This window comes from Abiotrophia defectiva ATCC 49176 (assembly GCF_000160075.2).
Lineage (GTDB): Bacteria > Bacillota > Bacilli > Lactobacillales > Aerococcaceae > Abiotrophia > Abiotrophia defectiva.
Window position 1 is genome coordinate 580,775 of record NZ_KI535340.1, and the last position, 57,671, is coordinate 638,445.

A 57,671-nucleotide genomic window follows, 5' to 3' on the forward strand; every position below is an offset into this window, starting at 1 on the left:
AGGCCTGCAAAAAATGAAACCTGCACTAAAGTCATCAAAATCCCTCCTCCACACTTGTTACTCTCAGTCTAGCACACCCTCTATCTTTTAGATAACAAAAAGGCTGAGACCAAGGTCTCAGCCCTAAAGAGGGTGATTAGTAGTAGATGGGAGAATTGCTGAAAAAAACAACTCTCCTCTTCAATTACCTATCTTATGATGCTGACTAATCATTAGCTTCACTGACGCGCTGAAGAATAGTCTTAAGCTGACCAACTGCTTTTTTAGTTTCATCCTCATATCGTAAGTCATCATAAGGGACATAAATTAATGAACCCGCAATTACCGACTTATAGGATTCACCATGATCCTCGAGTCGATAGAAAACAAGGCCAGCAAGCATACGACTTTGAGGACCTATAGGCATCTCAAAACCTACATTCCATGTTTTACCACCTATTTCAACGGTTTCGTCCAAAATAAAGTTCTTACCATCTTGCCCCTTCATAAATCTTTTTAACTCCGCCTGTTCCCAAACTTCATCACCTTCCGGTGCTGAACCAGTGAAAAGATCCAGACTATAAAGCTGCGTAAAAAAGGCAATCGGTGACTCTTCTGCCTTCACTATAAAAGTCATATCTTTATTATCCTTCTTAGTAAGATCCTTATCCATCTTCCAATTGTTTGGAAGTATGTATGCTCTTTTCTTGGTCATATCTGTCCCATCAGGTTTAGTAATATCTGCTAACTTCAGGTAGGTCTCTTGACCCTTTTCAATCGGGATTGGCTCTGCCTTAAGTAAACGATAGAATAGTTCTTTTTGTACTTTGGTATCTGTAAATTCCTCCAAACTTTTCCAATAAGCTGCTCGCTCTTCTTCTTCCTTTTGTATATCTACGGAAGCTGAATTCGATTCATTTGTTGCAGCAACTGTTTTTATGGGCGATAAACCGATTATTAACAGAACAACATACATTAAACTAAGAAATTTCTTCATTTTCTTGCCCTCCCTACCGGTAGTCTTATAATTCTATTTAACCATTATTACCTGATAAAGACAAGCAGATTTTAGTTATCTAAACTAAGCAGATTTAATGATTGCTTCAGAGAGCTAGACTGCTTATCAAAAAAGGCTGAGCCCAAGGTCTCAGCCAAATTTATTACATCATACCTGGCATGCCGCCCATTCCGGCTGGCATATCAGGGCTTTCCTTTGGAATGTCTGCTACAACGGCTTCTGTCGTTAAGAGCAAGGCTGCTACAGAGGCTGCATTTTGAAGGGCAGAACGGGTTACCTTGGTTGGATCCACAATCCCTGCTTCAATCATGTTCTCAAAGACATCAGTTGCGGCGTTATAACCTACCCCTTTTTCAGAGCGGCGGAGGGTGTCCACAATGACAGAGCCTTCCTTACCAGCGTTAGCTGCAATCTGACGAACTGGTTCTTCCAAAGCACGGGCTACAATCTTAACCCCAGTTGCTTCGTCGCCTTCAGCTTCAACTGCTGCCACGATTTCTTGAACGTTAACCAAGGCAGTACCCCCACCAGGCACGATCCCTTCTTCCACGGCCGCACGGGTCGCGTTGAGGGCGTCTTCGATGCGGAGTTTGCGTTCTTTTTGCTCAGTTTCAGTGGCTGCCCCTACTTTAATAACGGCTACCCCACCTGACAATTTAGCTAAACGCTCTTGGAGTTTTTCCTTGTCGAAGCTTGAGGTGCTTTCTTCTGCTTGAGCGCGAATGACCGCAATACGGTCTGCGATGGCTTGCTTGTTGCCTGCCCCTTCTACGATAGTGGTAGAGTCCTTAGTTACCGTTACTTTACCGGCATGACCTAGATGTTCTACGTTCGCATCCTTAAGTTCAAAACCTAATTCTTCTGAAACAACGGTTGCCCCGGTCAAGACTGCGATGTCTTCCAACATGGCCTTACGACGGTCCCCAAAGCCAGGTGCCTTAACGGCCACCACGTTCAAGGTCCCACGCAACTTGTTGAGGACTAAGGTTGGCAAGGCTTCGCCGTCTACATCTTCCGCAATAATAAGGAGCGGACGACCAGATTGCATAATGCCTTCCAAGAGTGGTAAAACATCTTGGATGTTGGTAATCTTGCGGTCGGTCACGAAGATAACAGGATTTTCCAATTCAGCAACCATCTTCTCATTATCGGTTACCATGTATTGAGAGAGATAACCCCGATCAAATTGCATCCCTTCGACCACTGATAATTCCGTCTCGATTGACTTAGATTCTTCAATGGTGATCACACCGTCGTTGCCGACACGTTCCATAGCGTCCGCAATCAAGTCACCAATAGCTGGGTCGCCAGAAGAGACTGCGGCTACTTGGGCAATGGCTTCTTTGGATAAAACGGGTTGAGATAAGGCTTGTAAAGCTTCAACTGCCGCCTTAGTAGCCTTGTCAATCCCACGGCGGATGCCAACTGGGTTAGCCCCAGCCGTCACGTTCTTCATCCCTTCATTAGCAATGGCTTGGGTCAAGACAGTTGCAGTCGTGGTCCCGTCACCCGCTACATCATTGGTCTTGCTAGCCACTTCTAGCACCAATTGCGCCCCCATGTTTTCGAAGCGGTCTTCTAATTCGATTTCACGTGCGATGGTTACCCCATCATTGGTAATCAAAGGGGAGCCAAAGGTCTTGTCTAAGACCACATTACGGCCCTTAGGCCCTAAGGTTGTTTTGACTGTGTTTGCTAAAATATCTACCCCACGCAAGAGAGCTGCGCGAGCGTCTTCTGAGAATTTCAATTCTTTTGCCATCAAGAGTCACTCCTTTTCTATTCTCTGCCTTGTGCTTAGCCTAAAACTGCCAAGACATGGTCTAATTCAATCACTAAATATTCTTGGCCGTCTTGCTTAACGGTCACGCCTGCATAAGATTCAAAGACAACGCGGTCGCCGACTGCGACTTCGCCAGCATTTGCTACTTCCTTGCTGATTGCTAGGACCGTCCCGGTCTCTTGTTTTTCTTGGGCGGCGCTAGATAAAATCAAGCCTCCAACGCTTTTTTCTTCTGCTGGGGCTACTTCAATTACCAGTCGTTTTCCTAATGGTTTTAACATGGGATTTCCTCCATTCATTCTGAAACTTAGCACTCAAACGCCTCAAGTGCTAACCACTCTTTTATAATAGTCTAAAATAGTCAAAAAAGCAAGTGATAGGCACTTGCTTTTTGAAACTTATGATTTAATTTTTAGATAGCCATCTTCTGAGCGATAAGAAGCTAAGGCTTCCCAAACTGCCACTGGACAAGTTACGATGAAGAGGAAGATATAGCCAGTCTGTAACCACATGACCGCAACGTCACTGAGGCCATGGACCAAGACGGTGACAATCATGGCGGTCACTAGCCCAATCTCAGCTTGAACTTCTGGTTTGAACCAGAGAGCCACCCGCTCACGGAAGTAGCCAACCGTCCCAATCAAGTAGATTGCCGTCCCATAGAGACCATAAGAAGAGAGGAACTCCAGGAAAATCTGATGGGCGTGAGGTTGTCCCTTACCACCATAGAGGTAGAAGAAACTGAAGTAGGACATAGGTCCCCGCCCTGTTAAAGGATAATCGGTGAAGATGCCCCAAGCCGCCCGCCAAATCATTTCCCGCTCTTCCAAGCTATGAGAGAAGGAAGCCGAGGTAAAGCGCGCCAGGAGTTCTGGGAAGAAGAAGACCAAGCAAGTCCCTGCCAACCCAATTCCACCTAGCCAGAGGACTAGGCGCCGGTTAATGAAGAAGACAAAGGTGATGGTTCCCACTACCAGAGCCGGCAAGGCCATGCGAGAGGCGGTCAGCAAGATGCCAACCACATTCAAGACCATGCTGAGACCATACCAGATTTTAGCCTTTTTCGTGCCGGCCTTAACAAAGAGGTAGGCCCCTATCAGAAGGGCAAAAATACAGAAGAGCCCATAATAGTTGGCATTAAAGAGGGTGGACATAGCCCGATGCTTTGGGTTAGGATCCCGCACAATATAATCTAGCGGGAAGCCATGACTGGCTATAAAGACTTGGTAGTGATAGATAGCATAGAGACTAGTTCCAATGCTACCTAAGCCAATGATATTCAGCATTTTAATCAGTAGATCAGGCGTGACAAAATTGCGATAAATCCGGAAGAAGGTCCAAACTAGGATAAAACCAATGGCTGCCCAGATACCATATTGGTTACGGTTGGCAAAAGCAATCATAAAGCTAAAGATGGCTCCGGCGCCGAACCAGCCCGTTCCTAGGGCAATCTTGCCTAAACGTCGCCGGTACTTCCAGAAAATCAAGCCCACGGCTATCACCGCCGCTGGCACACTAATATAAAAAGGAAAAAGAATTAAGATACTTACAAAAATCATAATGAGCGCAGGCTGAGACATGATATCACGTAAGCTAAGACGCGTCGCCTGCTTGCTTTCAGTAGTTTCCATATAAGCTACTCCTCGTTGATCAGGGTCAATTATTACCTTCTTATTTTACCCTATTTGGCCGGAAATTTCCAATCATCCTATAAGTAAAATCTGTCATCAGCATCTTCTTTTCTGCTAGCTTAATCCTCACCCTATCTATCAATCTATCTATTGATAGATAGGGTATGAGCCAGCAAATTTACGTGCTCTATCAGACACAAGTTGTGCTTGCCTTGCCTGTGATAAAAAGCCAAAAGGCTAGATTCTGCCTCGTCCCCTAGGACGGTAGGCAGTTTCTAGCCCTTTTCGATTCAATTCTATTAGTTAAGACGGCTCTTGTTAGCGACGTCCTCACTTAAGAGGCGGACAAAGTCGTCATAGCTGTAGCTTTCAGACTTGGCAGAACCGTAGTGGCGGACGTTAACCGTGCCTTCAGACACTTCTTGGTCCCCAATAACAATTTGGTAAGGAATCTTAGCTGTTTGAGCGGAGCGAATCTTGTAACCCAACTTCTCATTACGCAAGTCCATATCCACTCGGAAACCTTTAGCCTTCAAGTCTTCATAGATTTCTTGAACGCGGTCACTGTGCGCCTCTAGGCTAACTGGCAAGAGGGCCACTTGAACGGGTGCCAACCAAGTTGGGAAGGCTCCCTTGTACTCTTCGATTAAGTAGGCCACAAAACGTTCCATGGTAGACACAACCCCACGGTGGATGACCACTGGACGGTGGTTATCTTGACCATCTTCCCCAACATAAGTGAGGTCGAAGCGTTCTGGCAAGAGGAAGTCCAACTGAATGGTGGACATGGTTTCTTCCAGACCAATGGCAGTCTTGAATTGGATGTCCAATTTAGGACCGTAGAAGGCTGCTTCCCCGATGGCCTCGAAGTAGTCTAAGCCCAACTCATCCATGGCTTCCTTAAGCATGGCTTGCGCCTTTTCCCACATCGCATCATCGTCAAAGTATTTCTCTTTGTTCTCTGGGTCACGGTAGCTGAGACGGAAGCGGTAGTCTGTAATCCCAAAGTCGTGGTAAACCGCCTTAATCAAGTCTAACACGCGGATGAATTCTTCCTTGATTTGGTCAGGACGCACGAAGATATGGGCGTCGTTCAGGGTCATTTCACGAACCCGTTGCAAACCAGATAGGGCCCCTGATTTCTCATAACGGTGCATCATACCTAATTCCGCAATCCGGATTGGCAATTCGCGGTAGGAATGGATGTCATTCTTATAAATCATCATGTGGTGTGGGCAGTTCATTGGCCGTAAGACCAGCATCTCGCCGTCGCCCATGTCCATTGGTGGGAACATGTCGTCCTTGTAGTGAGCCCAGTGGCCAGATGTTTGATAGAGGTCTACCTTGGCCATGATTGGGGTATAAACGTGGTCATAGCCCAAGCTGATTTCCTTATCCATGATATAACGTTCAATCACACGACGGATGGTTGCCCCTTTTGGTAACCAGAATGGTAAACCAGAACCTACTTCCTTAGATACCATGAAGATACCCAGTTCTTTCCCTAATTTACGGTGGTCACGTTCCTTAGCTTCTTGGCGTAGACGCAAGAATTCATCTAGGTCAGCCTGCTTGAAGAAGGCTGTCCCGTAAACCCGTTGCATCATCTTATTATCAGAGTTACCACGCCAGTAAGCCCCAGCCAAGCTAAGCAGCTTGAAGACCTTAATCTTGCCTGTTGATGGTACGTGAATCCCACGGCAGAGGTCAGTAAAGTCTTCTTGTTGGTAGACAGTGATGACTTCATCTGCTGGTAGGTCTGTGATCAATTCCACCTTATAAGGGTCGTGCTTGAAGAGTTCGAGAGCCTCAGCTCGAGATACTTCCCGTCTTACAATTGGGTAGTTCTGGCTGATGATTTTCTTCATTTCCTTCTCAACTGCAGGCAGGTCGTCTTCAGTTAATTGGACTTCCTTGTCAGTATCGTAGTAGAAACCTGATTCAATGGCAGGCCCTACCCCAAAATGAATACCAGGATAGAGGCGAGTTAAGGCGTGAGCCATCAAGTGGGCGGTTGAGTGACGCATAATTTCTAAGGCTTCTGGGCTCTTGTCAGTGATGATTTCGATGGCCCCGTCAGCTTCCAAAGGACGGTCGTGGTCCACCAATTGACCTTGGAATTTGCCGGCTAGGGTTGCTTTGGCTAAAGAAGAGCCGATGCTAGCAGCCACTTGATCGACAGTGACACCCTTGTCATAGTGACGGACACTGCCGTCAGGGAAAGTTAAGGCGATTTGAGACATAATAGTTCCTCCTCATTGGATAATAGTGCTTGGTCGACAGTCTTAATCATTGGAAAGAAAAATCCCATTGACTCTGGTATTGCGACACAGAGTCAATGGGACGTTGATAACGTGGTTCCACCCAAATTTGCTTCTGCCACTGGCAAAAGCCTCTTGGTGCTGGTAACGGGAGCGACCGTCTTGACTTAACAGGCTAGTTATTGCCCTTAGGCCAAGAATCAGTGAAGAGGTAAGCAACTATAGCGCCAGGATGTTGCACCAACCCATCCCTCTCTTGTCAACGCGTCTAGCCACTCATGGCTTCACTCTCGATTAAGATTCTAGATATGTTATACCACTTTTGCTTGAAGAATTCAAGCCCTAATCCTGTCCCGTCTGCCAATCTTGGGCATAGGTCTGGTAGAAGGATACCTTAAGGGCGATAAAGCGACTCAGGTCATTCAAGAGTTGGAAGAGGCGGGCCCGATTCTCGAACTCCTGTCGGCTGACTGGCAAAGGTCGCTCCCGATAATAAGCTAGCAAGGCCTGAATATCAGCCATAAGATAAGTGCCTGGATTGGCCGTTTCCAACTGACTGGCCGTCAGATAGAAAATACCGGCCAAGACCTTGCTTTCTTCGCTCTCTAAGAAACAGTCTGGCAAGGTGGTCATCATCTGCTCCAAAAGCTGGGCCTGAGCCTGGCGCATTTCAACATAGTGGACATCATAATTGGTCTGCTTGAAGAGGCGGTTGTCACGATCAGCCAATACCGTGGTCAGGGCCGCCTCCAGTTCCTGGTTAAGGGCCGCTAAGGCGGCTAAGTCCGTTTCTTTTCTAGCTTGGGGCTGGCGCAAGGAATCATGAATAGTCAAAAGCAGTTGGCGTAACTGTTCTTCGATGCGCTCCCTGTGGGCCAGAATCAGGTCTTCTTTGGAAGGCATATAGCTATTAAAGGCTAGGGCTAGCCCTGCCCCGATGGCAAAGAGCCCCACTTGATTGAGCCAATAGGAGGTAGCTAGCGACTGCCAACCTAAGAGTTGGGTGACGAGAACCGTGCTAGCCACCAGACCCGACATGAGCTGGAGCCGATAGCTAAGGGGCACATAGATGACCAGGAAGAGGGCTAGGCTCAGCAAATTAAAGCCCAGACCAGCAAAGAGCAACCAAGCCAGAGCCAAGGCCAATACCATGGACACTAGACGCTCTTGGGCCAACTTGAGTGTGGTCCGGCGCGTATCCGACAAGCTCAAAAGGGCAATAACGCCAGCCGTCATCGGATTCAAGAGCCCTAGCGCCTGAGCGGTCAGCGCCGCCGCTAAGACAGCTAGGGTATATTTAGCAGTTCGCAATGGCAGGGACATGGCGCCCCCTCCCTTCTCTTATCTTTTTCTTCTATTGTTATACCATCTGCGCTGAAAAATAACAATCCCCACTAGTATTTTAGCTATCTTCACAAAATCTTCGCAATTATTAGCTATACTATGAAAGTACACCCCGAAAAGGAGCCATATCCATGCCTAACCCCAAGCTTACCAAGGGTTTCCGCCTAGCAGCCACTGTGCTAATTGACAATTACTGGATTCCCCGACAGGAAGTTGAACGCTACTTGGCCCGCCGTCAATACTGGTCTCAAAGGCTTATGACCTACATGAGCCAGGCTGGTTGGCAAGCTCAACTTGCCTTTGAAGGTAGCCAAGACGGCTTAGCCGTGCTAGGCCTAGATGGGCAAGGCCAAATCCAGGCCCTCATCCACCTGGATCCAGCCAATCTGGCTGCCTTGGAAGCCGGTAGTGCCCCGGAAGAACTCTTCTAAATGCCTGCCTAATACGAAATATAGGCTAAATTTATTGGCATAAGGTTCTTTTTTCTGATACAATGACTATATAGGTCCAAATAACAGGAGGATTAGACTCGATGACCAAGTTACATACTAAGCTCGTTTTACTCACTCTAGCGAGCACCACCCTACTAGGTTTAGCTAGCCCTATTATGGCCCAAGAGCTAAAGAAAACCCCAGACTTAACTAAGGATTTTAGCCAAAGTCAAGCTAGCCAAGCATCTAGCTTCACCATGCCGAGTGGCTACCCTGAGGAATTGAATAGCTTAACCGAAGATACCCGTTCTTATGTCGTGATTGACCAAGATACCCACAAGGTCTTGATGGAACGTGAAGGGAATAAGCCTTACCCAATTGCTTCCATGTCCAAAATTATGTCAGTTTACTTGACCTACAAAGCCATCGAGGAAGGCAAAATTAAACTAGACGATAAGATTAAGGTACCTGAAGCCATTGTCCGTGATTTCACCGATAATGCGGAATTATCTAATGCTGGTCTAGTGACCGATGCAGAATACACCGTCCAGGACCTCTTATACGGGATTATGTTAGCATCTGGTAACGATGCGACTACCCTTCTGATGTCTCACATCTACGGTTCTGAACAAGAAGCTGTTGCTGCCATTCGTCGCCAACTCGATGAATGGGGGATTGAGAACTATGAGTTCTACACCACTTCTGGGGCGCCTAACAAGTACCTACCAGAAAGCTACTGGATTGAAGGCTCAACCAAGGACAGCCAAAACAAGATGTCAGCAGCTGATGTTGCCTTAATGGCCCAATACATCACTGAAAAGTATCCACAAATCTTAGAACTGTCTTCTGCCCGTGAATACACCATGGCCAAAGACAGTGACCATCCAATTAAAATGGCCAACAACAACTTGTTGCTTGAAGGGGCTCAATATGGCCGCCCAGGCGTAACGGGGCTGAAGTCAGGTTATACAGATGAAGCCGGCAAATGCTTCGTCACCACCACGACTGAAAATGGCCGTAAGATGATTGCCGTTGTCATGGGGGTTCAAGAACCTTACTCTTCTTATGAAGAAACCAAGATTCTCTTGGATGGCTTGAACAAGCATCCTGACCTCTATCAATTAGAAGGCTTGGCTACCAACCTCTTGCCAACTCAAGCAGAGAAGGAAGCTCAAGCTGCCAAAGCCGCTTCTGAAGAAGCCGCAAGCAAGGCCCAAGCAGCGGGTAGCAACAAAGAAGAAAATGTTGAAAGTCTTCCTAACCGCCGCAACAACCCATTCACTAACTTTATGCGTAGTATCTTTGGGATCTTTAATTAAGACTTATACCGGCTGAGACCAGCGCTCAGCTGGTTTTTTTAATACAATAAAACTTCCCATTATATCATATATGATATAATGGGAAGTTTCTTTTGCGACAATCACTAAAAAAACGAGACCTAAGGGTCTCGTTTTCTTGCTTTTAGTTAAAGACGATAACAGGTGTACCGTACTCTACGTTTTCATAGATGGTTGCTGCTGCATCAAGTGGTGAGTTGACACAGCCTAAGGAACCACTGTAGGTCCAGACATCACCACCAAATTGGCTTTGCCATGGTGCGTCGTGAATCCCTTGGGATTTATCATCGAAACGCATCCAGTAGTTAACTGGTACAGAGTAGTCTACCCGGTAGAACTGGTTGTAACCCTTGAGTCGGGTCCCAGAAAGCTTCTCAATGATGGCCCCTGCCCCAGGAACTGTTTCAGCTGCTGGTTGACCTGTAACCACAGGAGCTTCCAAGATTTTCTTGTGATCCTTATAGAGGAACATGGTTTGGTTGGCGATATCGACTTCCACGTAGGTTGGGCCGATATCATCCTTGGCGTTAGGTACGCCACCAGTTGAGTTAACGGCAGGTTCACGCTTAACTGGTTGATGAGCCAGTAGTTCTTGTTCCAATTTGTCAACTTCTTGGTCGACTTCAATACCCCAGCCCATAATGCCTGGCGGCACTTCAACTATCCCGCGTAAGGTAGACTTGAATTCACGTGTCTTATTATAGGTAGAATATTTTTCATTCAAACCTTGAACGTAAGCCTTAATGGCTTCGCGGTCGAAGCTGACTTGGTTATTTTCGTCAAAGTGCATCCAAGATTCAATGGTCTTGGTCGGAATTTGAACATCATCGCCGGCAATCTGAAGGACGATTGGGTTCTCACTATATTGCTTAATTAAACCAAGTGCAGATTTCATGGTGTCGCTATCAGCTTGAATCGCTGCCTTGGCATAAGCCTGGCTGACATCCACACTGTTCTTTTCTTGTGTGGCCGCAACTAACATGTCTTGAGCCAGGCTATCGGTATCAACCTGAGTCCCTGTCACGTCCGGCTTCACTTGGTAGCCATCTGCTTCACTATATTCGATGCTAGCATCTGTCGCCGCTTGGCGTTGACTATTGTCAATGCCTTTGGCTACCAAGACTTGAGCTGCCTTGGTTTTATCTACATGGACCATGTTGGAGTCTACCTTAACATCTTGGTGACTACCAAAGCTTAAGGGCCACATCACTGGATCTTGCTGGTTGAAGAGTTGACCCACCGCCTTATCCAAGTCATAACTTGGTGATAATTCAGCCAAGGTCACTTGGGCAGTAGTTTTCCCATTCTCTTGCAAGTTAATTTGGCGCTTGCCAAGTTCTTCAGCAATCTTTTCTTGGGCTTGGGCCTGAGTTAAGCCCATAAGCGGAATATCTCCAAAGTAGCTACCGAAGGTGAAGCGATCTAGGAAGAAGATCAAGCCCCCGATATAGGCTACTGCTAATAAACCCAGAAGAATCATGCTGTATTTCAAAAAGCGTTTCATTGGCAAATCCCCTATCTAAAATTATCGTTACTCTCTATTATACGTTTAGATGAAGGTTTGTAAAGTCTTAATCAACAATTGGTTGACGACTTGTGGGTTGGCTTGCCCTTTAGATACCTTCATAATTTGACCGACTAAGAAGCCAACAGCTCGGTCTTTCCCGTTACGATAGTCTTCGACAGAGGCTTGGTTGGCCTCCAAGACTTGATCAATAATGGCTTGGATTTGCGCTGGGTCGCTAATTTGGGCCATGCCACGTTCTTGGACAATGACATCCGCATCGCCACCCTCAGTCACCAGAATCTTGAAGAGTTGCTTAGCAATCTTAGAAGAAATGGTCCCTGATTCAATCAAACGAATCATTTGCGCTAGGTTGTGTGGCGTCAATTGAGTCCCTGATAAGGTAGTTTTGGCACTGTTCAAGTAAGCCGACACTTCACCCATGAGCCAGTTAGAGGCTTGTTTTGGATCTGCGCCTTCTGCCACAGTAGCCTGGAAGAAATCTGACATTTCCTTGGTCAAGGTCAAGACCATGGCGTCATAGGCAGGTAGACCGAATTCCTTGATATAGCGTGCCCGACGGCTATCTGGCATTTCAGGAATGGTAGATTTTACAGCTTCTACCCATTCAAGTGCAATAGTAATCCAAGGTAGGTCTGGTTCAGGGAAGTAGCGGTAGTCTGCAGACCCTTCCTTAACCCGCATGAGCAAGGTCTTCCCAGTCGCTTCATCGTAACGACGAGTTTCTTGCCCAATCTTACCACCCGCTAAGAGCACTTGGGCTTGACGTTTCTCTTCGTAAGCCAAGCCCTTCTTAACGAAGTTGAAGGAGTTGAGGTTCTTGAGCTCAGTCTTAGTCCCGAAAGCTTCTTGCCCATAAGGACGGAGGGAAATGTTGGCATCGCAACGCATAGACCCTTCTTCCATCTTAACATCAGAAACTTCAGTATACATGATTTTCTCGCGCAAAGCTTCCAAGTAAGCATAGGCTTCTTCCGGTGAGCGAATGTCCGCTTCAGAGACAATCTCAATCAGAGGAGTCCCTTGACGGTTAAGGTCGACATAAGAATAGCCATCACTAGCATGGGTGTTCTTACCCGCGTCTTCTTCCAAGTGTAGACGCTCGATGCGAATACGCTTGGTTTGGCCATCGACTTCAATGTCAATGTAACCATTTAACCCGATTGGCGTATCAAATTGAGAAATTTGGTAGGCCTTAGGGTTATCTGGGTAGAAGTAGTTCTTGCGGTCGAACTTCATTTCAGGCGCGATTTGGCAGTTAAGCGCTAAAGCTGCTCGCATACCAAATTCAATGGCCCGTTTATTAACTACTGGCAAGACACCAGGGTAACCCCAGTCGATTTCGTTGGTGTTGGTGTTAGGTTCGGCCCCGAAATGTGCAGGCGATGGGCTGAACATCTTGGAATCAGTCTTCAATTCCACGTGGACTTCAAGTCCGATAATCGTTTCAAAATTCATAGCGGTCTCCTATTCTACGGCTGCCCGTGGGGATTGGTTGACATAGTCATGTCCGGCTTCGAAGTTAGCAGCCACTTGATAGATGGTCGCTTCATCCAATGGCTTAGCCATGAGTTGCAAGCCGATAGGAAGCCCTGCTTGGTCTAAACCAGCTGGCACTGACAAGGCTGGTAGCCCGGCCAGATTGGCTGGAACGGTCAAGAGGTCAGCCACATACATTTCAATTGGGTCTTGAATCCGACCTCCGATTTCAAAGGCCGTTGAGGTGGTCGCAGGCCCCATGATAACATCACAGGCTTGGAAGGCTTGCTCGAAGTCTTGGATAATCAAGGTCCGAACTTGGGCCGCCTTCTTGAAGTAGGCATCATAGTAACCTGAGCTCAAGCTGAAGGTCCCTAACATAATCCGGCGTTGTACTTCTGGCCCGAAACCTTCCGTCCGTGATTGCACATAGACTTCTTCCAGGGTTTGCGCGCTTTGCGAACGGTAGCCATAGCGAATCCCGTCAAAGCGTTGTAAGTTAGAAGAGGCTTCTGAAGAGGCTATAATATAGTAGACATTGATCCCATACTTAGAGTGCGGCAAGGAAATCTCCACGATTTCTGCTCCTTGGCTTTCGAAGTAGGCAGCGGCTTGGTCCATGCGCTCGCGAATTTCTTGGTTGATGGCTTCTGAGCGATAATCCACTGGGAAACCAATCTTCAGGCCAGCTAACGGTTGGCCAATCTTCGCACTATAGTTAGTATCAATTTCAGGCAAGGAAGTTGAATCCTTGGCATCATGACCGGCAATGGCTTCTAAGACCAAGGCGTTATCTGCAACCGTTAAGGTCATTGGCCCAATTTGGTCTAAACTAGAACCAAAGGCGATAAGGCCATAACGAGAAACCAAACCGTAGGTTGGCTTCATCCCCACTAAACCAGTAAAGGCAGCCGGTTGGCGGATACTCCCCCCAGTGTCGGTCCCTAAGCTGGCTGGCACTTGGCGAGCTGCTACGGCTGCCGCAGAACCACCAGATGACCCACCTGGTACGCGATTCAAGTCCCAAGGGTTACGCGTCGTCTTGAAGGCCGAGCGTTCACAGCTAGCCCCCATGGCAAACTCGTCCATGTTGAGTTTCCCTACAATGATGGCACCGGCTTGGTGGAGTTTTTCTACGACCGTCGCATCATAAGTTGGCACGAAGTCTTCCAGCATGCGGCTGGCAGCAGTGGTTACCAAGCCCTTGGTTACGATATTATCTTTAACCCCGATCGGAATCCCGTTGAGGATTGGCGCATCCGCCCCGTAGCCACGCGCATCCGCTTGAGCTGCGGCTGCTAGGGCCAAGTCTTTGTTGAGGGCCAAGAAGGCTGCCACTTGTGCATCTGTCGCTTCAATACGTTCGAAAGCCGCCCGCACTAAGTCTTGGGATGTAAATTTACCGGCTGCTAGGCCTTCTTTCATGGCTAAGATTGTCGTTGGATATTGGGTCATCTTAGGCTTCCTCACTTTCCATGATGGCTGGTACTTGAATGAAGCCATCCTTGCTAGTTTTAACATTAGCTAATAATAGCTCCCGCTCAACCCCTGCTTGGGCCTTGTCTTCACGGAAGACATTGAGGAGTTGGTTGCCATGGTAAGTCGGTGCGACCCCTTGGGTATCCACTTGTTCGAGTTGCTCAACAAAGTCGATAATAGCATTGAATTCCTCGGTAAAGGCATCAATCTTGCTATCATCGAATGAGAGTTTCGCCAATTTGGCGACGTGTTTGATATCGGCTGGTTGGACCATGCGATTCTTCCTTTCTGATACTGACTTTATTTGCTAGTTGATAGAGGCACGAGCGGACCTTATTTTAGGATTTGCGATTGATACTGGTTGCTGCCCGCCGGCTTGGTAATGACGGCCTCGGTCCCTTCTGATGACTCAATCCGCACTTGCAGGTCCAGACCTTCAGGGAAGGTATTCTGGGCGACATCTGTCACATGCTGGGTCAGGGCGGTAATTTCGGTTAAATCATAAAACTGGGTTACGATATTAATCTTAAGCGAAGCTAGGCTGCCGTTGATATTGAGGGCTTCAGCCGTAATCCCATTTAGTTTAGGGAAGAAGTCGCTGACCTTGGTCCGGAATTCTTCAAAACCTGGGTACTGGTCGTTACTACCTTGGTTGATCCCTACAAATGGCAGGAGAGCCCGGCTTTCGTTATGCTCAGTCCAATCGGTTACCGCATTCCCCTCACGCGAAATCCCGTCTAGGACGAAGGTCCCACCTACCACGTTACTTGCAGGTGCTTGGCTGAAAATAGCCACAGAGATTGGCACGGAACGCAATTCAGGAGTTGCCCGCAAACGACCTACGATGGTGTTGGCGTATGCTTTACCCCGTTCACGCATTTCCCCAATCGAGATTTCTTGGCGGTGAACAACGTTATTGGAGTCGGTATATTGATATTCACTATTCATGGCCAAACCGATGACGATCCCTGATAGGGAGTAGCCATCATTAGTTTCCACCATGATGTCTTTTTCCATGATTTGGGCTAGGTAAATTGGCGTTGCAGCCGCATCCGTAATTACCTGATCATTGGAACTTGATTCAGCACTAGACGATTCTTCCTGGCTTGACTCACTACTTTGCGCCGAAATGGTGCTTTCAGCCTTACGCTGTTGCTCGGCATCATCGGGCAAACGAGGATTGAGCCCTTCTGGGTTATCATCTGATTCACGGCCCGTCCAACGGGTCATGGTCTCCAGATTAATCAAGGTTCCTTCCTGCAAGAAATATTGGTTGGTTGGAAAGACGCCTTTGGCGATCCGTAGGAGCCCTTCTTCAAAGGCACGGATATTACCGGCGGAACTAAGGTTGCTGTCAGAGCTGCTGGCCACCCCTAATTGGTAGCGACCATTGCTGATAACTGCCCGGTAATTCTCACTAGACAGCTGGTTCTGAGTGGTCTGAACCACCACCTGGTTAGGTCCGACCACTGGTTTTTTGGTATTTTCGGCTTCTAGGTTGTTAAGACACCCTGCCAGGGTCAGACTGACTGCCGCGAGGGTCAGTCCCTTCTGCCATTTATTTTTCATATTTTCACCACTTTTTATAGATTTGCTAAGAAACTGGCTTCGTCAAGGATAGTCACACCCAAGGACTCCGCCTTGCTTAATTTGCTTCCGGCTTCCTGCCCGGCCACCAAATAATCGGTCTTCTTAGAGACACTACCGGTGACCTTAGCTCCCCGCGCTTCTAAGAGCTCCTTGGCTTCAGAACGTGAGTAGCTTTCCATGGTCCCGGTCAGGACAACCGTTTTGCCTAACCAGAAATCATTGGCTGTCTCACCTTGCGCCACTTCAAGAGGCTGCGGCCCCTGATAGGTCAAGTTAACGCCTGCCTCTGCCAGGCGTTTAAGCATGGCTTGACTGGATTCCAAGGTCAGATATTGCACTAGAGACTGGCTGATAATTGGCCCGACTCCTTCAATGGCCCCAATTTCCTCGGCAGTCGCCTGGCTTAATCTATTCAAATCACCAAAGACTTGCAAGACTAAGCGCGCCGCCTTGGCGCCCACATGTCGAATGCCCAAACCGAAGAGCAGGCGCTCAGCGGAGTTGGACTTACTGGCTTCAATAGCAGCCAGTAATTTCTGGGCGGATTTTTCTTGTATTTTATCCAAACTTAAGAGGTCCTCTAGGCTCAAACGATAGAGATCATCCAATTCTGTGACTGCCTGACTAGCGACTAGTTGGTTGAGAATGCGCGGTCCCAAGCCCTGTATGTTCATGGCACCCCGTGAGACAAAGTGGCTCAAGAGGGCTAGGCGTTGGGCCGGACAGACCAGGTTAGGACAGCGTAAAGCCACTTCTTCACCCTGACGTACTAAGGCCGTCTGACATTCCGGACAATGAGTCGGAATGGCCAGGGGCTGACTGTCTTGGGGCCGTTTGGCTAAAAGCACTGAGGTAATCTCAGGAATAATGTCGCCCGCCTTATGAATCGTGACTTGGTCTCCAATCCGCACATCCAGGCTCTCAATCAAGTCCACATTGTGGAGACTAGCACGTTGGACCGTTGTCCCCGCCAACGGCACGGGATCCATAATGGCAGTTGGTGTCACGACACCCGTCCGCCCCACGGTCCATTCCACCTCACGTAGGGTGGTCACTGCTTCTTCAGCCGGGAATTTATAGGCTATAGCCCAGCGTGGTGCTTTGACCGTAAAGCCTAAGGCCTGTTGTTGGTCAATGTGGTTAACCTTGATAACCACGCCATCAATCTCATAAGGTAAGTCATGGCGCTGCTGGCCAATCATTTGGATATAGTCAATCACTTCTTCAGCCGTCTGACATTCGCGTCTGAGCGGATTGGTCCGTAAGCCCAATTGCTCAAAGGCCGCAAAGAGACCGGCCTGGCTCTCTGGATGGAATTCATCTGTATAGACTGCACTGTAGAGGAAGATATTGAGTTGGCGGTCGGCCACCGCGCGCGGGTCTAACTGACGTAAGCCGCCCGCCGCCGCATTGCGGGGATTCTTAAAGATTTCTTGGCCTTGGGCTTCGCGTTCCTCGTTAAGTGCAAGGAAAACAGCCTTTGGCATGTAACATTCACCACGCACTTCTACTGACAGATTTTGTCTTAGACGTAGAGGCAAGGAGCGAATGGTACGAAGATTCTGGGTGATGTCTTCGCCAATTGTCCCATCCCCCCGCGTGGCGCCACGCACAAAGACACCATCCTGGTAGGTAAGGGCAATGGCTAAGCCATCAATTTTACATTCACACATGAAGGAGACAGGGCCCTCGACTTGTTGGGTCACCCGCTCAATAAATTGTGTCACTTCTTCCGGACTGAAGGCATTGCCTAGACTATACATGGATTCTGCGTGAGCCACTTTACTAAAGCCTTCTAAGAGCTGGTCTCCGACCCGTTGGGTAGGCGAATCCGGCGTAATCCACTCTGGATGCGCCGCTTCAATTTCTTCCAGTTCCCGATAGAGGGCATCGTAGCTTGCGTCACTGACCAGGGATTGGTCTAGAACATAGTAATGGTAGGCATAGTCATTTAATAAGTGCTTGACTTCTTCAAGGCGTGCCTGAAGGTTTTGGCTTGGCATTTTCATTCTCCTTCATATCCAGGTCAGCTAGTGAGCCATGGGCCCACTACCCTACTCTACATTATAGCGCATTTGAGCGAATTTTTCTCGGAAAATGCGAACTTTTTACAAAAGTGCAATATGCCCTTGTGGCTTGGCCACCATCAAGGACGTCAGTCATACAAAAAAAGCTGAGACTTCAGTCTCAGCTTGGCTTATTTTATTCATTTGCCTTAGTCAAAGGGGCATAGGCTGCCATCAAATCCTTAATGCCTTGCGAGGCAAAGGCCACGCTCAGTAGTTGGTCTTTGCCAGCCTTAGCCACCTTAACGATGGTGCCCTGGCCGAAGGTCTTGTGAAGGACCTTATCCCCGACTTGCCAAGTCTGGCCTGCTCCACTTGCGGAAGTGCTAGCCCCAGCTACTGGCCCCTTATGACGAAGGGCCGCTTGATTCTTAAGGCGACGGTCACCCGCTTCTTGCTTACGAATGGTCCGACTAGGCGCGACATTGGCGGTTGGCTGATGATGCAAGCCCGTCCAAGAAGAGCTATCAGACCAGGTCTGCTTCCAGCTGCTTTGGCCGTAGGCGCTTGATTGACGGCCAGAACCTAACCACTCGACTAAATCAGGTTGGATTTCATCTAAAAATCGACTAGGTGGATTGGTCACCGTCCGGCCATATTGTAGGCGTCGCTTACTAGCAGTCAGATAGAGGGCGCGTTCAGCCCGGGTCATGCCCACATAGGCCAGACGTCGCTCTTCTTCTAGCTCGTCAGGATTCTCACTAGCCCGACGCAGTGGGAAGAGTCCCTCTTCCATGCCTACCATAAAGACATAAGGAAATTCCAAACCCTTGGCTGCATGTAGGGTCATAAGGGTCACCTGATCTAAGGCCTCTTCCTGATTGTCTGCATCGGTCATAAGGGAGACATCAGTTAAAAATTGGGTCAGTGGCGCCAAAGCCACTTCTTCCTGGCCCTGAGTCTGAGCCAAATAATCAGGATCTTGTTCCAAGATCGCCTCCCGCTCCGTTTGGTCAAACTGGGTGACGACTGAGGCAAATTCTTCCAAGTTCTCCAAGCGGTTGGCCGCCTCGACCGTCCCTTCTTCCTTAAGCGACTTAAGGTAACCCGTCTTATCCCAAACTTCTTCCGTTAAGTCCCGGAGTGGTAAGAAAGGCACTTGCTGGCGCAGGGTTTCAATCAAGTGAGCAAAGTCCAGCAGCTTTTTCTGAACACTGGCTGAGAAATTGGAGAAATGCAGGCGCCCAATGGCCTCAAACCAGGAGACCCCCAGGGAATCCGCGAATTCAGCCAACTTGGTCACCGTTGTTGCCCCAATCCCCCGCTTAGGCACATTAATGATTCGGTTAAGGCTGAGGTTGTCATGTGGGTTGTCCAAAAGCCGCAGATAAGCCAAAGTGTCCTGGATTTCCTTGCGAGCATAGAACTTAAGTCCCCCTACTACCTTGTAGGGCATATTGGACCGCAAGAGGGCTTCTTCTAGCCCCCGTGATTGGGCCTGAGTCCGATAGAGCACGGCTACTTGGCTATAGTTGGCGCCTTCTTGGTCCCGCAAATGCCGGATAGTCCGCGTCACAAAATCTGCTTCTTCCAAGTCACTGTCAGCAGAGTAGATTTGAATCTTTTCCCCTACTTGGCCGTCACTCCAGAGTTGCTTATCCTTACGCTGGAGGTTATTTTCAATCACACTGTTAGCGGCCTTAAGAATAGTTTGAGTTGAACGGTAATTCTGTTCTAGCAAGATCACCTTAGCTTGAGGGTAGTCCTGCTCGAAGTTAAGGATATTAGCCATATTGGCTCCTCGCCAACCATAGATAGATTGGTCGGCATCCCCCACCACGCAAATATTCTTAAGCAACCCCGCCAGGAGTTGAACCAGGCGATATTGACTGTGGTTGGTATCTTGGTACTCATCTACATGGATATATTGGAATTTCTGCTGATAGAACTGGCGGATGGTCGGATTCTGTTCGAGTAGTCGCACAGTCAGCAAAATCAGGTCGTTAAAGTCCAGGGCATTGGCGGCCTTGAGTCGCTTCTGATAATTACGGTAGATATTGGCATGAATTTCATGAATATAGCCACTATCAGAAGCTAAGAAATCATCCGGCAAATAGCCTTGGTTCTTAGCCGCATCAATGACCCAGAGCAAGTCCTTATAGTTATACTGGTCACTGTCCAAGTTCAAGTCCCGCAAGACCTGCTTCATCAGGGTCTGCTGCTCGCCCTGGTCAATAATGGTAAAGTTCTTGGCATAGCCCAGCGTCTCGATTTCCCGACGCAGAATGCGGGCACACATGGCGTGGAAGGTAGCCACCCAAATAGAAGAAGCCTCTTCCCCCACTAGACGTTGGACCCTTTCTCTCATCTCGGCTGCTGCTTTATTGGTGAAGGTAATGGCCAGGATATTCCAAGGATTGACTTGGCGCTCCTGAATCAGGTAGGCGATACGATGAGTTAAAACCCGCGTCTTACCACTTCCTGCTCCGGCTGCAATCAGGACAGGCCCTTCCGTGGTCAGAACCGCCTCTCTTTGTTTTGAATTTAAGCCTTTAATCAACGTATCTAGCGCCGTCACATGCCCAACCTCCATCTTCTAAATCTCAACTCCCATTATAACAAATCCTGAGACTAAACTCACCTTTCAAGTCAAAAACTATAGCTGGTTATATGAAATTAAGATAGCCAAAATAGCCCTAAACCCGCGCCAGACATACCAAACTGTGTTATACTTATCAACAATAAGTCGGCTGATGACAGCCAAATATGAAGGAGTTGAACTATATGTCCCAAACATCATTAGAATTTATCGGCAATACCCCTGTCTATCAATTAGACAACAGTAATATCTATGTCAAACTCGAGAAGTACAACTTGGGTGGTAGCGTCAAAGATCGTGCCGTTCTGGGTATGATTCAAGCAGCTCAAGCAGCAGGTGCAGTAACGCCTGAAACCATCTTTGTTGAGCCAAGTTCTGGCAACACTGGGATTGCAGTCGCCCTTCTGGCCTCTGTCTTGGGTCTCAAGGCAGTTGTCATCATGCCTGAAAGCTTTAGCGTGGAGCGTCGCCAACTTATCAAGGCCTACGGAGCTCAATTAGTCTTGACTCCAAAAGAAGGCGGCATGAAGGCAGCCATCGCTAAGGCAGAAGAAATCAAGAGCCGCTATCCAAACGCTATTATTTTGAGCCAATTCGATAACCCAGCTAATCCAGCTTACCACCACCAAACTACAGGTAAGGAAATCCTAGAACAAGTGCCAGACCTAGATATTTTTGTCGCAGGGATCGGGACTGGCGGTACCTTCACAGGGGTCGTGGAATACTTGAATGAACACAAACCTGGCGTCTTAGCAGTGGCCTTAGAACCAGAAGATTCACCTGTTATCAGCCAAGGCCGGGCCGGCGCCCATAAGATTCAAGGGATTGGGACCGGCTTCCTGCCAGGTAACTTCAAACCTGAATTAGCCAACCAAGTCCTAACTATCAGCAATGACGAAGCCTTCGCTGAAGCCAAAGACTTTATCCGGACGACTGGTATTGGGGTCGGTATTTCGTCTGGTGCAGCCTTGGCCGGGGCTAAGAAATTAGCTGCCCAATATCCTGACAAAAAAATTGTGACCATCTTACCTGATGGCGTAGAGAAATATCTCTCCGTCTTGGACTTTGAAGGTGGGAACTACGTCCAAGTTTAATGTCTTTCTGGCAACGACTTTCCTATAATATTCAACGCGTCATGGCCCTTGACCCAGCTGCCAAGTCGCCTTGGATGGTCTTCTGGACCTATCCACATATTAAGGCTCTTAACTATCACTACATTGCCCATGCGCTCTATGTCAAGGGCCATCCACTCCTAGCTAGACTTCTAGCCAAACGCGCCCGTCGCGTGACCGGTATTGAAATTCATCCCGGTGCCAAAATTGGTCCTGGCCTCTTTATGGACCATGGCATGGGCATCGTCATTGGCGAGACGGCCATAGTTGGCAAGGATGTCACCCTCTATCAGGGTGTGACCCTCGGTGGGACCAAGTTAGACCCCGTCAAACGCCACCCCACGGTTGAAGACCATGTCCTGATAGGAGCGGGCACCAAGATTCTGGGCAATGTCACAATCGGCCAAGGAGCCAAAATCGGCTGTAATGTCGTCATCAAGCAAGATGTGCCTGCAGGTTCTATTGTATACGAAGCACCCGCCTGGATTAAGTACCCGGGGCAGGACCAAATTGAGCCTTTCTACAAGACTTCTACTAGCTCTGTTTCAGAGCCAAAGGCTAAAGGCTGAGACAAGTGTCTCAGCCTCTTTTTTGGATTGGCAATCAAAGACAAGAAACTTGTCTTATGCTATAATAAGGCAAAGACTATCTTAGGAGGTTTTCAATGAAACAGAATAATAATCATGCGATGTTCACAGCCTTACCATTCGGGATTTTCTTCATCCTCATGGGTCTTTGGGCTGTTCTCAATATCCCGAGTGCAATCAATAAACAGGATCAGGTCGGCATTATCATATCTAGTATCTTTGGCCTACTCTTTATCCCTATGGGCATCAGCTTCATTTTCCTGGCTTTCAAAAGCAGACGGGAAACCAAGGCACGCTACGAAGCGACCTACCAACGCTACCCTGAATTGCGTGACAACCTCTCCTTGCTGACGGAGCAAGCTAGCTTTGTGGACCCACTCAACCAATTCTATGTCTACCGCGATACCCTCTTCTATATCAATAACGGCTTCATTGACTACCAAATCGAAGAGTTAAGCCTAATCGGTGTAAAGATTGAACGCATGAAAGACGGCCCACATGTCTCATCCAACCACCTCTTCTTCCTCTACATGAGAGAAGGTGAGCAGGAAATGCATTCTTTAGATATGGGGACTGTCAGTCAGCAAAAATACGACAATCTCATTGAACTCTTCCGCTATCTGATGCAAGTCAAACCAAGTCTTCGTTTTGAAGATGCCATCTCAGACAAGTAAGTCAAGGAGGTAGTATATGTCTCTATTCAAGAAACTTAGCCTATTAGCAGCCGGTCTGGTCTTAACGACTAGCCCCGTACTGGCCCAATCGTCATCTGAGTCTAGCCAGTCTGGCTCAAGTCAAACTTCTTACGAAAGCCTAGAAGCTGCTAGCAACGAGTTGACTCCTAAACTGAAGGAAGCCTTAGACCTCAAGGATGCTAAGAAGACTCTTGACAATCTCGCTCAACTCTTCAAATGGGAAGTAACAGATAGCAAAGAATCTCAACTAGCTAATAGCGACTTCAAGTACACCATCCACCGCTTCGGTCCTGAAGCAGTGCTCCTATCAACTCCCGATAACAAGGTGCTAGCCTTCGCTATGGCCAAGCTAGATGCCGACACCATCCGCCAACGCATGGCAGGTCTCGGAGTCAAACCTGAAGCCCAAATGGAGCGACTGCTTAATCGGGAACCTTCACCTGTCGATAAGGTCTTTGTCGAGACTAAGGATTTTGGCCTTATCCTAAGTGGCCACCACCTCGGTCAGGATGAGAAAAAGCCTGATAAACCACAGTATGACCTTTTCGTTATTTACAACCACGATTTCTACAAGGCGATGGTCAAAGACTTTGAATAAACTTAAAAGCTAAGTAAAGAACTTAGCCTTATTTTTATAAAATCCAGGGACAAGCGCCCTGGATTTCTTGTTTGAGACTTAGTTGTCCAAGGGCCGCCAGGCCATGGTCCAGCGACAGGACAAGCTAGGTCCTGTGATGCGATAGGCATCTGGCAAGGCAGGTCCACAGGAGTTGGTTCCTAGACCACTTTGGGCTAAATCCAGGTTGAGATAATAGCCTGATGGCTCCGGCAATTGATCGTGGTGGCTAGTCTGGCTCAAGGTCTGCGCACTATAAGGCGATAGACTGAAGTTAAGTCCCGAACTCTCTGGGGTCTGGTTGGATTGGCAATCAAAGACAAGAAACCTAACCTTATGCTATAATAAATCAAAGACTATCTTAGGAGGTTTTCAATGAAACAAAATAATAACCACGAAATGTTCACATCTTTGCCATACGGGATTCTCTGCACCCTCATAGGCCTTTGGGCTGTTCTCAATATTCCTAGTGCAATCAATCGTCAGGACATGGCTTTGGCTTACCTTATCTTGTATAGTATTGCTGGCCTGTTCCTTATCCCTATGGGCATCAGCCTCATTTTCATGGCTTTCAAAATCAGACGGGAAACCAAGGCACGCTACGAAGCGACCTACCAACGCTACCCTGAATTGCGGGACAACCTCTCCCTGCTAACGGACCAAGCTAGTTTTGTGGATCCACTCAACCAATTCTATGTCTACCGCGATACCCTCTTCTATATCGAAAACGGCTTCATTGACTACCAAATCGAAGATTTAAGCTTAATCGGTGTGAAAATTGAACGTATGAAAGATGCTCCACGTGTCTCATCCAATCACCTCTTCTTCCTCTACATGAGAGAAGGCGATCAAGAAATGAATTCTTTAGATATCGGGACTGTCAGTCAGCAAAAATACGACAATCTCATTGAACTCTTCCGCTATCTGCTGCAAGTCAAACCAAGTCTTCGTTTTGAAGATGCCATCTCAGATAAGTAAATCAAGGAGGAAGTATATGTCTCTATTCAAGAAACTTAGCCTTTTTTTATAAAATCCAGGGCTAATAGCCCTGGATTTCTTGTTTGATGCTTAGTTGTCCAAGGGCCGCCAGGCCATGGTCCAGCGACAGGACAAGTTAGGTCCTGTGATGCGATAGGCATCTGGCAAGGCAGGTCCACAGGAGTTGGTTCCTAGACCACTTTGGGCTAGATCCAGGTTGAGATAATAGCCTGATGGCTCCGGCAATTGATCGCGGTGGCTAGTCTGGCTCAAGGTATGCGCACTATAAGGCGATAGACTGAAGTTAAGTCCCGAACTCTCTGGGGTCTGGTCTTGGACCTGCCAGAGAACCGGCGCCTGGACAACTTCTAGCCACGACACCTGGCTACGGTTGCCATTTTCTTGTGGCTTAATGTAAGGTTCATAGAAATCTCCGGCATCCAAACTAAATTGGGCCCGGTAGCTAGCAGCCTGCTTGTCAGCATAATTTTCAAAAGGACCCTGTCCTAGATAATGAACCGTCTGGGCATCCACCAATGGCAAACAAAGACCAAAGCGTGGCAAAAAAGGCATTTGGCTATCCAAGTTGGCTTGGACTTCTAAACTTAACTGGCCATCCTTAGCCAGTTTCCAAGATCCTGTTAGGCTCAATGGATTCTGCCGCGCCAGCGCCGTCATAGCGCCTGAGAAATGTAGGCTGACGCTATCTGCTTGAACTTCTAGACGACTGTCTTGAATCCAAAGCTGGCTGTAATGATAATTGGCCGCCTCCCATTCCTTTCGAACATGGCGATCATTATCTGTCGGCGCCCGCCAAATTTGCCAGAAGGCAGCTTGCTTGAGCAGTTCTTGACCGGCATAGCTGATTTGACTTGGCGCCAGACTGCCCTTATCAAAGGTCAAAACTAGGTCGCCCCAGGTCAACTGATAGCTGGTCAGATTTTCTTGAGCACTGACAACTTGTGACGCTTGGCTCAGGCTAGGGACTTGATAGGCTGCCAAGCTTACCTGGTCGAAGCCATATTCCTCTTCATTTTCCAGACCCAAATAGACAAAGCGGATGCTGGCCGCACTCGCTAGGTCCCCGCAACAAGTTAGATCGACCCAAGTAGTTTGGCCTGGCTCAGCCTGCCAAGTTGCACAGTCTTGACTGGTTAAGAGCAAGCCCTCCTGATTATAGGCTTCCACTCGTAAGTAGAGGGCATCTGCCAAATTCAAGAAGGCATAGTCATTACGGAAGCAAGCTCGACGGGCTTCTTGCTCAAAGTTTACTAGACGAACTGGCCGAAAGACCTGTTTATGTTCTAATAGACCCGTATGCAAGGTGCGATCCGGATAGACCAAACCATCCATACAGAAGTTGCCGAAGTGCGGATAGTCGCCAAAGTCACCCCCGTAACGATAGGCAGGTTCTGCTTGTCCAGCTAGTGGTACCGCGATGGCATGGTCACACCATTCCCAGACGAAGAGTCCAATCAATTGAGGATGACGCTGCATGCAGTCATAATAGTCTTCCAGACCACCCGGCCCATTGCCCATGGCATGGGCATACTCGCAGAGCATAAGCGGCCGGTCAAGCGGTGCATATTGGCCCCCCTCGCTGAAGTAAAGCGTCTCGATTTCTTCAATAGACGGATACATCCGGCTGTAGACTTCCACATGCTGCTTATTGTGCGTCTTAGCTGGGTCGCGGAAATAATACCCTTCATAATGCAGAATCCGCGTCGGATCCCAAGACTTGGCTTGAGCTAGCAGGACTTCGAAATTGATGCCAAAACCTGATTCATTGCCCGCCGACCACATGATAATGGAAGAAAAGTTCCGCAGTGGCAAGACATTGGCTGCCATACGGTTTACTAGAGCCTCTTGCCACTCAGGATCCTCCGCTATCTGGTTAAAGTTACGACTATAGCCACGGCCATACAGATCCACCACGCCATGACACTCTATGTCGGCCTCACTGACCACATAAAAGCCCAAGCGATCGCATAGCTCATAGAATTCTGGTGACTTTGGATAATGAGCCGTCCGAATGGCATTGAAGTTATGGTGCTTGATGAGCATCAAGTCCTGAACTTGGCGTTCCAAGGTCACAGTCGCTCCCGTATCCGGCCAGGAATCGTGGTGGTTGACCCCTATGAGTCGGATAGCCTGATGGTTACAGTAGAGGCCGTCTTTGTCTACGGCTAACTCTCGCAGACCAATGGCTTGTTTATAGGTCTCGCTTGCCACCGACCAGTAGAGCGTGTATAGATATGGTTTTTCAGCCGACCAGAGATGAGGCTCTTCAAGGGACAAAGTCAAGGTCTGCTGGCTAGAATTCAGTGGTAGATTGGTCTCCTCCAAGACTAGCTGACCCTCCGCATCTTCCAAGCGATAGGACCAGCTCCCCCCTGGCTGATTAAGGGACCAAGACCATTCCAACTGGGCCGACTGGCCATCTGGCGCCACTTGGGGACGCAGATGGAAATCAACCAGTCCCTGAGCAGATCGCCGTCTCAGATAGACATCGCGGAAAATACCACTCATCCGGAATTTGTCCTGGTCTTCTAAATAAGTCCCGTCACACCATTTGAGAACTAACACTGCTAGCTGGTTCTGTCCCTCTTTGATATAAGGGGTTAGATCATAAACTTGCAGGCTGTGCGAAATTTGCCCATAACCGACAAAATGATCATTGACCCAGACATAGGCTGCTGAGTCTACTCCTTCTAGCACCAGTTCTGTCCCAGGCAGGTCTGCCAAATCCCTAATCTCAAAGCTTCGTTTATAAAGCCCGGCAGGGTTGGCATAGGGCACATACGGTGGATTAAATGGAATAGGGTATTCCGTATTGGTATATTGAAAGTGATCGTAGCCCTGATATTGCCAACAACTGGGCACTGGCATCGTAGTCCAATCTATGTCCTCTTGGTGAGTCGTCAACCAATAGGGCGATTCAATCAAGCGGACATTATCAAAATAATGGAAATCCCAATCCCCATTCAAGTCCACAAAACGAGACGATTCCTGCCGTCGCTTGGCTTGCTTGGCCTCTTGTAAATTCCCGTAAGGAATGAAGTAGGCCGCCTGTGGCATTTGGCCCACAGACTGAAGACTCAGGTCTTCAAAAAAGTTACTGATTAACATGGCTATCCCCCTTCAGCGCATGACCAGATTGAGAATCCTGGATACGCTTCCTTAATTTCTATTATAGCATAAGTCCCTTTGTCAGGAACCCATGCTCCCCAAACTTGTGATCAATTCTCCACAAAAAACTGCCCCTAAGGGGCAGTTTTGCCTTCTTACTCTCTTTCACGTTTAGGACGAAGTCCTAAGATTCCTAAGAAAGATAGGACCAGTCCACCTAGGGCAAAGCCAGATGGGCTCTCACCCGTTTCGGGTAGGCGGTCCTCATGGCTAGCCGCTGCTAACACCTTGTCACCAGCAGGTCTAGCTTGAGTTACTTCTGTTTGCTCTTCTGGCCCAACCGAATCACTTTGTCCTGGTTGACTCGGTTCTTGGCTTTGTTCTTCCTTAGCGAAGACTAAGGCATAGTGGGTAAAGTGTGGCCCATCAAAGACAACACGGCCATCTTGAATTTGGAAAGGCAAGCTTTGGGCTGGCCCGTCCTCAGGCAAGAAGAGTACTTGCTCCACTTTTTGATCTTGAGGCGATGGTAGACTGACCTTAGCTGGATATTGCGTATCCACATCCTGACCCTGAGCGTCTTGGCCTTCGATATCGTAGACAAGGGCTTGCCGTCCCGCTAAGGCTTGTTTTTCGGCTTCCGTCAGGTCTTCTGGCCCTAGCTTACCGACCTTGAGACCTGTAATATGACTTGGCTCCAGCCCTGAGAAGGCGACGGTCACATCGTGACTTGGGTCATGCAAGACGGTTGGCGTCACTTTCTTAGCAGTTAAGATGCTTTCTTCAAGTTGAGCCTTAGCTGTCGCAAAGTCTGCCGGACTTACCAAGTCTTGGTCCATCAAGGTCCGTGCCTGACCGACTTGTTTACTTAATTTGTCCTTTAATTCAGGATCTTGTAGACGATCCACCCAGTCCTGACCTAATGAGGCCACTGCCCCTAGAACCAGACGCGCCTCATCGCGCCCTTTCTGACCCGATAGATTGCCTAGGGCCTTATTCAAATTAGCCAGTGCCGCATCTACCTGAGCTTGCTCAGCGGTCTGTGCTGTCTTGACTAAGTCCTGAGCCTTGCTGACACTATCCTTAAGGGCCGCCTGTTCTTCTGGGGTCGCAAATTGATAGCGATAATGTGGAAGAAGGCGCTCCACTTCAGCTAATTTCTGGTTGAGATATTCGAAGTTAGCTTCTTCTTTTTCCACCCAAACGGAAAAGTCCGCGGTAAAGTCTTGATAGTGAAGAGTCACGGTCTGCTCACCTAATCGTTGAGGATCGTAGCCAGAGACTGTCACACCTGGATCTTGGAAGGTATGGGTGTGGTGGCTTTGGTCGGAATACACTACTTGGAATCTGCCCTTGGATAAATCTAAGTCTTGGCCTGGACCATAGTGTTGATTTGGAAGAGTTGTAATAGCTAGATGGGTAATTTCCTTACTGTCATCGTTCGAGTCGGCTTTAGCCACATAGACTCTCAGTGTTTGAGCCAAGGTTTGGTCCAGGTAGCTGACAGTTAGATCTTGAGCACCCAGCTTAGTCGCATCATAACCGCTGACTGTCACACCTGGGTGGGTCAGGTTAATGAGTTGATCCTCTTTGGCTCCTTCTAGACGAACTCGCAATTTAGCACCCGCTAGATTCAAGCCATCCTTGACATGATAGACCGTTTGCTCTAAACCTTGTTCCAAGCTGACTGCCTGAATCTTTTGGTGAGCGCTAGTGGCATCTACCAAGACTGCGGATAGGTTGCTAGCTTCCTTGCCTTCTTCCCAGGTCTTATAGTAGAGCAAATGGCTGCCTTCTGCTAAGTGAACTGGTTGGAAACTATAGTCTCCCGCTTGATCAGCCCTTACTTCCCCTAGTAGCTGAGTCGCTTCCCGATTAGCATAAAGTCTCACTGTGGCCTTGGCAGGTACCTTGTTCAAACCAACTTGGACATAGCCATTCCCCAAAGATTGAGCTGCTACATTGGCCATTGGCAGGTTGGTAGATTCTTTGGAAGCCGCTTGTTCATACATCTTCCAGTTATAGATACGAATCGCTCCCCATGGCGTTCCGTTATGGGAAGTTAACACATCCAAACGCCATTCTTGAGCGGTGATTGGTCGATCTAGGTCCACATCCGTTACATGCGCGCGGTTGCCACGAATTGATTTAGCTAGTAGCCATTCCCCGGTGGTCATATCCTTGTAGTAGAGGTCAAAGTCGCGGGTGTTCATGAGACCGTCATTGACAGACTCGCCGCCAGCCCCAGCATGTTCAACCACCCAACGGCGGACCGTTCTGACTTGGCTGAGTTTAATGTCGACATGGCCTTGAGGATCTAGAATACACCACTTGTCGGCATTAGAGGTAATGGTCCCGTTCAACATGGCGTCGGCTGGCTCAGAACCATCGCTAGGCCCGGATGCAAAGGTCACAGTAGCTCCTGGCACAATATTAGGTGCCTGCTCTTGTGGTTGGGTCGTATCAGACGTAGTCATTTGCCAGTCAAAAGTCGCGTAGCCGGCTTCTGACCGCAAGCCATTCTTGCCAACGGCTACTACCTTAAGCCGTTGGGTCGTCCCACTGGCATCCTGTGGCCGACTAACCTTAGCCAAATAAATATGGTGGTTAGATGAACCTGTCAGTAATTGCCATTTATTAGGTGCGACTTCTTGATAGACTTCATAGTAATCCGCATTGGCACTTGGGGTAAAGGCTAGATGGGCTTGGGCCTGACGGCTAGAGCTGAGTTGCTTAGACACAACTTGGACTTGGCTTGGTACCACAGGGGCTGTTGCCGTCTTCAAGAGGTCGATTTGCCCTAAGTTGAAGCGATAAGCAGCTTGATCTGTCTCACTTTCAAAGGCAAACTTAATGGCATAGATGGTCTTACCTTTCAAGCTAGATAAATCCAAAGTATCTTGGTGCCAGTCTTTACCCGGGGTCAAATCAAAGTAATGGAAGCTATCGGCACTATAGTTGGCCTGGGTGGCTAAGCCGACCCGGACACGACTTCCTAGGCCCCCTTTGTGGGCTAGCTTCAGCTGCGTAGTCTCACCCACAGCTAATTTGGTGGCATAAAGCATTGCTTCTTCTGGGTTCTTTGCCCCTAAATGACCAGAAAATTGAAGCGAGTTCCCGCCGTTATAGGCATCTTCAAAGTCATAGTCGCCCTTAAGGCCAGCTTCCCCATTCTTAGAGCGAATCCACCAACGCCAGGTTGGCAAAATTCCAGACACCGACCGATAGTTCCATTCAGAGTCTTTGGAGACTTGGCCATCTACATACCAGCGTTTACCGTGACCCGTATTGAAGCTGGTGTGGAATTGGTCGCCTAGAATGGCTGTTTTATCAGCGATATAGCCAGACAAGCCATACCAAGTGCTATCTTCCGGTTTTGGCTTGGTTGGGTCTTGTTGCAAGCCCGTCCAGAAGTTATTTTCTTCCCGGTGGTAACTTTCCCCGGTGGTCCCAATGCCAAGAATGGAATCCGGTGCAAAGAGCCCCAGAGAAGTCCGAAGCTTGCCTTGGTCATCTAGCAAGTCCCAGAATGGCACCTGGGTCTTATAAGAGTTCTTCTGTAATTCAAAGCCCATGTAGACATCATACTGGGAACGATTGACCGCCTTGGCGCTATCGACTGATTCATCCACTGACGCCTTACCCCAGTTGAAGTTGGCGAAGAATTCGTCCACTGGAACAGGACCTTGTGGTTTTTCTGCCTTCATATAATCGCGGTTCACTTCTGTTAAGGCATTTTGGTGATTACGTTGGCCGTTAATATCAAAGGCATCATACCAAGAAAATTTGAGGTTCACTTTTTGCTCGGTAGCATATTGTTTAGCATAGAGCATGAATTGCCGCATCTTCTCGCCCTTGCCATAGAGGCCATGGCCGGTGGTTTCTTGGTTGATAAAGTAGCCATCATAGCCATAGTACTTAGCTACGTCAACTAGCTTGCGGGCGAGCGGGAAGGTGTTAGAGCCTTCTTGGTCTTCTTGCAAGAACTCCAAGAAACGTTTGCGGTCGGCACGACTCGTGGACCAGTTGAAGAAGAGGGTCCCATAGACTGGCACCCCATTACGGTGGCCAGCATCAATGACATCAGGGCTTGGCACTAAACCATCCCAGAAAACCATGGAATCCAGGTATTGCCAGTGGTCGAAGGCATAGGTCTTAAACTCCTCGCCCCCAACTGAAGCATGATCCTCTGCCTTAGCGTTCATATTCGATAGGGCTTGGACCTTGGCGTCTGGGTTAGCCGTTGGGTTGACTACATGTCCTTGATAACGTGAAGCTAGGGGGACACTGGCCCGGTTAATTTCATCGTCCTGACGCGCTCCTGGTTGCCAGTCTAGGAGTTCTTTCCAGTTTTGGAACTTCACTTCCTTTGGCTTGACCTCTCCGTCTTGCTTTTGCGGTGTGTCAGGCACTTCTTGAGCCGGGGCAGGATTAGCGCTTGCTTGGTTGCTTTCTGCGCTCGCTTGACTGGTCTGATCTGACTCACTGCCAGCAGAGCTGGAGGCTGGCTCTTCACCTAGACTAGAACTGTCACTAGGGGATGCGGCAGCTTGGTTGACCTCAGCCTTGGGGCTGGTCTGGTCTAAGGAGGCCTCTGAATCTGAAGTCACCACTTCTTCTGCCGCTACATGAGGGGCGCCGGCCAACAACAAACCAATGGCCAGGGAAGAGGCTAGGGCTGCCTTCATCTGCCAATGGGGGGAAACATTTGTCTTGCTCATACTTCTATCTCCTTTCATATTTGGTCTTGCTTTATCCCCATTATATGACTGCGCTTACACAATAACTATCTCAAAACTATAGATAAATTATCAGAAATTATGGCTGTTATAAGCTACCCTCTTGACTAGAGAAGACTTGTTCTTATCTAATGCTAAAAAAGACAAAAACCCGCCAAAAGGCGGGTCTAAATTCAAATGATTAAAGATACTTAAGCGGCGTCGCTAGTTCTGGATCGGTCATATGAACCTTGAGTCGACGACCAACTTCAATATCATGTTGTTCTAGAATACCAGTACAGGTAGAAAGGGCTAATTCCTTAGTGTTATTTTCCTTACTCAAGTGACCCAAATAAATATCTTGGGTGCTAGCCCCTAACATATCCACCATGGCCAGGGCGCCATCTTCATTAGACAAATGGCCCTTGTCGCCCAGAATCCGTTGCTTAAGTGACCAAGGATAGGCACCATAGCGCAACATCTCAATCTCGTGGTTAGATTCTATCAGATAGGCGTTAGCATTCTTCAAAAGGCTTCGAAGTCTTTCGCTGACATAACCTGAATCCGTCAACATGACGAACTGCTTGTCTCCCTGTTGGAAGGCGTAGAATTGAGGCATGGCCGCATCATGGCTGACTTGATAGGTTAAGACATCCAAGTCCCCGAAGGTGACCAACTGATCTGGTTCTAACTCGCGACGGTTGTCAGGGTCAATGGCCCCCAACATTCCATCCATGGCTTGCCAGGTGGCCTTATTAGCATAAACTGGCAAATTATATTTGCGAGATAGAACTCCTACCCCATGAATATGGTCCTTATGTTCATGCGTCACCAGAATGGCATCTACATCGGCCACACTGCGGTCAATCTGGGCCATCAAGGATTCTATTTTCTTGCCACTCAAACCCGCATCGACCAAGAGTCGTTGGCGGTCTGACTCCACATAGGTGACATTGCCGCTACTGCCAGACGCCAAGATTGAAAATCTTAAGCCATTGGCATTTTGGCTCATTTCCTGCGCTCTTACTATCACACACTCGCCTACTTCCCTATCTTCAGATCACACGCTATTTGAGACCCTCTGAAATTCTTTCCTTGGTCTCATCTCCACTGTCTAGTATACGCAAAAGGGGGCTTCAGCGCTAGTGATATGCGTATAAAAAGAGGCCAGTTTGACCTAGCCTCTTAGTCTTTTTAATCCTTCAATTCAATCTTCAACACGGCATCAATCTGGTTAGGTAGGAGATAGGTATAATGCTCCACTTCCCCCATTTGGACGAAGGTCAAACCTGGAAAGGCCTTGATATTCCAACTGTCCGAAACCTGAAGCTCTGAGCCATCATTCAACCATGAAATGCGTTTGATTTGATCGCGGTCAATGCCCGGCAAATAAAGGGGGCCAATCGGTTGCTCGAAGAGATGGGCGTAGATGGTCTGGCCTTTGCGCGTATAGTAGCCCCAGTCTGGTTTTGGAAGGTCTGCATAGCCACAGCCATAGATACTTTCTGCATGTAAGTCCATCCAGTCAGAAAAATCACGCAGAATAGCCTGATTCTCGGCTGGGAAGCGACCTTGAGCGGTTGGCCCGATATTGAGCAACATGTTGCCCTCCTTAGCCACGCACTCCACCAGCTTATGAATGAGTGTTGCTGATGACTTATAGTGATGATCTCTAGCATGATAGGCCCAGTTATTATTCATAGTCAAGCAGAGCTCCCAAGGCACAAAGTTTCCGGCTTCGTTACGGATACCTTCATGTGGCACCACTTGCTCAGGACTGACAAAGTCGCCGGCATAGTCGCTGATAGTCTCAGTTACAATACTACCAAATCCCTCGCCAGATGTCTCCAGACGATTATCAATTAAAATCCAAGGCTGATGCCCCCGCACGAGCTCAATCAATTCTTGGGCCCGCCAAGCCTGTCCACACATTTGACCATAAGAGAAGTCAAACCAGAGGATATCCAATCGACCATACTGGGTTACTAATTCTTCGACCTGACGGTGCATATAATCGACATAACGATTGAAATCTTGGCCTGGATCAGCGGCTTGATGTTTGCGGGGATGATAAGGGTCACCTGCATGTGGATAGTCAGGGTGATGCCAGTCTAAGAGACTGTAATAGAGGCCAACCTTGAGTCCTTCAGCACGTGCAGCGTCGACAAATTCCCTTACCAAGTCACGGCCGCAAGGGGTATTAGTCGCCTTGTAGTCCGTCCACTGACTATCAAAGAGGCAGAAACCGTCGTGGTGCTTAGCCGTCAAAATCATATACTGCATGCCTGCCGCCTTGGCTTGGCGTGCCCATTCCTGGGGCTGGTAGCCCTCGGGATTGAAGCAGTCTAGATAGAGAGGGTATCTTTCGACGATTCCCGGGTCATGGCTAAGTACCCACTCGCCTCGAGCGGGAATGCTGTATAGCCCCCAGTGTAGAAACATACCAAAACGCGCCTGACGGAACCATTGCGTCCGTTCCATAATTTGCGCCAAAGTCTGAGTCATGCGCGCCCACCTCCTGGGTTGATAGATGATAACTTCATTTTGTGTCCTCCTAAAATAATGTCGATTGCACATCTATTATAGCCCCAAAAGACAGCGTTTACAACAAACTTGCTGAATCCCCCTATTATTCCAGTAAATTCGATACTTGTAAGCCCCATCATTCAGGTGTAAACTAGTGGGTGTAAAGAAATCTTGCTAAACTAAATCCGAAGGAGTTGTCCTCATGATTGTTCGTGATACTGTCCAAATGCCCTGCCCTCATTGCCAGCATGTCCAAGACTTCGAAGTTCTCTTACTTGTGACTGGCGATATGGAGCCCCCGTTGCGTGACCGCATCATTTCAGGCGATTGGGCGACCTTTAGCTGTCAGCAGTGTCAAAGGCAGGAGCGCATCCTCTACCCTACCCTCTACGAAGACCGCGTTGCTAAGGTCAGAATACACTATCAGCCAAATGAAGCGGAAGCCGCTCAACTCCTCAAGCAACTACCCGACATGGTTGCTTCTTACGGTCCTGACTATGCCGACTATCAAGTCCGCCTAGTGCCCCATCCCTTGGACTTCATGGAGAAGGTAGCGATCTTCACTGCCGGCTATGATGACCGTATCATGGAAGCAGTCAAGCAGGACTTAAAACAAGCCGACGGCCTACCTCATGACCTAGTCGACCTCTATTTCGGACTTAACCCTGAAGGAGACAAATTGTTCTATCTCTACACCCCTTCTGGTTTGTTGGGACTAGACTTCGACGAAACACTCTACCAGCAAGCAGCTGAGCGGGCTCCTGAATTCGAGCAAGAACAGGTTTTTGTGGTCGATCAAGAGTGGGCAGCTCAAGAAAATTGGATTTAGAAATCAAAAAAGAGACTGGATGATAACAAATCCAGTCTCTTTTTTATGCGATAGTTTTCCTATTCTCCAATTACAACAACACGATACTTACGCACTCGTTCTCGAGTTTGGTCAAAGTCTGCTAGATAGAAATAGCCTGTGCGTCCAACCGCCACTTGGCCATCCACGACTGCAAAGGTTTCGCTGGCGCCAATGAGGGTCGCCTTAAGATGAGCATCGCCATTCCATAGTAGGCTTCTATCACCGCCCGGCAACCAGTCATCAACATCTGGCCAGGATTCCACTTCCGCATAATGTAGTGGCCCTGGATAGCGATAAGTTTGAGCGCTAATATGAGGAGGCAGAATCTTCTCTAACGCATCATTAAGGTCCAGATGTAACCACTCATTGCCATGCTCATCCACGTCATGTGTGTATTCCTCATAGAGAATAGCACAGGTCGTGTGGGCCGTGACAATGGTGACAGTACCAGATTGAATACCACTGGTTGCTACAGCATTCTTGACCGTCTCCGTAATATCCACATAGGATACTTGTCCAGCTTGACTAGCCACCTTAAACTCCTGATTATAAACTGCCATCAGCTAGCCCTCCTTCATGGCTCGGTCCACTGCGGCCACCATGTCTTTAAGCATTTGGGCTGGATCAGGGGCTTTGACAATGCCACTGGTACACCCCGTCCCATCAGCACCGGAGCGAATCGCCCGATAGACATCCTCAGGTGTCATAATGCCCGCGCCTTGCATGATCAAAGTACGGGGACTGAGAGCCTTCACTGCTTGATTGGTCATCGCCATATAAGCGTCATCACTGGTTTGGCCGGTGCCAATCAACTCGGTTGGCTCGCAGAGCACAATCGTCGGCTCTAAAAGACTCAAGGCTCGCGCTTCGGCTAAAGAGTCCGCACAAACAATGGTCGCCATTCCCAAGTCATGGGCTCGCTTAACCGAGGCCACTAACTGAGCCGAGCTCAATGGATGTTCCGCATGATTGAGGAAGGTGGCCCGAGCCCCGGCTGCATAGAGCGAGTCTGCCAGGACCGCTCCCATGCCTCTGCCCGGTTCAATGCCATCCAGATGCTGGGCACAAACAATCAAGTGTTGAGTCTGGGAGGCTATGCGATAGAGATCTGCATAGGGGCAGGTCAAGACCACCGCAATGTCTGGGTAATCTAAGGCCAACTGATCGGCTACCCGCGCCATTTCCATTAAGTTCTCACCGTAGAGATAGGATTTAGGATTAAAGATAAAGAACTTGCCTTTGAAATCAACCGTCATAGAGTTCCCTCCTTAAGGTCCATAAGGTTTTTGATTAAGCCTCCAACTGAGACTTGAGGTCTGACCAAAGGGCATCCAAGCCCATGCCGGTTAAGAGCGGCAACCCCATAATCACCTTGTCCTTAATAGAATCTGGCACCACTGTAGTCGAAATCACAACATCATAGTCATCAATTCGGTTAACCTCTTCGGCCACCTTGGATTGGAAGACTTGGACAGAATCGCTATAACCATTTGCTTTCAACCAATCTTTGACCTTACCTGCAACAACCGTAGAAGTGGCAATACCTGAGCCACACATAATTAAGAGTTTTTTCATAGCTTTTACTCCTCCCTAGGATTTACGTACCTTATTGACATAGTAGAGACCTGCTAACGAAGCCAGAAGCACTAGGGTTAAGATGACCCAAGGCATATGATTGCCCGCGAAAATGAAGAGCCAGGTTGGCCAGAGTCCACCTTCTGCCATCGCCGTTACACTAGTGTTGCCACCTAAGTCGAAGTTCGCTGATTGAGCAGCTTTGGTAACTAATGGGGCAGCCCATGATGTTACATAGAGGATGCTAGCCATATAAATAGTCCCACCTACTACCGTCCGGACGATATTGCCCCGGAAGACTGCTGCCATCAAGCAGACAACGAATGGAATGGTTGCTAAGTCACCGAATGGTAAAGTTTGGTTACCTGGCAAGATAACTGCTAAGAGAATAGTAATTGGCACTAACAAGAGAGAGGATGATAAGACTGCTGGATGCCCTACTGATAGAGCAGAGTCCATCCCAATGTTGACTTCTCGTCCTGGGAAGCGGCGTTGTACAAAGTCATTGGCCGCTTCAGAGATAGGCGTCAAACCTTCCATGAGCAAGGAAACCATGCGAGGCATGAGGACCATAACCGCAGACATCTTAACACCTAATTGCAGGACTTCTTTTACTTCATAGCCGGCCAAGAGCCCCATGATAATCCCGATGATTAAACCTAATACGGTTGATTCCCCAAAAATCCCAAAGCGTTTTTGGATAGTCTCAGGATCGGCTTCAATTTTGTTAAAACCAGGAATCCGGTCGAAAAGCCAGTTGAGCGGGATAGCTACTAAGAAGCCTGGCGCTGAAGTCCCGTGAGGGAAGGTAATATTTGGAAAACCATAGAATTTCTTAATAGCTGGCGCAATAATATCCCCCAAGAGGTAAATCATAACCAGGTAAGTGACAGTCGCATAGAGACCAAGTGAGAAATCTTGGGTCACAGCATAAACTAAAGAAGCTACGAAGGCTGCGTGCCAGAAGTTCCACATATCCACCATGAGGGTCTTGGTTAAGCCTAAGAAGAGCAAGAGCAAGTTAATCCCAATCCCAATCGGAATGGATAAACTCCCTAAGAGGGTCCCATAAGAAATAGCTGCGGCGGCTGGCCAGCCCACGTCAATCGTAGTCAAGTTCAAGCCAAAACGTTCCACCATAGCTTGCGCGGCAGGGCCCAAGCTCCCGCCCAAAAGGTCAACGACCATGTTCAAGCCTACAAAACCAATCCCGACCATAATTCCAGAGACTAGGGCTTTCTTAGGTTTGGTCCCCAAAGCAATCCCAAAGATAAAAATCAAAATAGGTAAGACGACAATAGCGCCTAAATCAACGAAGCTTTTAAACAAGTCTAACATCTTACTTCCTCCTTTGAATGGGAAAAACGACTATAAAATTCCGTGCTGGGCAAGCATCATACGCAGAACTCCCTGGGATTCAGGCTGATCAGGCAATTGACAGATGGCTGCCATATCTTGACTATCCTGCAGTAGGGCAACCAGATCTTGCAGTAAAGTGAGTTGCTGGTGGGCTTCCTTAAGGGCGAGCATGAAAACTACCTGGACAGGTACGATCACATCTGAGCTTCCCATCTGGTAGAAATCTACCGGTTGGTCCAGGGTCATGATGGCTAACTGTGCTTTCTTCACGTGCTCCACATCCGTATGTGGGATGGCAATCCCATAATCCTGAAACTGGAGGCCCGTTGGAAAAATCTTCTCTCGTTCTAAGACTGCTGTTGGATAGGATTCATAAACCACACCGCAATCCACCATGACTTGGCCTAGATAGGCTAACACCTCCTCTCTCGTCTTGAGGCCACTGACCTGAAACTGCATGATATTCTCATCTAACATTGATATTCACTTCCTCTAATAGCCGAGCCTTGAGGCTGGCTCCATCCTGGCATTGACTGAGTTGATTCATTAATTCTTGGTCTTCAATTAGGGCGTAGAGGGCAACCAGACTCTCCTTAAATAGCTTCATGTCTCTTTCTGCTACCGCAATTAGGAAGATAAGTTTGACTTGGTTCTGGCCCCAACTAACCGGCTTGGCTAACGAGACTAGGACGATTTCGGAGTGAGTCACGGTTTTAGGATCACTGTGAGGCAAGGCCACACCTGTGTATACACTAGTAGCTCCCATTTGCTCTCGTTCATAGACCGATTGGACAAAGGCCGGATTAGCCAAATTCTGGGGGCTAGCTTGGGCCAAGACTAGCTCTAAGGCTTGATCTTGGTTGTTAGCAGTCAACTGGACTTGGTCTGGAGTCTTAATTAGCTCCGCTAGGCTAGCCACATGGAAGCTAGATTCGCGCCTGAGAGCCTTGACCATCTGGTGATGGCCGGAGGTTAACTGGTCATAGTGGTGGCGAATCTGTTCGAGTTCATCTTGAGTCATAATTGGACTTACTCGCTGAACAGGTACTGGTAGCTCTTCCTTTAAATCGAGAGAGGAAATAACTAAATCCACGCCACGCCAATCCATATCAGCTAACTCCTGCCATTTAAGATTGAGAAGGCGATCCGAAGGACTAAAAATCCGCTGCAATTTGGCTAGAATTAACTCAGAGGCAGCTAGACCATGTTGGCAAACCACCACAATAGTCAGAGGCCGTTGGACTTTCTCTAGGGCAATCTGAAAATGTATGACCAAGAAAGCCAACTCCTCATCCGGCACCTCCATATCATAGTGTTCAGCAAAATCCCGCAAGACCAGCCAGACGATATTAAATAAGGTTAAGTATTGCTTCCTAATTTCATCCAAGGCTGGGTTGGTAACATGCATATGATGTCGTAAACGAAAAATCATTGAAGACATATGATTAGCTAGCATAGCTAGTAGATGCTGATCCTGGCTTAAATCCACATTGAGAAAGTCTGAGACCCTTTGAATCAGAGCCTGGACCTGCTGACGTAACTCCCGTTCATAGTCGGGGCTTTGGATCTTGAACCCTACAGCCAATAAGGTATAGGCCAGAGACTCAATTTCAATCGCTGATAGCTGTACTAGCGCTTGGCCTGTCACTGCCTCCAAGAGCTCCCCAGCGAAAAAGTAAACTTCCAAGTGGCTGAGGTCGCGGACCAATTCTTTTGCTCGAACTTGAAGGACCTGACCTAACTGACCTCGGCGTCGGATAATCAAACATTCTAGCAAGAGTAGCAGATAATAATCTGCGGTGAAATCATGCTGATAAGTCTGACTTAACTGATTCAAGGCATGCTGGCAGAGAGTAATATCTTCTGCATGGAAAAAGACCACTAAGTCCTGAATCGGCTCACCCATCTGATAGAGCCATTCCTGTAAATAAGTTCGTAGACATTGACGGATAGCTGACTCCCGTCCCTGAACTTGCAGGCGGCCATCTTGGCGAACCAGTGTCAGCCCACAAGCTTGGAAGCGAGGACCCAACCGACTTAAGTCGCGGTTTAAAGTTACAGAAGACACATAAAGTTGTTCTGCTAAATCCTCTAAGTCTAGTCCTCCCGAGTCCAAACATAGGGCCTTGAGCAAGTGCCGCTCACGATCGTCAGGTCCATAAGCTTCCCACTGTGCAGCTTGCTGCCAGTCTTTAATCAGGCTACGTAACCTCGCCTCGTCGGCCTGGCTTAAGTCTAATCGCACCCCATTACGAGGTGATTTGTCTATGGCTAAGCCATGCGGAGCTAAAGCCTCATTAAGCTTAGCCAAATCATGATAAATTGTCTTGGCCGATACGCCATAGAGCTGGGCAATCTGGGTACTAGCCACATAGTCAGTCTGCTTAAGTAAATAATCCAACATATGCATCTGTCGTTTATTCATGGCTCCCTCCTAAAGTAAGATCAAAACGTTTTCATCTACTTAAATTATACCTTGGATTGCTGTCTAGATAAAATCATCTTACTTCCGGATTAATGTGGAAGGGGGAGAGGAAATGGAAAAAACCTAATAGATTCATTCTGCTCCTAAGCTTTTTTATAGGTACTGAACACAAAAAAGAGGCTAGAACCAAGTTCTAGCCTCTCTCTTATTATTTTTTTGTTGCAACCAGCTTCAACCGGGTAGGTCGAGGGCAGCAGGTTTTATCCATTAATAAGTCCACTTGTTCCAGAATGTGTTGGCACTCCATCGGCCCTTGCAAGAGGATGCCGGAGTCCCCGGAACACTGTTCAAAAATAATGAGTGACGGTGTATCTTGCACCTTCATCTCGAGCGCAATCTTTTGATCACGATAGTAGAGTTCCTTGACATATTGAGAACGTCGGTCACTCTCGAAGAGGGCCAAGTCCAAGCCAATATCACAGGCTAAGCTGGCCAGGAATTCATCCGTCAGTCGTTCTAAATCAGAATTAATGCGGCTTTGCATTTCGTAGAGGTATTGACGGCCACGACGCTTGCCTTGCAGACCCGCTGCCCGGTAAGCCAAGGTGGCAGAATAAATCTTTTGGAAAATTTCGTTGCGATGACGCAAATCCTGAGGTTCATAACCCAGCTGCATCATGTAACGGGCAATGAGGGGTTGACTGGTAAAGCAGAGAATATGCACATCCGTCTTAGCTGGCATTTGCTTAATCGCACGGCTGAGTTCGCGCTCTACTCTGCGGCAATCTTGCCCTAGGGGGTTAACAAAGAGATACAACTCAAATAATCTGGCCTGACCATGGCCTGACACTTGATAGGCCACTTGCTCTTGTGGCATGCGACTGCCCCTCCTCTCCGACTGGATTTCTTAAATTTATCTTAACACAAAGAATAGACAAGTTCTAATGAAATGCCTTATAGCCCGGCTAAAAGACATTGAGACTGAATCTTGCTGAGTTGGGATAAAGCGGACTGTTCTCCTCTATTTCTCAGCTAGCTAGTGGTCTACTCTCCAAAGTGGTCCACTGGCTCTCCTCTTTCTCAGCATTTCGGCCCTTTTCAGCATTTTCCCATGTAGCTAGTGGTCCACTCTCCAAAGTGGTCCACTGGCTCTCGGCTTTCTCTGCATTTTGGGCCCTTTTCGTCGGTTTTCCATGTAGCTAGTGGTCCACTCTTTAGAGTGGACCACTAGCTCATTTATTCTTCTCTAGTTCGGCGTAATAGGCGCTAACTCTGGCAATTTTCTTGTCTGCTGCTAGGAGCGGAAAATCATAGGTCTGGCTTAATTTGGCTATATAGTCTTGAGCCAAATGCAGGTCTTGAGCTTCTAACTCCAGCTCATAGTCGACCTGGTCACCATAAAGAGTCTGATCTAGCACCAGCTCACCCCAGCCTAAGTTTAAGGTCCAGCGATTAGTCTGAAAACCATAACGCACAACTAAGTCCTGGGGTGCTAGGCCTACTTTGGCTAAGGCGCCTAAGATTCCCGCATCCTGAATCCAAGCACCAGCCAAACTAGTAGGTACTGAATCTAGACGCTCCGCATTAGTTTGTGTGATTTCCAAGGCTTGAAACTGGTCCAAAGCCTGCTTGAAGGTCCACTCACTCACTTGGTCATATTGCCGTAGCCTTAAGGCAGCCCGCGCCGCCTTAAGGGCGCTCTGATTGCTATCGTAATAGTGGTTAACTTGTTGGCGTGGTGCCACCCCATCTAAGCCCAAACCTGACTTAAGTCGGGCAAAACTCTCTGCCTCCAAGGCAATTTTTACTTCTTGTTCAATCAAGGCCATATGAAGTCTGCCCCTTCCTAGTCGCTATTGTTTCTTATCCATGAGATAGTTGAGGATTCGCAGGCCAATCACCCAGCCGACTGCCGAAATCAACAAGATATAGACCCAGCCCATGGCATCTTGTTCGAAAGGCAGGGGCATATTCATCCCAAAGAAGGAGGTGATAATGTCTGGAATCGTCAGGAGAATGGACACGATGGTCAAGAGTTTCATGGTGTCATTCAGGTTGTTGTTCAGAACATTGTTATAGGTACCCGACAGTTGATGCAAGATAGTCGAAGTCAACTGGGTCATTTCCACCAACTGCTTGGCTTCAATCAGAGAGTCTTCTAACTCCTCGCGCGCTGCCTCATCTAAGAGGCGAGACATAAACTGGGTCCGCAATTGTTCCAACAGCACCACATTTTGCTTGGTAGCTGAGACAAAGTAAACCACCCCAGTGGCCAAGTCCGACAAAGCGAAGAGGTTCTGTTTGGTAGTCTTCTGTCTGAGAACCTGGTTGAGTTGGTCGCGCTCCTGGTTGATTTTCTCAACCAAAGGGAAATACTGTTCAGACACAGTATAGAGCGAAGCGAATAGGAAAGTGAAGACCGAAACCCCAAAGTTAGCATCCAGGTAACGGCTAAATTCCGGTATCAGGTAAGCATTGGCCTCGTTGCTGATGGTAATGAGTCGCTTAGGCTGAACAATAAAGGTCATGGGCACCGTCTCATAGTGGTAATCCTGTTTAATGGGATTAGGGACATTATAGATGATGATAAAGGTATTGCGTTCGCGGTCGTACTCGGTCCGGGCCCGTTCATTACGGTCCAGGGCGTATTCGACTATTTCTTCATCTAAGTCATATTGACTGAGGAGGTCCGGCCGGGAGGCAAAGGTGTCCACGTCAATATTGAGCCAGCTATCTGTCTCGTTGATTGGTCGCATGCTAATCATGGGGAACCTCCTTTCTTATTTTCGGGCTAAGAGATTTTTGAGGACGCCATTAATTACTATGCATCCAGCAATACTAATAATCAAGGTAATCAACCAGCCCATAGGGTGATTGGCAAAAGGCACCGGCACGTTCATACCGAAAAAGCCGGTCACGAAGGTCGGCACCATGAGGATAATCTCTAGCGTGGTCAGAATCCGAAAAATATCGTTCAAGTTATTATTCAAGACATTGTTATAGGTGTCTGACAGTTGTTGTAGGGTTTGGCCTGTCAACTGGGTCATTTCCACTAACTGGCGCGCTTCAATCAGGGTATCTTCCAATTGCTCCCGCTCCACTTCCGTTAGCGAACGAAAAACCAGTAAGGTCCGCAGCTGCTCCAATAGGACGGTATTCTGCTTGCTGGCAGTGATGAAATAGACCATGCCGGTCTCCATATCCGATAAGGCCAGAAGATTCTCCCGCGTGGTCTTGTCACGTAAGAGGCGGGTCAACTGATCCCGCTCACGGTTGATTTCCTCAACTAGAGGGAAGTACTCATCCGTCACCCGATAGAGTGCCTCGAAGAGAAAGCCGAAGAGACTTTGTTCTGGTTCTAACTCTAGGTTACGATGCATACGCTGTAGGATATAGGCATTATCCTCGTTGCTGATCGTAATCAGGCGATGCTTTTGGACGATAAAGGACATCGGCACCGTCTCATAGTGGCGGGTCTGCTTAATCCGATTGGGCACATTAAAAATCAGGACGAAGGTGTGGCTTTGGCGATCATAATCCACCCGGGCTCGCTCATTGCGGTCGGCCGCATATTCGATAATCTCCTCATCTAAGTCGAATTCCTCAATCCACTCGGGATGTTTTTCTAGGGCATCGGCTTCAATGTTAATCCAGACATCCTGGGCGTTCAGTGGGACACTGCGAATCATGGCGCCAGCCTCCTTTCCTATTTTTCTCACCTCCTTATTATACCGAAATTAGACTTAAAAAGTAAACGCATATGGCCCCTCCCCAAAAAGGATAAAAATTCTGTTAGAAATAGCATTGAACACCCTTACATTTAGTCGTATAATAGAACTATATTACTCAATTATCTAGCTAGTACTAGGAGGAACTTGTATGGAATTATCTGCTTTACACACTCGATTTCAAGAAGTTTTTGAATCTGAACCCGGCCGGGCCTTCTTTGCGCCTGGGCGAATTAATCTGATTGGTGAGCACACCGACTATAACGGCGGGCGGGTCTTCCCCTGTGCCATCACCCAAGGGACCTACGGCATTGCCCGTCGACGTCAAGATAGCTTAGTGCGTTGCTATTCGCTCAACTTCGAAGAAGCTGGTCTTATCAGTTTTGATTTATCGCAAGAGCTAGTCAATCGGCCAGAAGACAGCTGGACTAACTTTGTCAAAGGCGAAGTCAAATTCTTGCGCCAAGCTGGCCACACTATCGACCAAGGCTTCGACCTCTTGGTTTATGGCAATATCCCTAACGGGGCGGGTCTCTCAAGTTCTGCTTCCTTGGAATTATTGGTAGGGATTACCTTGGAATCCCTCTTTGACTTAAGCTTGACCCGTCTGGATTTAGTCAAGATTGGCCAACAAGTCGAGAACCACTTCATTGGCGTTAATTCCGGTATTATGGACCAGTTTGCTATTGGTATGGGGGCACAAGACATGGCTATCTATTTGGATACCAATAGCCTAGATTACCAACTAGTCCCTGCGGCTTTCGGCGACTACCTAGTACTAATTATGAACACCAACAAACGCCGTGAGTTAGCAGATTCTAAGTATAACGAACGTCGCAGTCAATGCGAGGAAGCCCTGCGTCGCCTACAAGCAGGCGGCATGCAAATCCAAAGTCTGGGCCAATTGAGCCCTGATGGCTTTGAAACGAGCCGCCATCTCATTAATGATGACGTCTTAGAACGTCGGGCTAAACACGCGGTCTACGAAAATCAACGGACAGTTCAAGCCAAAGAAGCCTTGACTGCCGGCGATTTGAAGACTTTCGGCCAACTCCTTAACGCCTCCCATATGAGCTTACAGGAAGACTATGAAGTAACGGGGCGCGAGCTCGATACCCTGGTTCACACGGCTTGGCAACAAGAAGGCGTCCTAGGAGCCCGCATGACAGGTGCCGGCATGGGCGGTTGTGCCATTGCCTTAGTGGCTAAAGAGGCGGCAGAGGCGGTTCAAGCAGCCGTTGGCCAAGCCTATGAGGCAAGCATCGGCTACCCTGCTAGCTTCTATATTGCCCAAGTTGGCGCTGGTGCCCACGCTCTAGCTGACTAAATCATGATGAATGCTTGCCAAAAAATCAGGCAAGCAGAGAGGACGAACGCTGTGACTATTCCAATTGACCAAACCATCCACCATTTTGTCAGCCGCGCCATCCAAGATGGCTGGCTGGACCCTTTAGATCGAGACTACACTATCAACCAAGTCCTAGCACGGCTAGCATTAGATGGTCTCGATTCTTGTGAACAAGCCCTAGACCCTGAGCTAAGCCTCCTAGACTATCTAGATCAACTAGAGGCCTATGCCCTGGAACAAGACTTAATTGCAGACTCTGCCTTCGGCCGCGAGGCCTTTGAGGCGGCTATTATGGATTTGTTGACGCCTCTACCTTCTGTGCTCAATCAACGTTTCTGGGCCCTCTACAAGGAGTCACCAGAGCGGGCCACAGATTATTTCTATGCCTTGTCGCGGGCCAATGACTATATCAAGACCCGCCACATTGCCAAGAATATTGCCTTTAACGCGGCTAGCGACTACGGCGACTTGCAGATTACCATCAACCTTTCCAAGCCAGAAAAGGATCCTAAGGATATCGCGGCGGCCAAATTAGCTAAGCCAAGCCACTATCCTAAGTGCCTGCTTTGCATGCAGAACGAAGGCTACCGAGGCCGTAGTAATCATCCGGCGCGTCAAAACCACCGTCTGATTCGCCTATCTCTAGGCGGAGGCGCCTACGGAATGCAGTACTCGCCTTATGTCTACTATAACGAGCACAGCATCTTCCTCAACCAGGAGCATGTGCCTATGAAGGTTGACCGGGCTTGCTTTGAGCACTTACTGGACATCATTGAGGTGTTGCCGCATTATTTTGCTGGCTCTAATGCCGACTTACCGATTGTGGGCGGCTCCATTCTCTCCCACGACCACTATCAGGGCGGGCGTCACACCTTCCCTATGGATCAGGCGCCGGCCTATGAGACGGCTAGCCTAAGTGCCTTTCCAGATTTAAGCGTCGACTTAGTCAAATGGCCTCTGTCTGTCATCCGCCTACGTAGCCAAGACAAGTCCCCACTAGTAGATGCGGCGACAGCCCTCTTAGACTTCTGGCGTGGCTATAGCGATGAGGCTTGTGACATCCTGGCCTTTAGTGGGGAGACCCCGCACAACACCATTACGCCAATTGCTAGACGTCGAGATGGCGCCTACGAATTGGACTTAGTGCTGCGCAACAACCGGACCACTGATACCTATCCGGACGGCCTCTTCCACCCACATCCTGATGTTCAACACATTAAAAAGGAAAATATCGGCCTGATTGAAGTCATGGGCTTGGCTATCCTACCTCCACGTCTAGTGGGCGAGCTAGCCACTATCAAGGATTTCTTACTGGGCCAAGCCTCCTTGGACCAAGTAGCTGACTATCACCAAAGCTGGGCGCAAGAATTGGCTGTTCACCATCCTCAGGTGGCCGCTGACCAAGTCGATCGCCTGCTCCAAACAGCTGTGGGGGCCAAATTCGCTCGCGTCCTTGAAGACGCTGGCGTCTTCAAGCAAAGCCCAGAAGGTCACGCCGGCCTCCGTCGCTTCCTGGATGCCTTTAACCAGGCTTAAAGAAAATTATCCCAAGTGACTTCCTATCACTTGGGATTTTTGAATGCAATAAACGCCTCCTTGAATACACAAGGAGGCGTTTTACTAATTTATTTATTTCTTGAGGCCTAACTCAGCTGCTAAAGCCTGCCAAGCCTTGAGGGAGCGTTCAACCACTTCCATCTTGACACAGTAGGACAGACGGACATAGCCTTCACATCCGAAACCAGAACCTGGCACGACTAGGATTTGGTGTTTATCTGCGACATAGTTAGCGAAGTCAACTGAACTTTCAAAATTAGCTGGCACCTTCATGAAGAAGTAGAAGGCCCCTTCTGGTAAGTTCATTTCGAAACCAAGAGCCGTCAATTCCTTATAAAGTAAGTCGCGTTTAGCTTGATAGTCTGCTACATCAGGCAAGACATCCAAGTACTCTGCTACGACCTTTTGAGCCAGGGCAGGCGCATTGTTAAAGCCTAATGTCCGGTTGCAGAAGATGAGGGCATCCATTAAGGTGTTCACTTCTGGCACATCTGCCCCAACCGCAATGTAACCGATCCGTTCACCTGCCAAACCTAAGGACTTGGAGAAGGAGTTAACCACAATGGCATGCTCATAAAGATCTAAGACATTCGGAACTTGATGGCCATCATAAGTAATGGTTGCATAAGGTTCATCCGATACTAAGAAAATTGGTTGGCCGAATTCTGCTGACTTTTCGCGTAATACCCCAGCTACTGCCTCTAAATCTTGACGAGAATAGATGCGGCCTGTTGGGTTATTTGGAGAGTTCAACAAGAGAATCCGGGTATCAGGTTGAATAGCCTGACGTAAGCCTTCAATGTTTGGTAAGAAGTCGGTTGATTCAGTTTCTACTGTATCCAAATGAGCGCCCACGTTTTGAGCGTAAAAGCCATACTCAACGAAGTAAGGCGCAAAAGTTACGATACGCTCGCCTGGGTTCAAGATAGCCTTGAACAAGACGTTAAGGGCACCTGCTGCCCCGGTTGTCATGACAATATGGCTAGCAGGGATTGGCTTTTCAGAGCGTTCGCTATAAAAAGCCGCCACCTTCTCGCGAACATCTGGGAAACCAGCATTTGGCATATAACGGTGAACACCTGGTTGGTCGACTAATTCCTTCATGCGTTCACGCAAGTCTACGGGCGGTTCAGCAAAAGGGTTACCGATGGAGAAGTCATAGACATTCTCTGGGCCATATTGCTTGGCTAATTCCAAGCCTTTCTCGAACATCTTACGGATAAAACTTGCATTGGCACAGTTCTTAACGATTTGTTTTGAATACATAGATATCTTCCTTTCATAAGGGCTAGACGGATTTCTTTGTTTCTTCTGCTTCTTCCTCATCAGCATAATATTCTTGTCGCCAACGTAGACCATTGAAAAGACCTACAATAGTCCCAAAGCCATAGGCTAGATGGACGACTAACAAGAGGAACGGCATGGCCAAATAATGGGGTAGGAAGCCTTCTTTGCGGATTGTCAGACCTGTTACAGCGGCCATGGCGCCAAAATAAACGAGAGCCAAGAGGCCCAGGAACCAACCCGTTACTGGCAACATTAGGATGGAGAAAATCACCGCTAAGGTGAAGACAAATGGTACAAAATGATAGAGCGATAGGCAGGATGGTCGAACATGACTGGTCATGCCAATCCAGTAGCCATTGCTGTATTTTTGCTTCACCATTTTCTGGAAGTTAGGTCTCATATATTGGTAGGAGACAATTCTAGGATCATACTTAATTTGATAACCAGACTTGAGCAGACGGTCGTGGATTTCATTGTCCTCTGTCCGTCCTAGTCGCTCATCTAGTTCCCCAACATGGTCAAAGACTGACTTCTTATACATGCCATGGAAAATCGATTTGACATAGCGAGGACTATCAGCCTTACGGTAAGAGGCAATGCTACTACCTAGCATGGCTTCTTCCACCTGATGCAGGGTCTTGCTCCATGGATCGTCTGATTCAATGATGGTCGGACGCTTACCGCCACAGATGAATTCCCCCTGAGAGATAACCGCCACGTTCTGTTCCACAAAATCTTCAGGAATGGTCGCATGGGCATCTACCTTAAGGACACATTCCCCGCGCGCCACTTTAATGCCTTCGTTCAAACCGGCCGCCAGTGATTTGCGTAGGTTGTTATGGACTTGAATATCGTAGAATTCATCGCGGAACTGAGCTTGAAAATCTAGCATCAGATCTCGGGTCTTATCAGTCGACATAGAATTCATGAGGATAATTTCAATTTGATCGTGGGGGTAAGTCTGGTTGAGAAAATCTGAGAAGAGTCCTGGCAAATAAGCCTCTTCGTTCATCGCTGTCGTGATGATTGAAACTAACATTAGTCTACACCCCTTCCTCAAGGACTTGGGCCACAACCTCACGGAAACTTTCAATAATGTAGGCTACCTCTTCATCCGTCAAACGGGTATGTAGAGGCAAGGTAATTTCATTTTCATAATAAGCGTAGGCATTTGGATAGTCCGCCATCTTAAAGCCCATATTAGCATAAGCGGTGAGTAGCGGCAGTGGTTTATAGTGGACATTGGTCGCAATGCCCCGCTCTGCCATCAAGGTGATGATGCGGTTTCGGTTTTCCAAACTAGCCCCTTCAATATGAGTAATGTAGAGGTGTCGAGAAGATTCATAATCCGCGCCTTGATGGGGCAAAGGCTTGATAGGGGTACCAGCAAAACCTTGATCATACTGCGCTACCAATTCTTTACGACGCGCCAAGAGACCTGGATAACGTTGTAATTGTACCAAGCCGATGCTAGCCATGATATCGGTCATGTTACATTTGAAACCTGGGATGACAATATCATATTCCCAAGCCCCTAGCTGGGTCTTAGCCAAGGCATCCTTGGTTTGGCCATGTAGGGAGAAGACTTGGAAAAGACGGTAGAGTTCGTCATCATCAAGGCCTGGACGAGCCTTCCAGGTCACGCTACCGCCTTCTGCCGTCGTAAAGTTCTTAACTGCATGGAAGGAGAAGGAAGTAAAGTCCGCCCAAGTCCCTGCTGGTTGGCCCTTATAGGTTGCTCCTAGGGCGTGAGCAGAGTCCGAAATAACAATCACGCGATCAAAGAGTGCTTGGATAGCATGCTCAGGATTGGCTTGGTAGAGATCCTTCTTGGCTTCTAGAACTGACATGAGTTTGTCATAATCACAAGGAATCCCCGCGATTTCAACCGGGATAACTGCCTTGGTCTTAGCCGTTAAGCTAGCCGCCAATAAGTCGTAATCCATCTCAAATCCAGTGGACTGCAAGTCAACTAAGACAGGCGTCGCTCCTACGTGCTCGATTACCGCACAGGAAGCCGTATAGGTCAAGGCTGGCACAATGACTTCATCGCCAGGTCCAATGCCTAATACCCGTAAAATCAATTCTAAAGCTGCAGTGGCTGAGTTTAGGCAGACTGTACGTGGCGTCTGCGTATAGCTTGAAAGCTCCACTTCTAATTTCTTAGTCTTAGGGCCGGTGGTAATCCAACCGGATTTGAGGGTATCCACAACCTCATCAATTTCTGCCTGGCCTAAGTCAGGTGGTGAGAAGGGAATATTCCATTTTTTCATAGCAAACGCTCCTTTATTTGAAGACCTTCAAGACAGTTCGAACCATGAGTTTCAAATCGCCTAGAAAGCTATAATTCTTGAGATAGGATAAGTTATAGTGCATCTTCTCCGGTAGGACCTTGGTGATGTAGATATCATCCACTTCCATTCCTTCCAAGATGAACTTGGCAATTAATTCTTCCTCGTCCTTGAAGAGGATACTAGCCGTAGAGGTTACCCCAGCTGGCAAGAGCAAGGTAGCCTTCATCTCAGGCGTATAAGCAGCCACATACTTGGCTACTTCAGGTCGCGTACCAACCAGACTCATATCCCCTGTTAAGATGTTCAACAATTGAGGTAGTTCATCTAGACGATAACGGCGAATGACATGTCCTACGCGGGTAATGCGGTCATCATTCTTGAGAGTCACTAAGGACCCCATCTTGTCCGCATCCACCTTCATCGTCCGGAACTTGAAAATTCGGAAGATTCTTCCGTAGGTCGTCACCCGTTCCTGGCGATAGAAGACCGGCCCCGGTGAGTCTAACTTAATCCAAATAGCGAAAAAGAGTAAAATTGGCGAGAGTAAGAGTAGCAAGATAGCACTCACCAAGATATCGAAGGCCCGTTTCAAAAATAATTGTCCGCGCTTAGCGGCCAAGGCCTCGTAATAGGGGCGCACTTGCTCGTTCTGCAGTTCTGCCGGTAATGATTCAAATTTTTTCATTCAATCCCTCATATTCATAGAAAGTCGCATACTTAAATTTTATCACGTATAGCGCCAGATTTCTAGCAGTTGCGGTAGGAAAATAAAAGTAGTGCTCAGCTCTATACACCCTAGCTACAAAAAAACTGGAGAAGGCTTGCTTCCCCAGTTTATTGGATTATTTAGTTTCTGCCAAGAGGGCTTCAAACTCGTTCAAGCGTGCTTCGAAGACCTTGAGTGTTGCTTCGATATAGTCACGTTGCGTCATATCCAACCCTGCCTTCTTCATGGTGTCGATTGGATAGAGGCTGCAGCCTGACTTTAGGAAGCCCTTGTAGGCTTCAAGTAAAGCACTGTCGCCAGATGCAATCTTGTCTGCGAAGAAGGTGGCTGCGGAGAAACCAGTCGCATATTGGAAGACATAGTAGTTGTAATAGAAGTGTGGAATCCGTGCCCACTCTAGCCCAATTTCAGAGTCAGAGTTAACGCTTGGTCCGTAGTACTTAGCATTCAATTTGCGATAGTTCTCCGTCAAGAACTCGTGAGTTAATGGGGTTCCTTCCGCATCTGCTTGATGCATGAAGTGCTCGAATTCCGCAAATTGGGTTTGACGGAAGACCGTTCCCTTAACCCCATCCAAGAAGTGGTTGAGGACATAGAGACGGATTTGAGGATCTTGATATTTCTTCAAGAGGTAGTCCGTCAAGAGATTTTCATTAGTAGTTGAGGCAATCTCAGCCAAGAAAATCGAATAATCACTGTAAACATAAGGTTGGTTAGTGCGAGACAAGTAAGAGTGCGCACTGTGACCCAACTCATGAACCAAGGTGAAGAGCCAATTGATATTGTCTTGCCAGTTGAGTAGGACATAAGGCTTGCTGTCATACATCCCACCTGAGTAAGCGCCTGAGCGTTTGCCCTTGTTTTCATACCAGTCAATCCAGCGTTCATCGAAGGCCTTGGCCATGATTTCCAAATAATCTGGTCCCATTGGCGCTAAAGCTTCCATCACGATATCCCGCGCTTCCGCCTGGCTGAACTTGATTGGGGCATCCCCAAGGAGTGGCGTATAAAGGTCATACATTTCGAGTGAGTCTAGACCCAAGAGGTCCTTACGCAAGGCGGTATAACGATGGAGTAAGCCCAGGTGATCGCCTACCGTCTCTAATAAGGTGTCGTAGACAGATTCCGGTACATTATTGCGGAAGAGGGCTGCGGCCCGTGCAGACGGATAGTGACGGACTTTGGCCTTGTAGTTGTCAGTCTTAATATTGGTAGATAAGACATTGGCCAAGGTATTCTTGAACTGGTTGTAGACAGTATAGTACTGTTGGAAAGTATCGCGGCGCACACGGCGGTCAGTGCTTTCCAAGAGACGACCATAGGTCCCGTGTGTTAATTGTACTGCTTGCCCTTCTGGTCCCTCAATGGTTGGGAAGACAAAGTCAGCATTGTCCAACAAGGAGAAAGTAGAATAAGGGCTATTAAAAATCTCGCCCAACTGCGCTAGGAGCGTCTCCTCGGAAGCCGACAAGGTGTGGGCACGCCCACGGGTAATATCATCCAAGTACTGACGATAGAAATCTAATTCAGGTGTTTCTTGGAAGTAAGCTTCCAGCGTTTCGGATGGCAAGCTCAAAAGTTCAGGATCGAAGAAGGCAATGGCTTCTGCCAACTTGCTGTAAAGTTGCATCGCTCGAGCATTAAGAACTTGAGCAGCACTATTGGTTGAATCTTGATCGTAGGTCAAGTGGGCATAAGCATAGAGACGCTCAACAACTAAGCAAGCCGCTTGAATAGCCTCAATAACGGTCACTAAGTGGGCGCCACCTTGATCCAGGGTGCCCTTGAAGGATGCTAAGTCCGCCACCATGGCTTCTGCCTTGTCATACTCAGCCTGCCACTGGTCTGCATCCGCATAGAGCGAAGTCAGGTCCCAAGTAAAGGCTTCCAGTTGTTGTTCACGCGTACGTAATGTTTCTTCTGACATAAGGTCACCTCATCTTAAATTTAGTAATATAGTTAGACATAATAAATTCTAGCACAATTCCCTTATAAATTGAATTGAAAGCCCTTGAAGAAGAGGAAGAAGTGTTCTTTTAGTCACTTCGACCTGTTTGACCTCCCAATTCTTAGCTGACGACACGATAAAGCTCCCAATCTCGATCAAAGGCTATGTGGCCTTGCCACTGCCAAAGGCGTAGGAAGGACTGGCAAATTTCTGGCAGCAGTCTGGCTCGCCCCTTCTCGCCTAACAAAGGCGTCGGGGCAAAGTGAAGCTTATCGGCCTTTACTAGATTTTCATGGAAAATCAACCAGTCCTGTCCTGTAAAACCTTGATTAGCTTCCCTAACCTCCTTCAAAAAAGCAGCCTGATAGGCCAACCAGACCCAACCAGGCTCTGAGCTGACTAGGACCTGATAGCGCCCCTGTAGGCACCAAGCCGGCAAGTCCCCCACCTGAATCCCCTCCTGATAGAGTTGACGCCAATAAGATTGGTGACCAGCCACCAAATGGCTGCGAACACGGCTAGCGACTTGGCCTTCTCGGCAGTGACAAGCCCTCGGCCCCAACCAAGCACCATAAGCCAGACAATCCGCCTGCCAAGCCTGCTGAGACAAAGTCCTCAGTAACAGGGTACGACTTTGGTAAGTATAGGACAGGCGGGAATAGACTAAAGGCAGTTGAAAATCCTGAACTAGGCAGGCGCCCTCCACATCCAGGGCTAGCCAATAATAACCCCAACTAGGGGCATAGTATAGGCAAGTTTGTTTCCAACGGGTCTTGAACTTGCCCCTTAGGACGTCAGCTGATAATAGCCAAACCACTGTCTGACCCAAAGCTTGATAATCCGCCTGCCGATTAGCCAGAAGCTGATCGGAAATAACCGATTGTTGATACTCCGCCACCCACTGACGTTGAGGTAGATAGAGGTCCGCAAATTGCCCCGAAGAAGGTAAATAATATTCCAAATTAACACGCTCTCCTTGGGCTTGAAAAGTCTGACCTAAAAGGCGTTTGGCTGCTTGATGCCGCTCCGACTCCATGACCTGGCGTTTACTTAGTTTTGTTTGCCCGCAAACCCCATCCGTATGAACAAAATGAGGTCTAACCCGTCTGCCCGACCGCAATTTAAGTGGCCGATGGCAGCGTGGACAGAACCAGTGCCCCTCTCCCACTAATCCCGCCACCTGACTAGCATAGACCAACTTACCTTCCCCACTCAAAGCCGCATACATAAAGACCCCTCCCTCTATATATAGCCCAAACAACAGCCTTTCGCATTTTTTGGTGGCTTACAGTTTGGTTACAGAGTAGGGTTATTCTCATGCAAAATCCCCAGCAGCTATCTAGCTACCGGGGATTTATTCTGACCACCTGCTAGTGGACTATTTTTCTAGTAGTTCCCAACGTGGGGTTACTTTGAAGAAGTCAGCTAGATCATGTAACTGGCTATCGCTAATGCCATCTTGATGTGGCAAGTGAGCGATGCTGAGATAGACCTTGGCTGCCTTATTGACGGTCTCAATGAGGCCAAAGCAGTCCGCAATGCTTGAGCCAGTGGCTAAGATGCCATGATAAGCCCAGACGACGATGCGACTGTCCTTGAGTTTGGCCGCTGTCGCCTGACCAATGGCTTCGGTCCCGCAGACCATCCAAGGTACGACCCCGATACCATCCGGGAAGACAATCAAGCACTCGGTAATCATACGCCAGAGAGTCTGGGTGAAGGCTTGGTCTGTCTGATCCAGAATGAAGCTGAGGGCTGAGACTTCAGTTGCATGGTTGTGGAGAACAATCCGATGATGAGGGTCTACTGCTAGTCGGGTACTATGGCTGAGCAGGTGCATATAGATTTCTGAAGTTGGTTTATTGCCTCCTTCAAATCCCCAGATAATGGCATAACCATCGGTCTCTACGCGAATGACGCCTAAGGTCTCACTTAGAGAGTCCCGCACTCGACGAAATTCTGAACCTGAGGCCGTAATCAAGATATGACTCCCCACCATATTTTCAGGCACATGTTCCAAGGGAACAAAACGAGGGGATGCTACTTGCTCAACTTGTGATAATTGGTCTTCAGTGAGAATAGCGGAGATATTGCCCCCATTCTTCTCATCCCAACCCATAGACCACATAACGTGTGTAATATCAGCAAATTCCGCAACGATGTTGCTGTTTTGGAACATCTTCTATTCACCTGCCTCTTCCATTTTCTTGTTGTAGGCCATGCGTGCACGATAGAGAACATAGAAGAGGCCAGCCCATAAGACGAAGAGCAAGATGCTGACAATATTGCCAGACAAGCCAGTAGATAAGAGATAACGGAAGTCCGGCCCTTCAAAGGTAGACCAAGACAAGAGTTTACCAGCTTCCACTACCGCAGCTCCTGTTTCATTAGCCAAACGGGTAATATAAGTAGCGAAGAAGGTTGCTCCATAGAGGAAGAGCGGTGCAGATACTACCCCATGGAAGATCATCCGCGCCAAGTTCCCGTTGGTTAAGAGCAAGGCCCCTACAACGAAGGATAAATTGATAATCCCCGCAAATGGCAAAACGATGTTGCCAGGTAAGATAACCGACATAAGTAAGAGCACTGGGATTGTGATAATAACGGCTACCCATAGTTCATTACGCCCTGCCAAGATTGGCCAGTCTAAGCCAATGAAGACTTCACGGTCGCTAAATTTAGTCCGCATAAATTCGGAGATAGCTTCAGATACAGGTGATAGAGCTTGAGAGAAGAGTTTTGAAATCATTGGGAAGAGAGTCATAGCGGTCGCTGCTTGGACGGCTAACTTGAGGGAACCTGATAGCCCATAACCGGCTGCCAAGCCCAAGACGAAACCAATAATAGCCCCCATAACGGAGTTTTCACCAAAAATCCCGATCTTTTCCTTAAGGGCATCCGCATCCATTGGCTTGTTGAAGAAAGGGATCTTCTTCAGCAACTCATCAATTGGATAGAGAATAACGGAGATTAAGACAATAAAATGCGGTACAGTTACCCCAGGAATCCCGGTCAAACGTTCTACCTCAGGCCCATACATATCGCCCGCCTTGAGCTCGAAGATAATTTGGATAGTGGCTGCGACAAAGCCCATGATGACATTGCCAGTAATGTAGGAAACCATAACGGCGGTAAAGATTTTACCCCAGACATTCCACATGTCCACGTTGACGGTCTTGGTTTGTTTGAGCATCAGCATGACAATGTTGACCCCAATGGTCAGAGGGAACATGAGAAAGGCATATGGCCAAGCCCAAGAGATGGCCGCCATACCAGGCCAGCCCCCGTCTACAGCTGGCAAGGAGAAGCCTGTTCTCGTAGCCATAGAGGCAGCTGCATCCCCCATAGAGGTCATCATGTAACCAATCAATAGCCCCATCCCAGAGAAGGCTACCCCTAAGGTCAGCGCTGAATGGAAAGCTTCGGAGAATTTCATCTTCATAAGAAGCCCGATAATCAACATTAAGAGGGGAACAAAAACGGCTGCTCCCAAATCATTTAAGACATAATTGACAACTGTTTGTAAGATATCCATGTGTCATTCCTCCTTGATTCACACGGTCGTCGTTGCTAGGAAGCTAGGTCCTAGGCCTTCAAGAAATCAATAATCTTTTGTAACTCAGCATCTTGCCCCATACCTGTCAGGAAAGCAATGCCGTTAAAGGTTGGGATGTCGATTTGATCCTTAGTTTTAACGATGGAGACATAGGCATCCGCATCTTTGACATGATGTTTGAGTGATTTAATGTC

General features: G+C 48.2%; 46 protein-coding genes and 2 pseudogenes (2 of these 48 running past the window's edge). 10 read left to right on the forward strand and 38 right to left on the reverse strand.

Annotated features, from left to right (window positions below; translation table 11 throughout):
* From GCWU000182_RS02605 to GCWU000182_RS02635, 7 genes are all read right to left on the reverse strand, one after another.
* Nucleotides 1-35, reverse strand: partial view of a DUF6796 family protein gene (locus tag GCWU000182_RS02605; RefSeq protein WP_023391187.1) — the 5' end (the start) only. The gene continues 658 nt to the left of window position 1, outside the view; only the first 35 of its 693 coding nucleotides appear in the window; it begins with the start codon at nt 33-35; its stop codon lies off the left edge, out of view.
* A 170-nt stretch (nt 36-205) separates the two neighbouring features.
* Nucleotides 206-976: a hypothetical protein gene (locus tag GCWU000182_RS02610; RefSeq protein WP_023391188.1), complete on the reverse strand. Its 771-nt coding sequence runs from the start codon at nt 974-976 to the stop codon at nt 206-208.
* Between the two features lie 163 nt (nt 977-1,139).
* Nucleotides 1,140-2,759 (reverse strand): chaperonin GroEL, encoded by a 1,620-nt coding sequence (gene groL, locus GCWU000182_RS02615; protein WP_023391189.1) that lies wholly within the window; start codon nt 2,757-2,759, stop codon nt 1,140-1,142.
* A 35-nt stretch (nt 2,760-2,794) separates the two neighbouring features.
* Nucleotides 2,795-3,061 carry a co-chaperone GroES gene (locus GCWU000182_RS02620; RefSeq protein WP_035363953.1) on the reverse strand — a complete coding sequence of 89 codons (267 nt, stop codon included), beginning with the start codon at nt 3,059-3,061 and terminating at the stop codon, nt 2,795-2,797.
* A 117-nt stretch (nt 3,062-3,178) separates the two neighbouring features.
* Nucleotides 3,179-4,411, reverse strand: coding sequence for an O-antigen ligase family protein (locus GCWU000182_RS02625; RefSeq protein ID WP_023391191.1), 1,233 nt, complete (start codon nt 4,409-4,411; stop codon nt 3,179-3,181).
* A gap of 299 nt (nt 4,412-4,710) precedes the next feature.
* On the reverse strand, nt 4,711-6,654 hold the full coding sequence (gene thrS / locus GCWU000182_RS02630) for a threonine--tRNA ligase (protein ID WP_023391192.1): 1,944 nt from the start codon (nt 6,652-6,654) through the stop codon (nt 4,711-4,713).
* A 360-nt stretch (nt 6,655-7,014) separates the two neighbouring features.
* Nucleotides 7,015-7,995 (reverse strand): aromatic acid exporter family protein, encoded by a 981-nt coding sequence (locus tag GCWU000182_RS02635; RefSeq protein WP_023391193.1) that lies wholly within the window; start codon nt 7,993-7,995, stop codon nt 7,015-7,017.
* A gap of 152 nt (nt 7,996-8,147) precedes the next feature.
* Here GCWU000182_RS02635 and GCWU000182_RS02640 point away from each other — a divergent pair, with 152 nt between their 5' ends.
* Nucleotides 8,148-8,447: a hypothetical protein gene (locus GCWU000182_RS02640; protein WP_023391194.1), complete on the forward strand. Its 300-nt coding sequence runs from the start codon at nt 8,148-8,150 to the stop codon at nt 8,445-8,447.
* A 101-nt stretch (nt 8,448-8,548) separates the two neighbouring features.
* Complete coding sequence (locus GCWU000182_RS02645; protein WP_023391195.1) at nt 8,549-9,766, forward strand: D-alanyl-D-alanine carboxypeptidase family protein; 1,218 nt, start codon at nt 8,549-8,551, stop codon at nt 9,764-9,766.
* 142 nt (nt 9,767-9,908) lie between these two features.
* Here GCWU000182_RS02645 and GCWU000182_RS02650 read toward each other — a convergent pair whose 3' ends face one another.
* The 7 genes from GCWU000182_RS02650 to pcrA form a co-directional block, all read right to left on the reverse strand.
* Entirely contained in the window at nt 9,909-11,288 is a 1,380-nt protein-coding gene (locus GCWU000182_RS02650) for a L,D-transpeptidase family protein (protein ID WP_023391196.1), read from the reverse strand.
* A 45-nt stretch (nt 11,289-11,333) separates the two neighbouring features.
* Nucleotides 11,334-12,767, reverse strand: coding sequence for an Asp-tRNA(Asn)/Glu-tRNA(Gln) amidotransferase subunit GatB (gene gatB / locus GCWU000182_RS02655; protein WP_023391197.1), 1,434 nt, complete (start codon nt 12,765-12,767; stop codon nt 11,334-11,336).
* A 9-nt stretch (nt 12,768-12,776) separates the two neighbouring features.
* On the reverse strand, nt 12,777-14,243 hold the full coding sequence (gene gatA / locus GCWU000182_RS02660; protein WP_023391198.1) for an Asp-tRNA(Asn)/Glu-tRNA(Gln) amidotransferase subunit GatA: 1,467 nt from the start codon (nt 14,241-14,243) through the stop codon (nt 12,777-12,779).
* A 1-nt stretch (nt 14,244) separates the two neighbouring features.
* Entirely contained in the window at nt 14,245-14,541 is a 297-nt protein-coding gene (gatC, locus tag GCWU000182_RS02665) for an Asp-tRNA(Asn)/Glu-tRNA(Gln) amidotransferase subunit GatC (RefSeq protein WP_023391199.1), read from the reverse strand.
* A 59-nt stretch (nt 14,542-14,600) separates the two neighbouring features.
* The gene (locus GCWU000182_RS02670) at nt 14,601-15,836 is read right to left on the reverse strand and encodes a CamS family sex pheromone protein (RefSeq protein WP_023391200.1); all 1,236 of its coding nucleotides are present in this window, start codon (nt 15,834-15,836) and stop codon (nt 14,601-14,603) included.
* A gap of 14 nt (nt 15,837-15,850) precedes the next feature.
* Entirely contained in the window at nt 15,851-17,860 is a 2,010-nt protein-coding gene (ligA, locus tag GCWU000182_RS02675) for an NAD-dependent DNA ligase LigA (protein ID WP_246269778.1), read from the reverse strand.
* 199 nt (nt 17,861-18,059) lie between these two features.
* Nucleotides 18,060-20,441: a DNA helicase PcrA gene (pcrA, locus tag GCWU000182_RS02680; protein ID WP_035363954.1), complete on the reverse strand. Its 2,382-nt coding sequence runs from the start codon at nt 20,439-20,441 to the stop codon at nt 18,060-18,062.
* Nucleotides 20,442-20,647: 206 nt separating this feature from the next.
* Between pcrA and GCWU000182_RS02685 the strand changes: the two genes are divergently transcribed.
* From GCWU000182_RS02685 to GCWU000182_RS02700, 4 genes are all read left to right on the forward strand, one after another.
* The gene (locus GCWU000182_RS02685; protein WP_035363955.1) at nt 20,648-21,556 is read left to right on the forward strand and encodes a PLP-dependent cysteine synthase family protein; all 909 of its coding nucleotides are present in this window, start codon (nt 20,648-20,650) and stop codon (nt 21,554-21,556) included.
* Nucleotides 21,556-22,143, forward strand: a complete 588-nt coding sequence (epsC, locus tag GCWU000182_RS02690; RefSeq protein WP_023391204.1) for a serine O-acetyltransferase EpsC — start codon at nt 21,556-21,558, stop codon at nt 22,141-22,143. Before GCWU000182_RS02685 ends, epsC begins: the two co-directional genes overlap by 1 nt.
* Nucleotides 22,144-22,238: 95 nt before the next feature.
* Nucleotides 22,239-22,835, forward strand: coding sequence for a hypothetical protein (locus tag GCWU000182_RS02695; protein WP_023391205.1), 597 nt, complete (start codon nt 22,239-22,241; stop codon nt 22,833-22,835).
* A gap of 16 nt (nt 22,836-22,851) precedes the next feature.
* Nucleotides 22,852-23,454 (forward strand): hypothetical protein, encoded by a 603-nt coding sequence (locus GCWU000182_RS02700; protein ID WP_023391206.1) that lies wholly within the window; start codon nt 22,852-22,854, stop codon nt 23,452-23,454.
* 78 nt (nt 23,455-23,532) lie between these two features.
* Here the strand turns inward: GCWU000182_RS02700 and GCWU000182_RS02705 are convergent.
* Nucleotides 23,533-23,757, reverse strand: a pseudogene (locus GCWU000182_RS02705) (beta-galactosidase small subunit-related protein); the annotation flags it as partial.
* A 90-nt stretch (nt 23,758-23,847) separates the two neighbouring features.
* On the opposite strand from GCWU000182_RS02705, the gene GCWU000182_RS02710 reads away from it, so the two are divergent.
* Nucleotides 23,848-24,450 (forward strand): hypothetical protein, encoded by a 603-nt coding sequence (locus tag GCWU000182_RS02710; RefSeq protein ID WP_023391208.1) that lies wholly within the window; start codon nt 23,848-23,850, stop codon nt 24,448-24,450.
* Nucleotides 24,451-24,540: 90 nt separating this feature from the next.
* On the opposite strand, the gene GCWU000182_RS02715 is transcribed toward GCWU000182_RS02710, so the two are convergent.
* From GCWU000182_RS02715 to GCWU000182_RS02730, 4 genes and pseudogenes are all read right to left on the reverse strand, one after another.
* Nucleotides 24,541-27,579, reverse strand: coding sequence for a glycoside hydrolase family 2 TIM barrel-domain containing protein (locus GCWU000182_RS02715; RefSeq protein WP_023391209.1), 3,039 nt, complete (start codon nt 27,577-27,579; stop codon nt 24,541-24,543).
* Nucleotides 27,580-28,787: 1,208 nt separating this feature from the next.
* Nucleotides 28,788-32,300 (reverse strand): annotated as a pseudogene (locus GCWU000182_RS02720) (endo-beta-N-acetylglucosaminidase); the annotation flags it as partial.
* 199 nt (nt 32,301-32,499) lie between these two features.
* A complete protein-coding gene (locus GCWU000182_RS02725; protein ID WP_023391211.1) occupies nt 32,500-33,309 on the reverse strand; it encodes an MBL fold metallo-hydrolase in 810 nt (269 codons plus the stop codon).
* Between the two features lie 182 nt (nt 33,310-33,491).
* Entirely contained in the window at nt 33,492-34,802 is a 1,311-nt protein-coding gene (locus GCWU000182_RS02730) for an alpha-L-fucosidase (RefSeq protein WP_023391212.1), read from the reverse strand.
* Between the two features lie 223 nt (nt 34,803-35,025).
* Between GCWU000182_RS02730 and GCWU000182_RS02735 the strand changes: the two genes are divergently transcribed.
* Complete coding sequence (locus tag GCWU000182_RS02735; protein ID WP_023391214.1) at nt 35,026-35,652, forward strand: CpXC domain-containing protein; 627 nt, start codon at nt 35,026-35,028, stop codon at nt 35,650-35,652.
* A gap of 59 nt (nt 35,653-35,711) precedes the next feature.
* Here the strand turns inward: GCWU000182_RS02735 and GCWU000182_RS02740 are convergent, their stop codons facing one another.
* The 10 genes from GCWU000182_RS02740 to GCWU000182_RS02785 form a co-directional block, all read right to left on the reverse strand.
* The gene (locus tag GCWU000182_RS02740) at nt 35,712-36,233 is read right to left on the reverse strand and encodes a YjbQ family protein (RefSeq protein WP_023391215.1); all 522 of its coding nucleotides are present in this window, start codon (nt 36,231-36,233) and stop codon (nt 35,712-35,714) included.
* Between the two features lie 3 nt (nt 36,234-36,236).
* Nucleotides 36,237-36,929: a triose-phosphate isomerase gene (locus tag GCWU000182_RS02745; protein WP_023391216.1), complete on the reverse strand. Its 693-nt coding sequence runs from the start codon at nt 36,927-36,929 to the stop codon at nt 36,237-36,239.
* 34 nt (nt 36,930-36,963) lie between these two features.
* Nucleotides 36,964-37,248, reverse strand: a complete 285-nt coding sequence (locus GCWU000182_RS02750; protein WP_023391217.1) for a PTS sugar transporter subunit IIB — start codon at nt 37,246-37,248, stop codon at nt 36,964-36,966.
* A 15-nt stretch (nt 37,249-37,263) separates the two neighbouring features.
* Entirely contained in the window at nt 37,264-38,586 is a 1,323-nt protein-coding gene (locus GCWU000182_RS02755) for a PTS galactitol transporter subunit IIC (protein WP_023391218.1), read from the reverse strand.
* A 30-nt stretch (nt 38,587-38,616) separates the two neighbouring features.
* Nucleotides 38,617-39,084 carry a PTS sugar transporter subunit IIA gene (locus tag GCWU000182_RS02760; protein ID WP_023391219.1) on the reverse strand — a complete coding sequence of 156 codons (468 nt, stop codon included), beginning with the start codon at nt 39,082-39,084 and terminating at the stop codon, nt 38,617-38,619.
* The gene (locus GCWU000182_RS02765) at nt 39,074-41,032 is read right to left on the reverse strand and encodes a BglG family transcription antiterminator (RefSeq protein WP_023391220.1); all 1,959 of its coding nucleotides are present in this window, start codon (nt 41,030-41,032) and stop codon (nt 39,074-39,076) included. Before GCWU000182_RS02765 ends, GCWU000182_RS02760 begins: the two co-directional genes overlap by 11 nt.
* Nucleotides 41,033-41,240: 208 nt before the next feature.
* Nucleotides 41,241-41,909 carry a DsbA family protein gene (locus GCWU000182_RS02770; protein ID WP_023391221.1) on the reverse strand — a complete coding sequence of 223 codons (669 nt, stop codon included), beginning with the start codon at nt 41,907-41,909 and terminating at the stop codon, nt 41,241-41,243.
* A 355-nt stretch (nt 41,910-42,264) separates the two neighbouring features.
* Complete coding sequence (locus GCWU000182_RS09555; RefSeq protein WP_023391222.1) at nt 42,265-42,861, reverse strand: CYTH domain-containing protein; 597 nt, start codon at nt 42,859-42,861, stop codon at nt 42,265-42,267.
* A gap of 24 nt (nt 42,862-42,885) precedes the next feature.
* Nucleotides 42,886-43,797, reverse strand: coding sequence for a magnesium transporter CorA family protein (locus GCWU000182_RS02780; RefSeq protein WP_023391223.1), 912 nt, complete (start codon nt 43,795-43,797; stop codon nt 42,886-42,888).
* A gap of 15 nt (nt 43,798-43,812) precedes the next feature.
* The gene (locus tag GCWU000182_RS02785) at nt 43,813-44,721 is read right to left on the reverse strand and encodes a magnesium transporter CorA family protein (protein WP_035363956.1); all 909 of its coding nucleotides are present in this window, start codon (nt 44,719-44,721) and stop codon (nt 43,813-43,815) included.
* A 190-nt stretch (nt 44,722-44,911) separates the two neighbouring features.
* Here GCWU000182_RS02785 and GCWU000182_RS02790 point away from each other — a divergent pair, with 190 nt between their 5' ends.
* Together GCWU000182_RS02790 and galT are read left to right on the forward strand one after the other, a co-directional pair.
* A complete protein-coding gene (locus GCWU000182_RS02790) occupies nt 44,912-46,087 on the forward strand; it encodes a galactokinase (RefSeq protein ID WP_023391225.1) in 1,176 nt (391 codons plus the stop codon).
* A gap of 57 nt (nt 46,088-46,144) precedes the next feature.
* Nucleotides 46,145-47,644 (forward strand): UDP-glucose--hexose-1-phosphate uridylyltransferase, encoded by a 1,500-nt coding sequence (gene galT / locus GCWU000182_RS02795; protein ID WP_035364456.1) that lies wholly within the window; start codon nt 46,145-46,147, stop codon nt 47,642-47,644.
* 93 nt (nt 47,645-47,737) lie between these two features.
* Here the strand turns inward: galT and GCWU000182_RS02800 are convergent, their stop codons facing one another.
* The 9 genes from GCWU000182_RS02800 to GCWU000182_RS02840 form a co-directional block, all read right to left on the reverse strand.
* Complete coding sequence (locus GCWU000182_RS02800) at nt 47,738-48,931, reverse strand: pyridoxal phosphate-dependent aminotransferase (RefSeq protein WP_035363957.1); 1,194 nt, start codon at nt 48,929-48,931, stop codon at nt 47,738-47,740.
* Nucleotides 48,932-48,953: 22 nt separating this feature from the next.
* Nucleotides 48,954-49,991, reverse strand: a complete 1,038-nt coding sequence (locus GCWU000182_RS02805; RefSeq protein WP_023391228.1) for a glycosyltransferase family 2 protein — start codon at nt 49,989-49,991, stop codon at nt 48,954-48,956.
* 4 nt (nt 49,992-49,995) lie between these two features.
* Nucleotides 49,996-51,225 carry a DegT/DnrJ/EryC1/StrS family aminotransferase gene (locus tag GCWU000182_RS02810; RefSeq protein WP_023391229.1) on the reverse strand — a complete coding sequence of 410 codons (1,230 nt, stop codon included), beginning with the start codon at nt 51,223-51,225 and terminating at the stop codon, nt 49,996-49,998.
* Between the two features lie 13 nt (nt 51,226-51,238).
* Nucleotides 51,239-51,931 (reverse strand): sugar transferase, encoded by a 693-nt coding sequence (locus GCWU000182_RS02815; protein ID WP_023391230.1) that lies wholly within the window; start codon nt 51,929-51,931, stop codon nt 51,239-51,241.
* Between the two features lie 157 nt (nt 51,932-52,088).
* Nucleotides 52,089-53,900: an oligoendopeptidase F gene (gene pepF / locus GCWU000182_RS02820; protein ID WP_023391231.1), complete on the reverse strand. Its 1,812-nt coding sequence runs from the start codon at nt 53,898-53,900 to the stop codon at nt 52,089-52,091.
* A 142-nt stretch (nt 53,901-54,042) separates the two neighbouring features.
* Complete coding sequence (locus GCWU000182_RS02825; RefSeq protein ID WP_023391232.1) at nt 54,043-55,149, reverse strand: competence protein CoiA; 1,107 nt, start codon at nt 55,147-55,149, stop codon at nt 54,043-54,045.
* Nucleotides 55,150-55,299: 150 nt separating this feature from the next.
* A complete protein-coding gene (gene rhaD, locus GCWU000182_RS02830) occupies nt 55,300-56,100 on the reverse strand; it encodes a rhamnulose-1-phosphate aldolase (RefSeq protein ID WP_023391233.1) in 801 nt (266 codons plus the stop codon).
* Nucleotides 56,101-56,103: 3 nt separating this feature from the next.
* On the reverse strand, nt 56,104-57,456 hold the full coding sequence (locus GCWU000182_RS02835) for a PTS galactitol transporter subunit IIC (RefSeq protein ID WP_023391234.1): 1,353 nt from the start codon (nt 57,454-57,456) through the stop codon (nt 56,104-56,106).
* A gap of 50 nt (nt 57,457-57,506) precedes the next feature.
* A protein-coding gene (locus tag GCWU000182_RS02840; protein ID WP_023391235.1) for a PTS sugar transporter subunit IIB crosses the window boundary here: on the reverse strand, nt 57,507-57,671 show its 3' portion. 114 nt of this gene lie beyond the right edge of the window; the window shows 165 of its 279 coding nt (coding positions 115-279); its start codon lies off the right edge, out of view; it ends in the stop codon at nt 57,507-57,509.

Excerpts from the sequence above, each read along its gene's own strand:
- GCWU000182_RS02610 (WP_023391188.1), bottom strand. The coding sequence starts at position 976 with ATGAAGAAATTTCTTAGTTTAATGTATGTTGTTCTGTTAATAATCGGT.
- groL (WP_023391189.1), bottom strand. The coding sequence starts at position 2,759 with ATGGCAAAAGAATTGAAATTCTCAGAAGACGCTCGCGCAGCTCTCTTG.
- GCWU000182_RS02620 (WP_035363953.1), bottom strand. The coding sequence starts at position 3,061 with ATGTTAAAACCATTAGGAAAACGACTGGTAATTGAAGTAGCCCCAGCA.
- GCWU000182_RS02625 (WP_023391191.1), bottom strand. The coding sequence starts at position 4,411 with ATGGAAACTACTGAAAGCAAGCAGGCGACGCGTCTTAGCTTACGTGAT.
- thrS (WP_023391192.1), bottom strand. The coding sequence starts at position 6,654 with ATGTCTCAAATCGCCTTAACTTTCCCTGACGGCAGTGTCCGTCACTAT.
- GCWU000182_RS02635 (WP_023391193.1), bottom strand. The coding sequence starts at position 7,995 with ATGTCCCTGCCATTGCGAACTGCTAAATATACCCTAGCTGTCTTAGCG.
- GCWU000182_RS02640 (WP_023391194.1), top strand. The coding sequence starts at position 8,148 with ATGCCTAACCCCAAGCTTACCAAGGGTTTCCGCCTAGCAGCCACTGTG.
- GCWU000182_RS02645 (WP_023391195.1), top strand. The coding sequence starts at position 8,549 with ATGACCAAGTTACATACTAAGCTCGTTTTACTCACTCTAGCGAGCACC.
- GCWU000182_RS02650 (WP_023391196.1), bottom strand. The coding sequence starts at position 11,288 with ATGAAACGCTTTTTGAAATACAGCATGATTCTTCTGGGTTTATTAGCA.
- gatB (WP_023391197.1), bottom strand. The coding sequence starts at position 12,767 with ATGAATTTTGAAACGATTATCGGACTTGAAGTCCACGTGGAATTGAAG.
- gatA (WP_023391198.1), bottom strand. The coding sequence starts at position 14,243 with ATGACCCAATATCCAACGACAATCTTAGCCATGAAAGAAGGCCTAGCA.
- gatC (WP_023391199.1), bottom strand. The coding sequence starts at position 14,541 with ATGGTCCAACCAGCCGATATCAAACACGTCGCCAAATTGGCGAAACTC.
- GCWU000182_RS02670 (WP_023391200.1), bottom strand. The coding sequence starts at position 15,836 with ATGAAAAATAAATGGCAGAAGGGACTGACCCTCGCGGCAGTCAGTCTG.
- ligA (WP_246269778.1), bottom strand. The coding sequence starts at position 17,860 with ATGCCAAGCCAAAACCTTCAGGCACGCCTTGAAGAAGTCAAGCACTTA.
- GCWU000182_RS02685 (WP_035363955.1), top strand. The coding sequence starts at position 20,648 with ATGTCCCAAACATCATTAGAATTTATCGGCAATACCCCTGTCTATCAA.
- epsC (WP_023391204.1), top strand. The coding sequence starts at position 21,556 with ATGTCTTTCTGGCAACGACTTTCCTATAATATTCAACGCGTCATGGCC.
- GCWU000182_RS02695 (WP_023391205.1), top strand. The coding sequence starts at position 22,239 with ATGAAACAGAATAATAATCATGCGATGTTCACAGCCTTACCATTCGGG.
- GCWU000182_RS02700 (WP_023391206.1), top strand. The coding sequence starts at position 22,852 with ATGTCTCTATTCAAGAAACTTAGCCTATTAGCAGCCGGTCTGGTCTTA.
- GCWU000182_RS02710 (WP_023391208.1), top strand. The coding sequence starts at position 23,848 with ATGAAACAAAATAATAACCACGAAATGTTCACATCTTTGCCATACGGG.
- GCWU000182_RS02715 (WP_023391209.1), bottom strand. The coding sequence starts at position 27,579 with ATGTTAATCAGTAACTTTTTTGAAGACCTGAGTCTTCAGTCTGTGGGC.
- GCWU000182_RS02725 (WP_023391211.1), bottom strand. The coding sequence starts at position 33,309 with ATGAGCCAAAATGCCAATGGCTTAAGATTTTCAATCTTGGCGTCTGGC.
- GCWU000182_RS02730 (WP_023391212.1), bottom strand. The coding sequence starts at position 34,802 with ATGACTCAGACTTTGGCGCAAATTATGGAACGGACGCAATGGTTCCGT.
- GCWU000182_RS02735 (WP_023391214.1), top strand. The coding sequence starts at position 35,026 with ATGATTGTTCGTGATACTGTCCAAATGCCCTGCCCTCATTGCCAGCAT.
- GCWU000182_RS02740 (WP_023391215.1), bottom strand. The coding sequence starts at position 36,233 with ATGGCAGTTTATAATCAGGAGTTTAAGGTGGCTAGTCAAGCTGGACAA.
- GCWU000182_RS02745 (WP_023391216.1), bottom strand. The coding sequence starts at position 36,929 with ATGACGGTTGATTTCAAAGGCAAGTTCTTTATCTTTAATCCTAAATCC.
- GCWU000182_RS02750 (WP_023391217.1), bottom strand. The coding sequence starts at position 37,248 with ATGAAAAAACTCTTAATTATGTGTGGCTCAGGTATTGCCACTTCTACG.
- GCWU000182_RS02755 (WP_023391218.1), bottom strand. The coding sequence starts at position 38,586 with ATGTTAGACTTGTTTAAAAGCTTCGTTGATTTAGGCGCTATTGTCGTC.
- GCWU000182_RS02760 (WP_023391219.1), bottom strand. The coding sequence starts at position 39,084 with ATGTTAGATGAGAATATCATGCAGTTTCAGGTCAGTGGCCTCAAGACG.
- GCWU000182_RS02765 (WP_023391220.1), bottom strand. The coding sequence starts at position 41,032 with ATGAATAAACGACAGATGCATATGTTGGATTATTTACTTAAGCAGACT.
- GCWU000182_RS02770 (WP_023391221.1), bottom strand. The coding sequence starts at position 41,909 with ATGCCACAAGAGCAAGTGGCCTATCAAGTGTCAGGCCATGGTCAGGCC.
- GCWU000182_RS09555 (WP_023391222.1), bottom strand. The coding sequence starts at position 42,861 with ATGGCCTTGATTGAACAAGAAGTAAAAATTGCCTTGGAGGCAGAGAGT.
- GCWU000182_RS02780 (WP_023391223.1), bottom strand. The coding sequence starts at position 43,797 with ATGATTAGCATGCGACCAATCAACGAGACAGATAGCTGGCTCAATATT.
- GCWU000182_RS02785 (WP_035363956.1), bottom strand. The coding sequence starts at position 44,721 with ATGATTCGCAGTGTCCCACTGAACGCCCAGGATGTCTGGATTAACATT.
- GCWU000182_RS02790 (WP_023391225.1), top strand. The coding sequence starts at position 44,912 with ATGGAATTATCTGCTTTACACACTCGATTTCAAGAAGTTTTTGAATCT.
- GCWU000182_RS02800 (WP_035363957.1), bottom strand. The coding sequence starts at position 48,931 with ATGTATTCAAAACAAATCGTTAAGAACTGTGCCAATGCAAGTTTTATC.
- GCWU000182_RS02805 (WP_023391228.1), bottom strand. The coding sequence starts at position 49,991 with ATGTTAGTTTCAATCATCACGACAGCGATGAACGAAGAGGCTTATTTG.
- GCWU000182_RS02810 (WP_023391229.1), bottom strand. The coding sequence starts at position 51,225 with ATGAAAAAATGGAATATTCCCTTCTCACCACCTGACTTAGGCCAGGCA.
- GCWU000182_RS02815 (WP_023391230.1), bottom strand. The coding sequence starts at position 51,931 with ATGAAAAAATTTGAATCATTACCGGCAGAACTGCAGAACGAGCAAGTG.
- pepF (WP_023391231.1), bottom strand. The coding sequence starts at position 53,900 with ATGTCAGAAGAAACATTACGTACGCGTGAACAACAACTGGAAGCCTTT.
- GCWU000182_RS02825 (WP_023391232.1), bottom strand. The coding sequence starts at position 55,149 with ATGTATGCGGCTTTGAGTGGGGAAGGTAAGTTGGTCTATGCTAGTCAG.
- rhaD (WP_023391233.1), bottom strand. The coding sequence starts at position 56,100 with ATGTTCCAAAACAGCAACATCGTTGCGGAATTTGCTGATATTACACAC.
- GCWU000182_RS02835 (WP_023391234.1), bottom strand. The coding sequence starts at position 57,456 with ATGGATATCTTACAAACAGTTGTCAATTATGTCTTAAATGATTTGGGA.